The sequence below is a fragment of the Pseudomonas sp. FSL W5-0203 genome, assembly GCF_001896155.1.
Classification (GTDB): Bacteria; Pseudomonadota; Gammaproteobacteria; order Pseudomonadales; family Pseudomonadaceae; genus Aquipseudomonas; species Aquipseudomonas paracarnis.
Window position 1 is genome coordinate 56,130 of sequence record NZ_MPOR01000012.1, and the last position, 56,564, is coordinate 112,693.

A 56,564-nucleotide genomic window follows, 5' to 3' on the forward strand; every position below is an offset into this window, starting at 1 on the left:
ACAGCCGCCAGTAGGGCACATTGGTCACCGGGCCGGCGAGGATACCTTTGTCCTGACGGTCTGCATCGAACAGCCCCCAGTAACCACCCACAGCCCCTTCACTCGCACGTTTCCATGGCTGGTCAAAGGCTTCGATCAGGTTGTAGCGCCAGCCATTGGCTTCGGCCATGGCCACGAAGCCGCGCATGAACCTGGCCTCATTGACCCGGCTGGGCACGGCGGTTTCGCGCTGTCGGCCTTCGCTGGGCCAGCCGGTTTCGCCGATCACGATGTCCTTGGGCGCGAATTTATGGCCGAAGGTCTGGCGCACATCGCCCACGTGCTTGAGCGCCTGGTCGATGCCGGACGGCTCATCTTCCCAATACGGCAACAGGTGAATGGTCAGGAAGTCCACCGCCGGCTCGATTTCCGGGTGTTGCAACCAGAACTCCCAGACATCGGCATAGGTGACGGGCTGCTTGATCTGGCTTTTAACCTGATGGATCAGCGCCACCAGTTGCTTGGCAGTAACTTCCTTGCGCAGCAGGGCTTCGTTGCCGACGATCACCGAGGTCACTACATCCGGGCTAGCGTTGGCCGCCGCGATCAACTCGTTGATCTCTTTTTCGGTCGCCACAGGGTCGCTGCTGACCCAGGCCCCGGCCATCACTTTCAACCCATGCTTGCGCGCCATGTCCGGCAGGGCCTCCAGGCCGGTCATGGAATAGGTGCGAATGCATTCAAAGCGCGTAGCCAGTAGCGCCAGGTCGGCGTCCATGCGCTCGGGGCGCAGCGTGAACGGTTGGTCGAATGGGGACTGGTCTTTGTCGAACGGTGTGTAGGACGCACATTGCAGCTTATGGCTGGCGCTGGCGACGTCTGGCAACACCACGGGCCGGCCGAGGCCGTACCAGTAGCCGACAAGGGCAAGCACGCCGAGGATCAAGGCGAAGAAATAGGGCAGGGCAGGGAAGCGGGCAGTCGCGGGCATGGTCGGCTTATCTGGGGGAGCAAAGGCGCGCATCTTACCCGGATTTGCCGCAGCCCAGTGCGGCTGCATAATTTTGACATGCAAACTTCGGGCGGGATTCTGGCGATAACGCCTACAAAGCGTCCTGCTGGCGATGTGATGTCGTTTCCTGCTCAACCAAGGTCGCTGACAGAGCAGGGCAAATGCCTACGCAGGTTGAAGATAAAACTGTCAGTACTCCACTGATGCCTCAGCAACCGGATCGATGCGCGTGAAGGGGGCGCGGTGCACCCTATAACAACAGTTTGACGTCGCTCGGCATCCGTCGGGCGCAGCACTTTCGGGGAAGTACTATGAAGATGCGACGACTCTTGGGCGCAGCTGCCACTCTGGTAGTTGCGATGGGCTCCACACTGGCCAGTGCCGACAGCAAGACCCTGAGCATCGGCTACGTGGACGGCTGGTCCGACAGCGTGGCCACCACTCATGTGGCGGCAGAGGTGATCAAGCAAAAACTCGGCTACGACGTAAAACTGCAAGCGGTTGCCACCGGGATCATGTGGCAGGGCGTTGCCACTGGCAAACTCGATGCCATGCTCTCCGCCTGGCTGCCGGTGACCCACGGGGAATACTGGACCAAGAACAAGGACAAGGTGGTCGACTACGGCCCCAACTTCAAGGACGCCAAGATCGGCCTGATCGTGCCGGAGTACGTCAAGGCCAAGTCCATCGAAGACCTCAAGACCGACACCACCTTCAAGAACAAGATCGTCGGCATCGACGCCGGTTCAGGCGTAATGCTCAAGACCGACGAAGCCATCAAGCAATATGGCCTGGACTACAAACTGCAAGCCAGCTCGGGTGCGGCGATGATTGCCGAACTGACCCGCGCCGAAGACAAGCAGGAGTCGATTGCGGTCACCGGTTGGGTACCGCACTGGATGTTCGCCAAGTGGAAACTGCGTTTCCTGGACGACCCAAAAGGAATTTATGGTGCTGCGGAAACCGTCAACAGCATCGGCAGCAAGGGCCTGGAGAAGAAAGCGCCGGAAGTCGCAGCCTTCCTGAAGAAATTCCAGTGGGCCTCCAAGGATGAAATCGGTGAAGTCATGCTGGCGATTCAAGAAGGCGCCAAGCCGGACGCCGCGGCCAAGGACTGGGTAGCCAAGCACCCCGAGCGCGTTGCCGAATGGACCGCTAAATAAAAGCCACCGATGCAACCCTGTGGGAGGGGGCTTGCTCCCGAAAGCGGTGTGCCAGTCACAGATTTTTGACTGGCACACCGCTTTCGGGAGCAAGCCCCCTCCCACATTCGTTTTGCACTGACTCAAATCTTCCTGCGCCCCAGCAATCCCTCGCTACACTCGATCTACTACTAAGGTCGTCTGGAACCCATTGCGCAGCCGCATACAGTGGATACGTTCCAAAATAATAAAAAGCTGTGCTGCGAGGATAAAAACAATGAACGACAGCATTTACCTCTCGATTCAAAACAGCCCGCGTTTCAAGGAGCTGGTCAGGAAAAGGGAAAGGTTCGCCTGGATTCTTTCGGCGATCATGCTAGGGCTTTACTCCGCTTTCATCCTGTTGATCGCCTACGGGCCACAAGTGCTGGGGGCCAAGATCAGCCCCGGTTCCTCGATTACCTGGGGCATCCCCCTGGGCGTCGGGCTGATTGTGTCGGCCTTCATTCTCACCGGCATCTACGTGCGTCGGGCCAACGGCGAATTTGACGACCTGAACAATGCGATTCTCAAGGAGGCTGCGCAATGATCCGGCGTCTATTGGCTCTATTCGGTGCTTCGCTGTTGGCTCCGGCCGTTTGGGCGGCGGACGCATTGACCGGTGAAGTGCACAAGCAACCGCTGAACATCTCGGCCATTGTGATGTTCGTCGCGTTTGTCGGCGCCACCCTGTGCATCACTTATTGGGCGTCCAAGCGCAACAAGTCAGCGGCGGACTACTATGCGGCGGGCGGCAAGATCACCGGTTTCCAGAACGGTCTGGCGATTGCCGGTGACTACATGTCGGCGGCGTCCTTCCTGGGGATTTCCGCGCTGGTGTTCACCTCCGGCTATGACGGCTTGATCTACTCGATCGGCTTCCTTGTGGGCTGGCCGATCATTCTGTTCCTGATCGCCGAGCGCTTGCGTAACCTGGGCAAATACACCTTTGCCGACGTGGCGTCCTATCGCCTGGGGCAAACCCAGATCCGCAGCCTGTCGGCGTGTGGCTCGCTGGTGGTGGTGGCGTTCTACCTGATCGCGCAGATGGTCGGCGCGGGCAAGCTGATCCAGCTGCTGTTTGGCCTTGATTACCATGTGGCGGTGATCCTGGTGGGTATCCTGATGTGCCTGTACGTGCTGTTCGGCGGCATGTTGGCGACCACCTGGGTGCAGATCATCAAGGCGGTGCTGTTGCTGTCCGGTGCCTCGTTCATGGCGCTGATGGTGATGAAGCACGTCAACTTCGATTTCAACATGCTGTTCTCCGAGGCGATCAAGGTTCACCCCAAAGGTGAGGCGATCATGAGCCCCGGCGGCCTGGTGAAAGACCCGATCTCGGCATTCTCCCTGGGCCTGGCACTGATGTTCGGTACCGCTGGCCTGCCGCACATCCTGATGCGCTTTTTCACGGTAAGCGACGCCAAGGAAGCGCGTAAGAGCGTGCTGTACGCAACCGGCTTCATCGGCTACTTCTATATCCTGACCTTTATCATCGGCTTCGGCGCGATCCTTTTGGTCAGCACCAACCCGGCGTTCAAGGATGCAGCGGGCGCCTTGCTCGGCGGTAACAACATGGCGGCGGTGCACCTGGCCAACGCGGTGGGTGGCAGTATCTTCCTGGGCTTCATCTCGGCCGTGGCGTTTGCCACCATCCTGGCGGTGGTTGCCGGCTTGACCCTGGCGGGTGCTTCGGCGGTGTCCCATGACCTGTATGCCAGCGTGATCAAGAAGGGCAAGGCCAACGAGAAAGATGAGATTCGCGTGTCGAAGATCACTACCGTAGCCTTGGGTGTATTGGCCATCGGCCTGGGTATCCTGTTCGAAAGCCAGAACATCGCGTTCATGGTCGGCCTGGCGTTCTCCATCGCCGCCAGCTGTAACTTCCCGGTGCTGCTGCTTTCCATGTACTGGAAAAACCTCACCACCCGTGGTGCCATGATTGGCGGCTGGCTGGGCTTGATCAGCGCCGTGGGCCTGATGATCCTCGGTCCGACCATCTGGGTGTCGATCCTGCACCATGAAAAGGCGATCTTCCCGTACGAGTACCCGGCGCTGTTCTCGATGATCATCGCGTTCGTCGGCATCTGGTTCTTCTCCATCACCGACAAGTCGGCGGCGGCGGAGAAAGAGCGTGCGCTGTACTTCCCACAGTTTGTGCGTTCGCAGACTGGCCTGGGGGCGAGTGGGGCGGTTAATCACTAAGTCGTCAGCTGCATAAGAGATACCCCGGTCGCAAGGCCGGGGTATTTTTTTGCCTGGGCTGGCCTCATCGCGGGCAAGCCCGGCTCCCACACTGGGTCGTGTCCTTTTGTTGGAATGCGGTCCAATGTGGGAGCTGGCTTGCCTGCGATGACGGTAGATCAGGCCACACCAACAAAAACGGCCTCCACTAAGGGAGGCCGTTCTCAATGCAGCTAAGCAGTTGAATGCTTACTTGCGGTCTTCCAGCTTGGTGATGTCACGCGACTCGTAGCCGGTGTACAGCTGGCGCGGGCGGCCAATCTTGTACGGGCTGGAGAGCATTTCTTTCCAGTGGGAGATCCAGCCCACGGTCCGCGCCAGGGCGAAGATCACGGTGAACATGCTGGTTGGAATGCCGATCGCCTTGAGGATGATCCCCGAGTAGAAGTCGACGTTCGGGTACAGAGAACGTTCGATGAAGTACGGGTCGGTCAGGGCGATCTCTTCCAGGCGCATGGCCAGTTCGAGTTGCGGATCGTTCTTGATGCCCAGTTCCTTCAACACTTCGTCGCAGGTCTGCTTCATGACAGTAGCGCGCGGGTCGCGGTTCTTGTAGACCCGGTGACCGAAGCCCATCAACTTGAACGGATCGTTCTTGTCCTTGGCCTTGGCGATGAAGGTGTCGATGTTGGACACATCGCCGATTTCATCGAGCATGGTCAATACGGCTTCGTTCGCACCGCCGTGGGCAGGGCCCCACAGTGCGGCGATACCGGCGGCAATACAGGCGAACGGGTTGGCACCCGAAGAGCCCGCCAGGCGCACGGTAGAGGTGGAAGCGTTCTGCTCATGGTCGGCGTGGAGGATGAAGATCCGGTCCATGGCCTTGGCGAGCACCGGGCTGATCGGTTTGATCTCGCACGGGGTGTTGAACATCATGTGCAGGAAGTTTTCCGCGTACGTCAGGTCGTTGCGCGGGTACATCATGGGTTGGCCCATGGAGTACTTGTAAACCATTGCGGCCAGGGTAGGCATCTTGGCAACCAGGCGGATCGCGGAAATTTCGCGATGCTGCGGGTTATTGATGTCCAGGGAGTCGTGATAGAAGGCCGACAGGGCGCCTACTACACCGCACATGACGGCCATCGGGTGGGCGTCGCGACGGAAGCCGTTGAAGAAGGTCTTCAACTGCTCGTGAACCATGGTGTGGTTCTTCACGGTGCTGACGAACTGGGCTTTCTGCTCGGCTGTTGGCAATTCGCCATTTAGCAGCAGGTAGCAGGTTTCCAGGTAGTCCGACTTTTCAGCCAGTTGCTCGATCGGGTAGCCGCGATGAAGCAGAATGCCATTATCACCATCGATATAGGTGATCTTCGACTCGCAGGACGCGGTCGACATGAAGCCTGGGTCGAAAGTAAAACGGCCCGTGGCCGTCAGGCCCCGTACGTCGATAACATCGGGACCAACGGTGCCGGTTAAAATGGGCAGCTCGACGGGGGCTGCGCCCTCGATGATCAACTGCGCTTTTTTGTCAGCCATGTGGCCTCCTATTTATGCTTCAAATCATCAGACAGACCCCCCACGCAGGGCCCGCACCACTATATTGATATAAATCCAGATGTCAATTTGCCTAAAGTCTTGCGCCAGAAGGCTTTAACCGTACTTTTTCGTCGAAATTGACTGCCATTTACGCCTTTTATCCCGCCAGCGCAATCAGCTATTAGGGTGAGGTGTGCGCGTTGTCATTAGTAACCTAACTGTCTATACTCGGCCACCGACCGCCAAGGGCTTTTGGGCTTGCTTTCATTGGGGGTCGCACTCCCTGGGTGGTGCTTACCTGACCAGTCGCACTCCCCAACAACTTTGCCCTGATTGTTAGGGGCTCTTCAGTGTGAAAAAAAGCCGTGAATAGCCAACGACCTGTAAACCTAGACCTAAGGACCATCAAACTCCCCATCACCGGCGTTACGTCGTTCCTGCACCGTGTTTCCGGCATCATCCTATTCCTGGGCTTGGGCATCATGCTTTATGCATTGAGCAAATCCCTGGGTTCCGAGGAAGGATACGCCGAGGTGAAGGCATGCTTGACCAGCCCGCTGGCCAAGTTCGTAGCATGGGGCCTCCTGTCCTCTCTTCTGTATCACCTGGTAGCCGGTGTGCGCCACTTGATCATGGACATGGGCATCGGTGAGACGCTGGAAGGCGGCCGCCTGGGCTCGAAAATCATCGTCGCCATTTCCGTGGTGCTGATCGTTCTGGCAGGAGTTTGGATATGGTAACCAGCGTAACGAATCTGTCGCGTTCGGGCCTCTATGACTGGATGGCACAGCGTGTGTCTGCGGTCGTTCTCGCGGCTTATTTCATTTTCCTGATCGGATACCTCGTCGCAAACCCGGGCATCGGCTATGAGCAATGGCACGGCCTGTTTTCCCACAATGCGATGCGAATCTTCAGTCTGCTGGCCCTTGTAGCCCTGGGCGCTCACGCCTGGGTTGGCATGTGGACCATCGCGACTGACTACCTGACGCCGATGGCGCTGGGCAAGTCCGCGACTGCAGTACGTTTCCTCTTCCAGGCAGTATGCGGCGTCGCGATGTTCGCTTACTTCGTCTGGGGTGTGCAGATTCTTTGGGGTATCTGATTCATGGCTAACATTCCAACTATTTCATTCGACGCCATCATTATTGGTGGCGGCGGTGCTGGCATGCGCGCTGCGCTGCAGCTGGCCCAGGGCGGTCACAAGACGGCCGTGATCACCAAGGTGTTCCCGACGCGTTCCCACACCGTATCGGCCCAGGGTGGTATCACCTGCGCCATCGCCTCCGCCGACCCTAACGATGACTGGCGCTGGCACATGTACGATACCGTCAAGGGTTCCGACTATATCGGTGACCAGGACGCTATCGAATACATGTGTCAGGAAGGCCCGGCCGCGGTGTTCGAGCTGGACCACATGGGTCTGCCGTTCTCCCGTACCGAGCAAGGCCGTATCTACCAGCGTCCATTCGGTGGCCAGTCCAAGGATTACGGTAAAGGCGGCCAAGCTGCCCGTACTTGCGCTGCGTCCGACCGTACCGGTCACGCGCTGCTGCATACCCTTTACCAAGGCAACCTGAAAGCCGGTACCACGTTCCTGAACGAGTACTACGCGGTTGATCTGGTGAAGAACGGCAAGGGCGAGTTCGTCGGTGTGATCGCCATCTGCATCGAAACCGGTGAAACCACCTACATCCGCGCCAAGGCGACTGTGTTGGCGACCGGTGGTGCAGGTCGTATCTACGCTTCTACCACCAATGCCCTGATCAACACCGGCGACGGCGTCGGCATGGCCCTGCGTGCTGGCGTACCGGTACAAGACATCGAAATGTGGCAGTTCCACCCGACCGGCATCGCCGGCGCCGGTGTGCTGGTGACCGAAGGTTGCCGTGGTGAAGGTGGTTACCTGATCAACAAGCACGGCGAGCGTTTCATGGAGCGTTATGCTCCGAACGCCAAAGACTTGGCTGGCCGTGACGTTGTGGCACGTTCGATGGTTAAAGAGATCATCGCCGGTAACGGCTGTGGCCCGAATGGCGACCACGTACTGCTCAAGCTCGATCACCTGGGTGAAGAAGTGCTGCACAGCCGCCTGCCTGGTATCTGCGAGCTGTCCAAGACCTTCGCCCACGTTGACCCGGTAGTTGCTCCGGTTCCGGTGGTTCCAACTTGCCACTATATGATGGGCGGCGTGCCGACCAACATTCACGGCCAGGCAATCACCCAGAACGCCGACGGCCAGGACGAGATCATCCATGGTCTGTTCGCAGTAGGTGAAGTGGCTTGCGTATCGGTTCACGGTGCCAACCGCCTGGGCGGCAACTCGCTGCTCGACCTGGTGGTATTCGGCCGTGCGGCCGGCCTGCACCTTGAGAAGGCGCTGACTGACGGTATCGAATACGATGACGCCACCGACGCCAACATCGAAGCGGCCCTGGCGCGTCTGAACGCTCTGAACGAGCGCACGGATGGCGAAGACGTGGCAACCCTGCGTCGCGAGCTGCAAAGCTGCATGCAGAACTACTTCGGTGTGTTCCGTACCGGCGAATACATGCAGAAGGGCATCGCCCAGCTGGCTGACCTGCGCAAGCGCATCGCCAACGTCAAAATCAACGATAAGAGCCAGGCGTTCAACACTGCTCGTATCGAAGCCCTTGAGCTGCAAAACCTGCTGGAAGTGGCTGAAGCGACGGCGATCGCCGCCGAGGTTCGTAAAGAATCCCGTGGTGCTCACGCTCGTGAAGACTTTGAAGATCGCGACGACGAAAACTGGTTGTGCCACACCCTGTACTTCCCGGGTGACAAGCGCGTAACCAAGCGTGCCGTGAACTTCTCGCCGAAGACGGTGCCGACGTTTGAACCGAAGATTCGGACTTACTAAGGGTGGCTGCCATGTTGAAAGTCAGTGTTTATCGCTACAACCCTGATCAGGACGCCGCGCCGTTCATGCAGGAGTTCCAGGTCGATACCGGTGGTAAAGACCTGATGGTGCTGGATGTACTGGCACTGATCAAAGAGCAGGACGAGGGTTTCTCCTATCGTCGCTCTTGCCGTGAAGGTGTGTGCGGTTCCGACGGCATGAACATCAACGGCAAAAACGGCCTGGCGTGCATCACGCCGCTGTCCGCCGTGGTCAAAGGCAACAAGCTGATTGTTCGTCCACTGCCAGGTTTGCCGGTTATCCGTGACCTGGTCGTCGATATGAGCATCTTCTACAAGCAATACGAGAAAGTTAAGCCGTTCCTGCAGAACGACACGCCGGCTCCGGCCATCGAGCGTCTGCAGTCCCCGGAAGAACGTGAAAAACTCGATGGCCTGTACGAGTGCATCCTGTGCGCTTGCTGCTCGACATCCTGCCCGTCCTTCTGGTGGAACCCGGACAAGTTCCTGGGTCCAGCTGCGCTGCTGCAAGCCTACCGCTTCCTGGCAGACAGCCGCGACACCAAGACGTCCGAGCGTCTGGCTTCGTTGGATGACCCGTTCAGCGTATTCCGCTGCCGCGGGATCATGAACTGCGTCAACGTATGTCCTAAAGGCCTGAACCCGACTAAGGCCATTGGTCACATCCGTAACATGCTGCTGCAGAGCGGCGTGTAACTGACGTTGTAGTAAAAGCAGGACCGTTGTGCCCGTAAATGCTGCGGCGCAGGCTTCAACCGGCGCCGTAGTTTTAACTTGAGCAGCGACTTACAAAGCCGCGGCTCTTATTTTGAAGAAATGAGACAAGCAGGGGCATTCGGGTTGGTACCCGAACTATCAGCGTGATCCTAAGTGGCTTGTTTTGGTCGCTGCACTTGGCCTTTTGCAAGCAAACTCGGTGTTTTCGCCGGTGGTGTCCCCAAATCGAGGGTGACCAAGCATGCAAGAAAGCGTGATGCAGCGCATGTGGAACAGCGGCTATCTTTCAGGTGGTAACGCTGCCTATGTGGAAGAGCTTTATGAGCTCTACCTGCACGACCCTAACGCTGTGCCAGAAGAATGGCGCACCAAATTTCAGACGTTGTCTTCAGACGGCAACGCTGCCACCGATGTATCGCACGCAACAATTCGCGATCAGTTCGTGCTGCTGGCAAAGAACCAGCGCCGCGCCCAACCGGTTTCCGCCGGCAGCGTGAGCAGTGAGCATGAGAAGAAGCAAGTTGAAGTACTGCGACTGATCCAGGCCTACCGTATGCGTGGCCACCAGGCAGCCCAGCTTGACCCGCTGGGGCTGTGGCAGCGTCCTGCACCTGCAGACCTGTCGATCAATCATTACGGCTTGACCAATGCCGATCTTGATACGACCTTCCGTGCCGGCGACCTGTTCATCGGCAAAGAGGAAGCGAGCCTACGCGAAATTCACGAAGCGTTGCAGCAGACATATTGCCGCACCATCGGCGCTGAATTTACGCACATCACCGATTCCGAGCAGCGCCAGTGGTTCCAGCACCGCCTGGAAGGCGTGCGTGGCCGTCCGGTATTGTCCGCCGATGTGCGCGGCCACCTGCTGGAGCGCGTGACCGCGGCCGAAGGCCTCGAGAAATACCTGGGCACCAAATACCCAGGCACCAAACGTTTCGGCCTGGAAGGCGGCGAAAGCCTGATTCCGATGCTCGACGAACTGATCCAGCGTTCCGGTTCCTATGGCACCAAGGAAATCGTGATCGGCATGGCTCACCGTGGTCGCCTGAACGTGTTGGTCAACACCTTCGGCAAGAACCCGCGTGAGCTGTTCGACGAGTTCGAAGGCAAGAAGAAGGTCGAGCTGGGTTCCGGTGACGTTAAATACCACCAGGGCTTCTCGTCCAACGTGATGACCACCGGCGGTGAAGTTCACCTGGCCATGGCATTCAACCCCTCCCACCTGGAAATCGTTTCGCCAGTGGTCGAGGGTTCGGTACGTGCTCGCCAGGATCGTCGTAACGATTCCACCGGTGAGAAGGTTCTGCCGATTTCCATCCACGGTGACGCGGCATTCGCCGGTCAAGGCGTGGTCCTGGAAACGTTCCAGATGTCGCAGACTCGCGGCTTCAAGACCGGTGGTACCGTTCACATCGTCATCAACAACCAGGTGGGCTTCACCATCAGCAACCCGTTGGACGCGCGTTCCACCGAGTACGCCACCGACGTTGCCAAGATGATCCAGGCGCCGATCCTCCATGTGAATGGCGATGATCCGGAAGCCGTGCTGTTCGTCACCCAGCTGGCTGTCGACTACCGCATGCAGTTCAAGCGTGACGTGGTCATCGACCTGGTTTGCTACCGCCGTCGCGGTCACAACGAAGCGGACGAGCCAAGCGGCACCCAGCCGTTGATGTACCAGCAGATCACCAAGCAGCGCACCACCCGTGAGCTGTACGCCGAAAGCCTGACCAAGGCCGGCGTGGTTGACGATGCGCGTGTTCAGGCGAAAGTCGACGAATACCGCAACGCGCTGGATAACGGCCTGCATGTAGTGAAAAGCCTGGTCAAGGAGCCGAACAAAGAGCTGTTCGTTGACTGGCGCCCATACCTGGGTCACACCTGGACTGCACGTCACGATACCTCGTTCGATTTGAAGACGTTGCAGGAACTGTCCGCCAAGCTGCTGGAAATTCCCGAAGGCTTCGTCGTACAGCGCCAGGTTGCGAAGATCTACGAAGACCGTCAGAAGATGCAAGCCGGTGGCCTGCCGATCAACTGGGGTTACGCCGAAACCATGGCGTACGCGACCCTGGCGTTCGAAGGTCACCCGATCCGCATGACCGGCCAGGACATCGGCCGCGGTACGTTCTCGCACCGTCATGCTGTATTGCACAACCAGAAAGACGCGGGCACCTACATCCCGTTGCAGAACCTGTACGAAGGCCAGCCACGTTTCGACCTGTACGATTCGTTCCTGTCCGAAGAAGCCGTACTGGCGTTCGAATACGGTTACTCGACCACCACGCCGAACGCGCTGGTGATCTGGGAAGCCCAGTTCGGCGACTTCGCCAACGGTGCCCAGGTGGTTATCGACCAGTTCATCACCAGCGGCGAGCACAAGTGGGGCCGTCTGTGCGGTCTGACCATGCTGCTGCCACACGGTTATGAAGGTCAGGGCCCTGAGCACTCCTCGGCCCGTCTGGAGCGTTACCTGCAATTGTGCGCCGAGCACAACATTCAGGTGTGCGTGCCGACGACCCCGGCGCAGATCTACCACTTGCTGCGTCGCCAGGTGATCCGTCCGCTGCGCAAGCCGCTGGTGGTACTGACGCCGAAGTCGCTGTTGCGTCACAAGCTGGCCGTTTCGACCTTGGAAGATCTGGCCCAAGGTTCGTTCCAGACCGTGATTCCAGAGATCGATACGCTGGACGCCGCCAAGGTCACTCGCCTGATCCTGTGCAGCGGCAAGGTCTACTACGATCTGTTGGAAAAACGCCGTGCCGAAGGCCGCGAAGACATCGCCATCGTGCGTATCGAGCAGCTTTATCCGTTCCCGGAAGATGACCTCATGGAGATCATCGCGCCTTACACCAACCTCACGAACGTAGTGTGGTGTCAGGAAGAACCGATGAACCAGGGCGCCTGGTACAGCAGCCAGCATCATCTGCGTCGCAGCATCGGCAACCACAACAAGGCTTTGGTCCTTGAGTACGCCGGCCGTGATGCTTCTGCTGCACCTGCCTGTGGTTACGCGTCGATGCACGCCGAGCAGCAGGAAAAACTGCTGCAAGATGCTTTCACTGTTTAACGCCTTCGCGCTGACTGAAACCGAATTTTAAGGACCTACAGATAATGGCTATCGAAATCAAAGCCCCGTCATTCCCGGAATCGGTTGCCGATGGCACCGTTGCCACCTGGCACAAGAAACCAGGCGAGGCCGTCAAGCGTGACGACCTGATCGTCGACATCGAGACCGACAAAGTCGTTCTGGAAGTGTTGGCCGAAGCTGACGGCGTGCTGGGCGCAATCGTTGCTGAAGAGGGCGCTACCGTTCTGTCGAACCAGGTACTGGGCTCGATCGAAGAGGGCAGCGCTGCTGCCGCTGCTCCTGCTCCTGCCGCTGCTGCACCGGCTGCTTCTGCGCCTGCCGCACCGGCTGCGGGTGGCGAAGATCCAATCGCTGCACCGGCTGCGCGTCAACTGGCTGAGGAAAACGGCATCAACCTGGCTTCCATCAAGGGCACCGGCAAAGATGGCCGTGTGACCAAGGAAGACGTGGTTGCCGCAGTTGAAGCCAAGAAGAACGCTCCGGCTGCCGCACCTGCCAAGGCTGCAGCGCCTGCTGCCGCTGCGCCTGTGTTTGCCGCTGGCGACCGCACCGAGAAGCGCGTACCGATGACTCGTGTACGTGCCACCGTGGCCAAGCGCCTGGTTGAAGCTCAGTCGAACATGGCGATGCTGACCACCTTCAACGAAGTCGACATGACCGAAGTCATGGCCCTGCGTTCGAAGTACAAGGACCTGTTTGAGAAGTCCCACAACGGTGTGCGCCTGGGCTTCATGTCGTTCTTCGTGAAAGCGGCCACCGAAGCGCTGAAGCGCTTCCCGGCAGTCAACGCTTCGATCGACGGCGGCGACATCGTTTACCACGGCTACTCGGATATCGGCGTTGCCGTCTCCAGCGACCGCGGCCTGGTGGTTCCAGTCCTGCGTAACGCCGAGCTGATGAGCCTGGCCGAAATCGAAGGCGGCATCGCTGGCTTCGGCAAGAAAGCCCGTGACGGCAAGCTGACCATCGACGAGATGACCGGCGGTACCTTCACCATCACCAACGGTGGTACCTTCGGTTCGATGATGTCGACGCCGATCGTCAACCCACCGCAGGCCGCGATCCTGGGCATGCACAACATCATCCAGCGTCCGATGGCCATCAACGGCCAAGTCGTGATCCGCCCAATGATGTACCTGGCACTGTCTTACGATCACCGCCTGATCGACGGTAAAGAAGCCGTGACGTTCCTGGTGACCATCAAGAACCTGCTGGAAGACCCGGCTCGCCTGCTCCTGGACATCTGATAGAAGCAGTTGCACGTTGCGAGCTACAAGCTGTAGGAAAAAGCAGCTTGGCTTGCAACGTGTGACTAGAAGCTTGTCGCAAATAGAGGATCTATTTTCATGACACAGAAATTTGACGTTGTAGTGATTGGTGCAGGCCCTGGCGGCTATGTTGCCGCCATCAAGGCTGCGCAACTGGGCCTGTCCACTGCTTGCATCGAAAAATACACCGACAAGGAAGGCAAACTGGCGCTGGGCGGTACTTGCCTGAACGTGGGTTGCATTCCGTCCAAGGCGCTGCTGGACAGCTCCTGGAAATTCCACGAAGCCCAAGACGGCTTTGCGATCCACGGCATCAACCATGCTGGCGTGACCATGGACGTACCCGCAATGGTCGGCCGTAAAGCCAACATCGTCAAAGGCCTGACTTCCGGCGTTGCCACCTTGTTCAAGGCCAACGGCGTGACTTCCATTCAAGGCCACGGCAAGCTGCTGGCCGGCAAGAAAGTTGAAGTCACCAAGCCAGACGGTTCGGTTGAAGTCATCGAAGCCGAAAACGTGATCCTGGCACCCGGCTCGCGTCCAATCGACATTCCGCCTGCTCCTGTTGATAACAACGTGATCGTTGATTCGACCGGCGCCCTGGAATTCCAAGCTGTGCCTAAGCGTCTGGGCGTCATCGGCGCTGGCGTGATCGGTTTGGAACTGGGTTCGGTATGGTCCCGCCTGGGTGCTCAAGTCACCGTGCTGGAAGCCCTGGATACATTCCTGCTGGCTGCCGACACCGCGGTGTCCAAGGAAGCGCTGAAAACCCTGACCAAACAAGGTCTGGACATCAAGCTCGGCGCCCGTGTTACCGGTTCCAAGGTCAACGGCGAAGAAGTCGTAGTGACCTACACCGATAAAGACGGCGAGCAGACCATCACTTTCGACAAGCTGATCGTCGCCGTGGGCCGCCGCCCAGTGACCAACGACTTGCTGGCTTCCGACAGCGGCGTGAACATCGACGAGCGTGGTTTCATCCACGTTGACGATCATTGCGCCACCACCGTGCCTGGCGTCTATGCCATTGGCGACGTGGTTCGTGGCATGATGCTGGCCCACAAGGCTTCCGAAGAGGGCATCATGGTCGTTGAGCGCATCAAGGGTCACAAGACCCAGATGAACTACGACCTGATCCCATCGGTTATCTACACCCACCCGGAAATTGCATGGGTCGGCAAGAACGAACAGCAGTTGAAAGCTGAAGGCGTTGAAGTTAACGTCGGCACCTTCCCGTTTGCCGCTTCTGGCCGTGCCATGGCAGCCAACGACACCGGTGGTTTTGTCAAAGTCATCGCTGATGCCAAGACTGACCGCGTATTGGGCGTCCACGTGATTGGCCCAAGCGCTGCAGAACTGGTTCAGCAAGGCGCGATCGGCATGGAATTCGGCACCAGTGCCGAGGACTTGGGCATGATGGTCTTCTCCCATCCGACCCTGTCCGAAGCGCTGCACGAAGCTGCGTTGGCAGTGAATGGCGGCGCCATCCACATTGCCAACAAGAAGAAGCGCTAAGCGAGATAATAAGAAACCACGGCGGAGTTGCCCGTCGTGAGCCTTGCGCGCAAGACTCACCGCGGAATATCCGCTGGACGCAGCCTTGCGCAGCTTTACGGGCCATAAGCCCCGCAAGTTGCGCGAGCAGCAGTCACAGGTGGCGCGGCACTCATAATGAGCGCAGCGCCGAATGCGCAGTACCTAACGAAGACGGTAAAAAGCATGAATCTTCACGAGTATCAGGGTAAGCAGCTGTTCGCTGAATACGGCCTGCCAGTTTCCAAGGGCTACGCAGTAGACACCCCGGAAGCAGCAGCAGAAGCTTGCGACAAAATCGGCGGCAGCGAGTGGGTTGTCAAAGCCCAGGTCCACGCCGGTGGTCGCGGTAAAGCGGGCGGCGTCAAGCTGGTTCGCAGCAAAGAAGACGCCAAGGCCTTCGCACAGCAGTGGCTGGGCAAGCGTCTGGTGACTTACCAGACTGATGCCAATGGCCAACCAGTCACCAAGATCCTGGTTGAATCGTGCACTGATATCGCTAAAGAGCTGTACCTGGGCGCTGTCGTTGACCGTTCGAGCCGTCGCATCGTGTTCATGGCTTCCACCGAAGGTGGCGTGGACATCGAGAAAATTGCTCACGAAACCCCAGAAAAAATTCTGAAGGCCACTATCGATCCACTGGTTGGCGCTCAGCCATTCCAGGGTCGTGAACTGGCTTTCCAGTTGGGCCTGGAAGGCAAGCAAGTTGCCCAGTTCGCCAAGATCTTCGTAGGTCTGGCCAAACTGTTCCAGGATCACGATCTGGCCCTGCTGGAAGTGAACCCGCTGGTGATCAAGGCTGACGGCGATCTGCACTGCCTTGATGCCAAGATCAACATCGACGCCAACGCCATGTACCGTCAGCCTAAGCTGAAGACTTTCCACGATCCGTCGCAAGACGATCCGCGCGAAGCGCACGCTGCCAAGTTCGAACTGAACTACGTAGCCTTGGAAGGCAACATCGGCTGCATGGTCAACGGTGCCGGCCTGGCCATGGGTACCATGGACATCGTCAACCTGCATGGCGGCAAGCCAGCCAACTTCCTCGACGTAGGTGGTGGCGCTACCAAGGAACGCGTTACCGAAGCGTTCAAGATCATCCTGTCCGACTCCAACGTCGCTGCAGTACTGGTCAACATCTTCGGCGGCATCGTTCGTTGCGACATGATTGCCGAAGGCATCATCGGTGCAGTGAAAGAAGTCGGCGTTAAAATCCCGGTTGTTGTTCGCCTTGAAGGTAACAACGCTGAACTGGGCGCTAAAGTACTGGCAGAAAGCGGTTTGAACATCATCGCGGCTACCAGCCTGACCGACGCTGCTCAACAAGTTGTCAAAGCTGCGGAGGGCAAGTAATGAGCGTCCTGATCAATAAAGACACCAAAGTTATCTGCCAGGGTATTACCGGTTCGCAAGGTAGTTTCCACACCCAGCAAGCCATCGAATACGGCACCCAGATGGTTGGCGGCGTAACTCCAGGCAAAGGCGGCACCGAGCACCTGGGCCTGCCCGTGTTCAACACCGTGAAAGAAGCAGTAGAAGCCACTGGCGCCACCGCCAGCGTGATCTACGTTCCAGCTCCTTTCTGCAAGGACTCGATCCTGGAAGCGGCATTCGGCGGCATCAAGCTGATCGTCTGCATCACCGAAGGCATTCCTACCCTGGACATGCTGGACGCTAAAGTTAAGTGCGACGAACTGGGCGTAGTCCTGATCGGCCCTAACTGCCCAGGCGTGATCACCCCAGGCGAATGCAAGATCGGCATCATGCCAGGTCACATTCACTTGCCAGGTAAAGTCGGTATCGTTTCCCGTTCCGGCACCCTGACCTATGAAGCTGTCAAGCAGACCACTGACGCCGGTTTCGGTCAGTCGACTTGCGTCGGCATCGGCGGTGACCCGATCCCAGGCTCCAACTTCATCGACATCCTGAAGCTGTTCCAGGAAGACCCGAAGACCGAAGCGATCGTAATGATCGGTGAGATCGGCGGTTCGGCTGAAGAAGAAGCGGCTGCCTACATCAAGGCACACGTGACCAAGCCGGTTGTTTCCTACATCGCTGGTGTGACTGCCCCTGCGGGCAAGCGCATGGGCCATGCTGGCGCAATCATCTCTGGCGGCAAAGGCACTGCAGACGAGAAATTCGCTGCACTGCAAGACGCAGGCGTTAAAACCGTGCGTTCGCTGGCAGACATCGGCAAGGCCCTGGCCGAGCTGACCGGTTGGGCTGTCAAGTAAGCCTCGCGCTTAGCTGACGCTTCACCACACAAAGGCCACCTTCGGGTGGCCTTTGTGCTTTCTGGGTATACCCAGATTTGGGGATGTACTCGGTTCAATGTGGGAGCTGGCTTGCCTGCGATGCAGACACCTCGGCGCATCAGCCATGCCCAGTCGATGCCATCGCAGGCAAGCCAGCGCCCACAGGGTTCTGTATTGCCCAATTAAGTATGAAAACGCGACATTGAAATGTCGCTTATCGGACAGTCCGCCCCGCAACAGTGCGTTTGTCAGCCTAATTCTGTACTCTAGCCGCCTCTTTATGCGTCCGCGTCCCAAAAGGAAGCTGCGCGCTAGACCGGTCGGTCCCCACAAGGGCCGGCAGCATTTCCCTCATCCATAGGGAAGCCCTCTCTAAATTCCGATTCAGTAGTGTGGTATTTCCTCAAATGAAAGTGTTGAAAAGCCAGGATATCCTGGCGCTGGGCTTTATGACCTTTGCCCTGTTCGTGGGCGCCGGCAACATCATCTTCCCGCCTATCGTTGGTTTGCAGTCCGGGCCGCATGTCTGGATGGCGGCGCTGGGCTTTCTGATCACCGCGGTCGGTTTGCCGGTGGTCACTGTGATCGCCCTGGCCAAGGTCGGTGGTGGCATGGATGCGCTGAGCAGCCCGATTGGCAAGATCGCCGGTGGCCTGCTGGCGGCAGCGGCCTACCTGGCAGTGGGCCCGCTGTTTGCGACCCCGCGCACCGCAACAGTATCGTTTGAAGTGGGCCTGGCGCCCTTGACCGGTGAGAGCCCGTTGGCACTGTTCCTCTACAGCTCGGTGTATTTCCTGGTGGTGTTCTTTGTCTCCCTGTACCCGGGTCGACTGCTGGACACCGTGGGCCGTTTCCTGGCGCCGCTGAAAATCATCGCCCTGGCTATTCTCGGCATCGCTGCGTTTGCCTTGCCCGCCGGTGAGGTGGGGGTTGCCACGCCGGAATACGTTGCCGCGCCGTTCTCCCAAGGCTTTATCAATGGTTACCTGACCATGGATACCCTGGGCGCCCTGGTGTTCGGCATCGTGATCGTCAACGCGATTCGCTCCCGTGGCGTCGAGTCACCCAAGCTGATCACCCGCTACGCGATCATTGCCGGGCTGATTGCCGGCGTGGGCCTGGCACTGGTGTACGTTAGCCTGTTCCGCCTGGGTTCGGGCAGCCATGCCGTGGCCGCGGGTGCCAGCAATGGCGCGGCGGTACTGCACGCCTATGTGCAATACACGTTCGGCTCCCTGGGCAGTGGTTTCCTCGCCGTGCTGATTTCCCTGGCATGCCTGGTGACCGCCGTGGGCCTGACCTGTGCCTGCGCCGAGTACTTCAGCAAGATCCTGCCGCTGTCCTACAAGACCCTGGTGGTGATCCTGGCACTGTTCTCGCTGTTTGTGTCCAACCTGGGCTTGACCAAACTCATTGCCTTCTCTATCCCGGTGCTGACCGCGATCTACCCGCCATGCATCGTGTTGGTGGCCTTGAGCTTCTGCAAAGGGTTCTGGCAGGAACAGGGCCGTATTGTCGGCCCGGTGATGCTGGTGTCGTTCATCTTTGGCTGCATCGACGCACTCAAGGGTGCGGGCCTGGCGGGTTGGATGCCTACGCAACTGGTAAACCTGCCGTTGAGCGAACAAGGCCTGGCGTGGCTGGTGCCGTCGGTGATGACGCTGGTCGTGGCCGTGGTGATTGACCGTATGCTGGGCAAGCGCAGCGAAGCCATCGCGTAACGCGCAGTTGAGCTCTACTGAAATGCCCCGTATCAAACGATACGGGGCATTTTTTTTGAGTCGCTGGCAGTGTCTTTTTTTTGGGAATGGCGTCAAAAATCTCAAGTTGAAAACACTGGTCGGTGTGGGAGCTGGCTTGCCTGCGATGGCGGCACATCGGTTGTGCGCGGTGGTGACTGCAAAGACGCTATCGCAGGCAAGCCAGCTCCCACATTTGGACTGTGTCGGCCCTATCATCCTGTGTACAAGGACCTGCATGTCGTTCGTTGAAGTCAATTGGATCCATTTGATCGCCGCACTCTGGTTTGTCATCTGCTGGGGCGGCTACACCCGTTACGCAACGTGGAAAGCCCGGGACACGGCGTGCCTGGCCAGTGTGTTGCACCTGTACCGTGAAGACTGGATGCGCCGCATGCTGCTGCGCGACAACCGTATCGCCGACGCCAGTGTGATCGGTAACCTGGAGCGCAATGCCTCGTTCTTTGCCTCCAGCACCTTGATCATCCTCGCCGGTATTCTCACGGTGCTGGGGGCTTCGGAACGCGCAGTGTCACTGCTGGCGGACATTCCCATGGTGCAGCAGGCATCCCAGGGCATGTCGGAGATCAAATTGCTGTGCCTGGCACTGGTGTTCGTCTATGCCTTTTTCACCTTCAGCTGGTGCATGCGCCAGTACAACTTCGCGGCGGTGCTGGTGGGCTCGGCGCCCATGATCGGTGAACGGCACGTGTCAGAGCAGGAGCGCAAGGCGTTTGCTTTGCGGGCGGCTCGAGTGATTTCGATGGCGGCCAACCAGTTCAACTTTGGCCTGCGCGCCTATTACTTCGGCATGACCATGCTGGCCTGGTTTGTCAGCCCCTGGTTGTTCATGTTGATGAGTAGCGGGGTGGTGCTGGTGCTGTACCGCCGCGAGTTCCATTCCGATGTATTGCAGGTGATGGTGTATACCCCGACCGATATGCCGGGAGCCGACGTTGTAAAAGACGGCGCACAGTAGCGCTGCAAGCAAATCGCAGACAAAGAAAAGCCCGCTTTAATCAGCGGGCTTTCTTTTGCTGCAATACTGCTTTAAACCCTGCGATTACTGCTTGGCAGGTTCTGCAGGTGCGGCAGGTGCAGCTTCTTTTGCAGCAGCTTCGTTCGATTCGGCCTGAGCTTTGGCAGCTTCAGCGTTTTCTTTCGCAGCGTCGTTCACTTTATCCTGTGCTTTAGCCATGTCTTGCTGTGCTTGCTCAGAGTGTGCAGCGGCATCTTGGGCTTTGTCTTCGGATTTCTTGTCGCAGGCAGCCAGACCGAGAGCAGCGGCCAGCATCATGGAAATAGCTAATGTCTTACGCATGGGGTGTTTCTCCTTATTGAAGATATCTACTGGCCTTTCGAACCCAAGGGGCCAGCATTAGTTCCTTATGTCCCACAGATATATAGCATGTTTCGTACAGGAACTTTACCCAGTCATTCCAATCCGCCGAATTCACACTAATAAGAGTCTAAAAACAATGACCGAAAACCCTTTGTTAGAGCGTGCCGTGCGCTTCGTTTCGGCCCTGCGCCATTGCCATGTGCTGGGCGTGACGGTGCATGAAGCCAGCGAGGAGGGCATGACCCTCGTACTGCCTTATGGCCCGCATATCGTCGGTGACCCCCTGAGCGGGGTGATCCACGGCGGCGCCCTGACCTCATTGATGGACACCGCTTGCGGCATGGCAACCCTGTGCGTACTGCCCGAGTTCGAGGTGTGCCCCACCCTGGACCTGCGTATCGACTACATGCATCCCGCCGAACCCCATAAGCCGGTGTATGGCTTCGCGCAATGCTACCGGGTGACCACCGACGTGATCTTCACCCGTGGCGTTGCCTATCAGGATGACCCGCAACAACCTATCGCCCATGTGGTGGGCACATTCATGCGCATGGGCAAGCGCCTCAAAGGTACCCAAGGCTTGGGCACTGTCGTCAAGGGAGAGCAGGCATGACGCATCGGTTCAAGACCCGTCTGGAGCAAGCCCTCGATCGTGGCGACTGTGACGCGCTGCTCGAGTTGGTGCCTTATGCCAGGTTGATCGGCATCGAATGCACCCGGCTGGGGGATGAGTTGCTGTTTCGCCTGCCGGCCAGCAAGGACAATATTGGTAACCCCATATTGCCGGCGTTGCATGGCGGGGTGATCGCCGGCTTCATGGAGTTGGCAGCCGCCCTGCATCTGATGGTGTTCACGGGCGCTCCGGGCCTGCCGAAAATCATCGACTTCTCCCTGGATTACCTGCGCGCCGGCCAGTTTCGTGACACCTATGCCAAGTGCCAGGTATGGCGCCAGGGCCGGCGCGTGGCCAACGTGGCGATTACCGCCTGGCAGAGCACACCGGCCGAACCGATTGCCACCGCCCGCGCACATTTCAAGATTGAGGAATTGGCCCGCCCTTGAAATCCTGGCCTGAGCCCCCAACTTTGATGACAACCCGCCGCCAACCCTTTCGGGGGCGGCCACTGCCATCCAATTGGAGTTTGATGACCATGAGTGTGGAAACTCAAAAGGAAACCCTGGGCTTCCAGACCGAGGTGAAGCAACTGCTGCACCTCATGATCCATTCGCTGTATTCCAACAAGGAAATTTTCCTTCGCGAATTGATCTCGAACGCCTCTGACGCTGTCGATAAATTACGTTTCGAAGCCCTGTCCAAGCCCGAGTTGCTGGAAGGCGGCGCGGAACTCAAGATCCGTGTGAGCTACGACAAAGACGCCAAGACCGTCACCCTCGAAGACAACGGTATCGGCATGAGCCGTGACGATGCGATCACCCACCTGGGGACCATCGCCAAGTCCGGCACCGCAGATTTCATGAAGAACCTGTCGGGCGACCAGAAAAAAGACTCTCACCTGATCGGCCAATTCGGCGTGGGCTTCTATTCGGCCTTCATCGTCGCCGACAAGGTTGAAGTCTTCAGCCGCCGCGCCGGCCTTGACGCCAGCGAAGGCGTGCACTGGGCTTCCAAAGGCGAGGGCGAATTTGAAATCGCCACGATCGACAAGGCTGACCGCGGCACCCGCATCGTGCTGCACTTGAAAGCCGGTGAAGACGAATTCGCCGATGGCTGGCGTCTGCGCAACATCATCAAGAAGTACTCCGACCACATCGCGTTGCCGATCGAGTTGCCCAAGGAACAGACCGTTGCCGAAGGCGAAGAAGCCCCGGCGGTAGAGTGGGAAACCGTCAACCGCGCCAGCGCCCTGTGGACCCGTCCGCGTACCGAGATCAAGGACGAGGAATACCAGGAGTTCTACAAGCACATCGGCCACGACTACGAGAACCCGCTGAGCTGGAGCCACAACAAGGTTGAAGGCAAGCTCGAATACAGCTCGCTGCTCTACGTACCGGCCCGTGCTCCGTTCGACCTGTACCAGCGTGAAGCGCCAAAAGGCCTGAAGCTCTACGTGCAGCGCGTGTTCGTAATGGACCAGGCGGAATCCTTCCTGCCGCTGTACCTGCGCTTTATCAAAGGTGTGGTCGACTCCAACGACCTGTCGCTGAACGTGTCGCGGGAAATCCTGCAGAAAGACCCGATCATCGACTCCATGAAGTCGGCGCTCACCAAGCGCGTACTCGACATGCTGGAAAAGCTGGCGAAGAACGAGCCTGAGCAATACAAGAGCTTCTGGAAAAACTTCGGCCAGGTCATGAAAGAAGGCCCGGCGGAAGATTTTGCCAACAAGGAAAAAATCGCCGGTTTGCTGCGTTTTGCCTCGACTCAGGGTGAAGACGGCGAGCAGGTTGTGTCCCTGGCTGACTACCTGGCACGTGCCAAGGAAGGTCAGGACAAGATCTACTACCTGACCGGCGAAACCTACGCCCAGGTCAAGAACAGCCCGCACCTGGAAGTCTTCCGCAAGAAAGGCATCGAAGTGCTGCTGCTGACCGACCGTATCGATGAGTGGCTGATGAGCTACCTCACCGAGTTCGACGGCAAAACCTTCGTCGACGTGGCCCGTGGTGACCTGGACCTGGGGAACCTGGACTCCGAAGAAGAGAAGAAGGAAGCCGAAGAAGTCGCCAAGTCCAAAGAGGGCCTGGTTGAGCGCATCAAGGCTTCCCTGGGCGAAGCGGTGAGTGAAGTGCGGGTTTCCCACCGCCTGACCGACTCTCCTGCGATCCTGGCCATCGGCGAGCAGGACCTGGGCATGCAGATGCGCCAGATCCTGGAAGCCAGCGGCCAGAAAGTGCCGGATTCCAAGCCGATCTTCGAATTCAACCCGTCTCACCCGCTGATCGAGAAACTCGATGGCGAGCAGAGCGAAGAGCGGTTTGGTGACCTGTCGCACATCCTCTTCGACCAGGCCGCCCTGGCAGCCGGCGACAGCTTGAAGGACCCGGCCGCGTATGTGCGCCGACTGAACAAGCTGTTGGTTGAATTGTCGGTTTAACACCGTTGTAGAAAAACCCGCTTCGGCGGGTTTTTTCGTTTGTGCGCACCTCAACTGGAGTGAATCATGAGCCAAGTCACTGTACGTTCCGTGGTCTATCAGATTGATGGCCAGTCTTATGAAAGCCGTCTGGCGTTCGATGCCAGCCACAAGGGCCCGTTGCCGGGACTGCTGATGGCGCCGAACTGGATGGGCGTGAGTGGGGGGGCCGAAGAGATCGCGAAGGCCGTTGCCGGTAAAGGCTACGTGGTGTTGATTGCCGACCTCTACGGGCAAAACATACGTCCTTCAAATGGCGATGAAGCGGGCGCGGCGATGATGCCGTTGAAGAATGATCGCCCGTTGCTGAACAAGCGCATGCAAGCAGCGTTAGAGCAACTGCAAGGCCAGACTGAGGCAGCAGTGGACACCTCGAAACTGGCCACCTTCGGCTTCTGCTTTGGCGGTTGCTGCTCCCTGGAGCTGGCCCGTACCGGCGCGCCGCTGAAGGCTGCCGTGTCGTTCCATGGCACCCTGGATACACCGAACCCGGCGGATGCGAAGAACATCAAGGGGTCAGTGCTGGTGCTGCATGGCGCCTCGGACCCGTTGGTGCCCAAAGAGCAACTGCCGGCGTTCGAAGATGAAATGAACGCGGCGGGTGTGGATTGGCAGTTGCTGAGCTACGGCGGTGCGGTGCATTCCTTCACCGACCCCCATGCCAATGTGCCAGGCAAGATGATGTACGACGCCAAGACCGCTGCACGGGCTTTCCAGTCGATGCATAACTTGTTGGATGAAGTGTTCAAGGGCTGATTTCTCAGCGCCTGATCGGACGCCATCGCAGGCAAGCCAGCTCCTACATTCTAAAATGTGTATACCCATCAAATGTGGGAGCTGGCTTGCCTGCGATAGCTATTTCACAGGCAACTCGATTCTTTCTGACTCCCCCGGCACGGTGGGCCAATCCCCGGCCGCCCAACGCTGTCTCGCCTGCTCGATCACCGCCGGATCACTCGCCACAAAATTCCAGTTGATCCGCCGTGGCCCATCCAGCGGCGCCCCGCCAAATACCATCAGGTGGCAATCACTCTCGGCATACAGGGTCATCTCCTGCCCAGTCGGCAATACCACCAAGCTGTTGACCTCCAGGGCTTCACCGTCCAACTGCACCTCACCCTCCAGCACATACACCGCACGTTCCTCATGTTCATCAGGAATCAACAGGGTGGTGGCGGTTTGCATCTGTACCTCGGCATACAGCGTCGGCGACAGTACCGGCACCGGTGACCTGAGGCAAAAACCATCACCGGCGATCAAACGCACCTGCACGCCGAGGTTATCGCTTTTCGGCAAGCTCGCCGCAGGGTGATGGCTGTAGTGTCCCGGCCCGGTCTCGTGGTCCTTGGGCGAGGCCAGCCATACCTGCAGGCCATGCAGGTTGAAGCCACTGGCCTTGACCGCTTCAGGTGTGCGCTCGACGTGGGCAATCGCGCTGCCGGCGGTCATCCAGCTGACATCGCCGGCTTGCACCACCTGGTCCGAGCCAAGGCTGTCCTTATGCTGCAAGACGCCTTCAAACAGGTAAGTAAGGGTGGACAGGCCGATATGGGGATGCTGGCGGATATTCATGCCGTTACCCGGTGCGTAGCGGGTCGGCAGCATGTGGTCGAAAAACACAAAGGGCCCGACGCTGCGGCATTCACGCGAGGGCAGGGGCCGCAGGATAGGCTGGCCTTCTACATCTTCGGGGCGAGGGCGAATCACGGTGAGAGTGGTCATGGGCATCCCAGTCTGAGCGGGTTAGATGCTTTGAGCATAACCCGCTCGATGGGAAGGTGGGGCTATTGGCTGAAGGCACCTTCCGACAATTTTGTCTCGATAGTGACTTCGGCAGTGGTCATCAGCTTATGTACCGGGCATTTATCGGCGACGCGGTGCAGTTCATCGCGCTGGGCGTCGGTGAGTACGCCCTTGAGGGTCAGCTTGACGTTGAGCTTGTATTTACCCTTTTGCTCTTCGGCGCTGTCGTGAGTGACCTCCACGGTCACGCCGGTCAGCGGGATAGCTTTTTTCTGCGCGTAGAGCCTCACGGTCAAAGCTTTGCACGACGCCAGCGCAGCATCGAAATAATCGTGGGGGGAGGGCGCCGAATCGTCACCGCCCAGGCTCTTGGGCAGGTCGGTAAACAGCTCGTGATTATTGATATTCACGCTGTGACGAAAGTTTTCAGCGTTCAGCGTATTGACGGTAACAGGCATGGCAAACCTCATAAGGGCGCAGGATGAAGGTCATGCAGTTATAGAGCATGCTGGCACTCCAGTGTTCCGGTTTTTTCCATGCTGAACCCTGAAGGCTGGCGCAAGGTCTACCCGTATCAGCCCATATTGAGGTTTTACCGTGTCTGGAACCCGCCTGAGTCTTGCCTTGTTGCTTGCCATCAGCAGCCTTTCCGCGCAGGCTCGTGACTATGCCTACAGCGACGCGCACCTGCATTACGTGGATTTCTTTCAGGAGAGCGCCGGCATGGACAAGCTGCTCAAGGCCATGGCGGACAACCGCATTGAGCACGTCATGATTTCCGGGATTCCCGTGGCCAAGAAATGGCACGAAGACGAGCCCAAGCGTCCGCGCTATTACGCCGGTGACGACGCCGATGCTTATTGGTACAGCGCCACGGATGTGATCGTCGCGGCGGCAGTGAATAAACTTTCTCCTGCGCAACGCCAGCACTTTCACCCGTTCCTCGCCGGTTTCAATCCCAACGACAAGAACTCCGCCGCCCACATCCAGCGCATGCTCGACCTCAACCCTGGGCTGTGGCAGGGCATCGGTGAAGTGTTTACCCGCCATGATGACCTCACCGCGCTGACTTCCGGCGACACGCCGCGTGCCAATAACGAAGCCATGACGCGCATCTACCACCTGGCGGCCGAAAACGACCTGCCGGTGATGCTGCATTCCAACATTACCTCCAAACGTGAGCGCAACCCACTGTACCTGGCGGAAGTCGAGCAGCCGTTACGCAACCACCCGCACACGCGTTTTATCTGGGCCCATGCCGGTACCAGCAAGGAAATCCACCGTCATCAGGTGCAGATGGACTTTTTGTTGCCTACCCTGACGCGCCTGCTTGAGGCGTACCCCAACCTGTATATCGACCTGTCCTGGAGCATGCTCACACCCTATCTGCTGGATGACGCCGGCAAGCCACGGCCGCAATGGGTTGCGCTGGTGGAGCGCTTCCCGGATCGCTTCATGCTCGGCTCCGATGTTGTGGGGCGCTTCAATAAGTTGGGCAAAGAGATGCGCCGTTTCGATCCTTTCCTCGATGCGTTGCCCGAAGACGTTGCCCACAAGGTTGCGCGCGACAACTTCCTGGCCATCCTGCCCAAGCCGCATCGCGATGGCGACGCGCGTTGATATCGCGTTTTGATCTTATGCTCATGACCTCAGGTGCCGATAACGTCCAAGAGACCCGCTGCAGGTGGATGCAGTACTTTTGGAAGGAACCCTGGCATGAATATCCGCAGTTTGAATATCGCCCCTCGCGCCGGCCTGGGCTTTGGTGTGCTGGCGTTGATGGTGTTCGTCTTGGGCGGCTTTGCCCTGTTGCAGATGGCCAATATGCGCCAGCAGTCGGACCAGGTGGAGACCAACTGGCTGCCCAGCGTGATGGCGGTGGGGGAGATGAACCAGGATGTGTTGCGCATTCGGGCGCTGACGTTGCGCTTGCTGGTCAACCGCGACCCCCAGGCGGTTGCGCAGAACGAGCAGAAAATCGCCGAGATCAAAACCGGTTTGCACCACGCTGAAGGCGTGTACGAGGCATTGATCGTCTTGCCTGAGGAGCGGGTGCTGTTTGATCGCTTCAAGGTCGAGGAGCAGCAGTACCTGCAACGCCAGGAGCAAGTGGTGGGCTTATCCAAGGCCAATCGGCTGGAGGAGGCCATTGCGGTGGTCAATGGCGAAATGAATCAGATGGCCGACCAGATGGCCGTGACGCTGCGTGAGTTGGTCAATCTGAACAAGTCCAGCGCCAACGAGGCCGCCCGGCTGGCACAGCAGGTGTTCAGCCAGTCGCGGGTCTGGGTGATGGTCATGATTGGCGTCACGGCGTTGATCACGATTGGCCTGGCGGTGTGGCTGACACGCAGCATCGTGCTGCCGTTGGCACAGTCGTTGAAAGTGGCCCAGGGCGTTGCCAGTGGCGACTTGACGGGCGACATCAGGCTCAGTGGCAGCGACGAGCCAGCGCGCTTGCAACAGGCGCTCAAGCGTATGCAGGAGAGCTTGCGCGACACTATCCGGCGCATATCAGAATCATCGAACCAATTGGCGTCGGCTTCCGAAGAGCTCAGTTGCGTCACCGAGGATGCGACCCGTGGCTTGCACCAGCAGAACCAGGAAATCGAACAGGCGGCCACGGCCGTCAATCAGATGACGGTGGCGGTGGAGGAGGTGGCGAGCAATGCCGTGGCCACGTCCCAGGCGTCTCGCGAATCCGACCGTATTGCCCAGCAAGGGCGTGAACAGGTGCAGCAGACGGTGGTCTCGATTGAAGCCCTCGCCACCGATGTGACCGCCAATGTGACCCAGGTCGAAGCGCTGGCGCTAAAGGTCTATGGCATCAGCACAGTGCTGGATGTGATTCGCTCGATTGCCGAGCAAACCAACTTGCTGGCACTGAACGCGGCGATTGAAGCGGCGCGAGCAGGGGATGCCGGGCGCGGGTTTGCGGTGGTAGCCGATGAGGTGCGGGCCTTGGCTCATCGCACACAACAGTCGACCCAGGAAATCGAGCAGATGATCAGCGGGATTCAGCAGGGCACCGACCAGGCTGTCAGCTCGATGCAACAGAGCAACACACGGGCGCGCTCCACACTGGAGATCGCCAAATCGGCGGGCATGGCCCTGGAAGAGATTGCCTCGGCATTCACCTTGATCAACGAACGCAACCTGGTGATTGCCAGTGCCTCGGAGCAGCAGGCGGCGGTGGCGCGGGAGGTGGATCGTAACCTGATGAATATCCGCGACCTGGCACATCAGACCTCTACCGGCGCTAATCAGACCAGCGCAGCGAGCCAGGAGTTGTCGCGGTTGGCGGTGGATCTGAATTCGATGGTGGCGCGGTTTTCGGTGTAGGGCGGGGAACCGGGTTGGCCCAATCGCAGGCAAGCCAGCTCCCACACTGGACCGCGTTTCTTCAAGGTGAGCACGGTCGAATGTGGGAGCTGGCTTGCCTGCGATGAAGGCGACGCGGTTTCAAATCAAACGCAAAAAAAAGCCCCGAACCAGTCGGGGCTTTTTCATGTGATCAACCTGCGGGGCTTACTTGCCCTGCCAGCGCTTGAGTACCAAGGTGGCATTGGTGCCACCAAAACCAAAGCTGTTGCTCATCACGGTGTCGATCTTGGCGTTTTCAACGGTCTTGGTCAGGATCGGCATATCGGCCACAACCGGATCAATCTCGTCGATGTTGGCCGAGCCGGCCATGAAGTTGCCTTCCATCATCAGCAGGCAATAGATCGCTTCGTGAACGCCAGCGGCGCCCAGGGAGTGACCCGACAGGCTCTTGGTGGAGCTGATTTTTGGAGCCTTGTCGCCAAATACCGCACGCACGCCTTCCATTTCCTTGGCATCGCCGACCGGGGTCGAGGTGCCGTGGGTGTTCAGGTAGTCGATTGGGGTGTCGACGGTGGACATTGCCATCTGCATGCAGCGGATGGCGCCTTCACCGCTTGGCGCAACCATGTCGTAGCCGTCGGACGTCGCGCCATAGCCAACGATTTCCGCGTAGATCTTCGCGCCACGGGCCAGGGCGTGTTCCAGCTCCTCGACCACCACCATGCCACCACCGCCGGCGATGACGAAACCGTCACGCTTGGCGTCGTAAGCGCGGGAGGCTTTTTCTGGGGTTTCGTTGTACTGGGTGGACAATGCACCCATGGCGTCGAACAGGAACGACTGGCTCCAATGCTCTTCTTCACCGCCGCCGGCAAATACGATGTCCTGCTTGCCCAGTTGGATCTGCTCAACGGCAGTCCCGATGCAGTGGGCGCTGGTGGCGCATGCGGAGGAGATCGAGTAGTTCACGCCCTTGATCTGGAATGGCGTAGCCAGGCAAGCGGAAACGGTGCTGCCCATGGTCCGCGTGACACGGTAAGGGCCGACGCGCTTCACGCCTTTTTCGCGCAGGATATCCAGCGCTTCCATCTGGTTGAGGGTCGATGCGCCGCCGGAGCCGGCGATCAGGCCGGTGCGTACGTTCGAAACCTGGTCTTCGCTCAAGCCGGAGTCCGCGATCGCGTCTTTCATGGCCAGGTAGGCGTAGGCGGCAGCGTGGCCGACGAAGCGATAGATCTTGCGATCGATCAGTTCTTCGAGGGGCAGGTCAATGGAGCCGGAAACCTGGCTACGCAGACCCATTTCGGCATATTCCGGGTTGAAGCGGATGCCAGGGCGACTTGCACGCAGGTTAGCGGTGACGGTCTCTTTGTCATTGCCCAGGCAAGAAACGATGCCCAGACCAGTGATAACGACGCGGCGCATGCGGATAACCCTTAAAAGTTGTCAGTGGAAGTAAATACGCCGACCCGAAGGCCTTCGGCAGTATAGATCTCGCGACCGTCGACAGTCACCGAACCGTCGGCGATGGCCAGGTTCAGCTTGCCCTTGAGGACGCGCTTGATTTGAATGTTGTAGGTGACTTTCTTGGCGCTCGGCAGTACCTGGCCAAAGAACTTCACTTCGCCCGAACCCAGGGCGCGACCGCGGCCCGGCAGGCCTTGCCAGCCCAGGTAGAAACCGACCAGCTGCCACATGGCATCAAGGCCCAGGCAGCCTGGCATCACAGGGTCGCCTTCGAAGTGGCAAGCGAAGAACCACAGGTCAGGGGTGATATCCAGCTCGGCGACCAATTCACCTTTGCCGTACTTGCCACCCTCTTCGCTGATATGGGTGATGCGATCCACCATCAGCATGTTCGGGGCGGGCAGTTGCGCGTTACCTGGGCCGAACAGCTCACCGCGACTGCAGCGCAGCAGGTCTTCCCGAGTAAAGGCGTTTTGTTTGGTCATGCGAGCTCCTCAATAATCCCATGCGGCTGGGTTGGGCAAATCTTCCCGAACCGAATGAAGCGTTCATGCCTCATAGCGGCAGCCTACACATAGACTATTGCGTTGTAGTGAAAGTCACAGCGGCAAGGCACTGAATGTACACTTGTTCACTGAAATTTTAAACCGGGCCTGTTTATCAGCCCGTTCGGGTGCCTAAGACTGCCCCACTTTCGTCTTTCACGCCAGTCGCAGTTGGCTGATGGCGCGGCGCTATTGCACCCAGCGCTGCAGGATTTGCTGCAAATCCGTGCGTTTGAACGGCTTGGCCAGGTAATCGTTCATTCCGGCTGCCAGGCAGGCTTCGCGATCGCCCTGCAAGGCGTTGGCCGTCAGGGCGATGATCGGCAGATCGGCGCAGCCGGGCAGTTGGCGAATCTGCCGCGTGGCCTCGTAGCCATCAATCAGGGGCAGGCGGCAATCCATCAGGATGGCGGTGAAAATCAAGCTCTCGGCGCTGCGGATCGCCTCGGCGCCGTCCGTGGCCAGGCTGACTTCGAAGCCCAGGCTGCGCAGCATCGCTTCGACCACGGTGCGGTTGACCGGGTTGTCCTCCACCAACAGTACGTGGCGCCCATCGCCCGCGCTGGCTTTGCCAAGCGCATCAGGAGCGGCGACCGGCACATGCTGCTGGTCAATGGCCAGCGGAATCTCCAAGGTGAACACTGAGCCTCGACCTTCTTCGCTCTGGGCGCGCAAGGTGCCGCCCATACGTTCGGCCAGGGTGCGCGCAATCGGCAGGCCCAGGCCCGTGCCACCGTAACGCCTGGAAATGGAGCTGTCGGCCTGCTGGAAGGCATCGAACATCAAATCCAGGCGTTCGGCAGAAATACCGATGCCGCTGTCGCGCACGGTGCAGGTGAACCACAGCAACTCATGGTCCAGGGTTTGCCAGTGGGGCTCGACGGTCACGCTGCCATGTTCGGTAAATTTCAATGCATTGCCGATCAGGTTCACCAGAATCTGACGGATCCGCGTCGGGTCGCCGCGCACCCGCAGGGCTTCCAGGCCCATGGGGATGGGCAACTCCAGGCTCAGCCCGCGCTGTTGGGCACTGTGCTGGAACGCTTGGGCGCAGCTGCTGATCAGGTCCGCCAGGTTGAACGGAATATGCTCCAGCTCCAGTGCGGCGCGTTCAATGCGTGAGAAGTCGAGGATGTCATTGATCACCTTGAGCAAGTGCTCGGTAGACTCCGAAGCCAGCGCCGCATACTCGGTCTGCTCCTCGGTCATCTCGGTGGTTTCCAGCAGTTGCAGCATGCCCAGCACGCCATTCATGGGCGTGCGCAGTTCATGGCTCATCATCGCCAGGAAATCCGACTTGGCGTTGTTCGCCCGCTCGGCTTCTTCACGGGTCTGGATCAACTGGGCCATGGCTTGTTGCTGCTCGCGACTGGCCTGGTGAAGGCCCTCGGCCAGGTTGTTGATATGCCGCGAGAGGTCGCCCAGTTCCGAGTCATCGACGATGGGCAGTGGCGTCTTGTAATCGCCTTGCTGGATGGCCTTGACCGCATGCCCCATGGCGCTGATCGGCTTTGACAGGCTCGCCGACAAGCGCCGCGCCAGCAGGAAGGTAAACAGCAGGGCGAACAAGGCCAGGATCCCGGCCTTGAACAGGATCTCCTGCTGGCGCTGGCTGAACGCATCATTGGACATGCCCACGATCACCCGCCCCAGGTAGTCCGCGCGGGGGGCCTTGGGTTCGTTGAGGTTGTCCTGGAAAAAGTCATTGTTGAGCTGGATGTGTTGCAGGCGGATCGGTGCCTGGAACACCTTCACCGACAGCGAGCGATCATGTCGCTCGGACGGCTGCTCCACGTACACCAGGATGTTCTCGGCGCTGTCCTGGATCTCCAGGAAGCGTACATGGGGCGTGGCCAGGGTTGCACGCAGCAGGGATTCAAGCACGTCGTTGTTGCCGGAAATCACGCCGTACTCAGTGGCGGGCGCCAGCTGGTTGGCGATCAATTGACCGGTGTGGTCCAGTTCCTGGCGCAAATCCTGGATGCGCACAAAGGTGAAGAAGGTGATGAGCAGCAGGGTCAACAGCAGCGCGGGGCCCAGGGTAATGAGCTGGGTGCGGGTGTTGATATCCCAACGACGACGCAAGGTCATGGACGTTGTTCTCCTTCGGCCAAGCGGGCGGCAACGGCGACTTCATCGACCTGTTCGATGCCCAGTGAGCGTGCGACTTGCGGGTTGCCCACGACTTTGAAGTGTTCAGGGTAGAGCGTGTGCGGCCAATTGGCCGGCGGCTGGTCCAGCAGATGGTCCAGCACGGCGAGCCAGTCGGCCTGATCGCTGTAGGTGCTGGCCAGGCTGCCGGCCCGCACAAAGCCGGCATTGGGCCCCACCAACGGCAGTTGTCGGGCGTAACTGCTCAGCAACAGGTTTTTTACGGTTTTGGGGTTGTACAGGTTCGGATCGTCCAGGCCCAGTAGCACGTCGCTGTTCTTGAACAGGTTTTGCAACGGGCGGCTGTCACTGGTGTTGTCCCAGAGCTGGGGCACGATTTCCAGGCCGATGGGCTTGGCGGCCTGCATCAGTTCGCGCAGCAGGAACTCACTGCCGGCATCGTAAAGCACGCCAACGCGCTGGGCCTGGGGCAGGATATGGGCGATCAGGCGCAACTGACGCTCCAGCGGCGGGTCGCTCCAGAGCAGGCTGATTTTCGCCGGGTGCGTGTTGCCCAGGCGTTGCCGGGCCTGGAGGCGGCTGATGCGCAACACCAGAGCGGGCGGCCCCTGGGCATCCTGCAGGCGCCAGTCGAGGCCGGGCAGGTCGAGGAGGATCAAACGGGTGCTGGCGGGCAAGTCCCTGGGCGCCGGCAACTCGTTGAGGGGGGTAAAGCTGACCTGGTCGTTGGGGCGCTGTTGGGCAAGTGCCTGAGTAAAGGCGCGCACACCGGCACCGTCCTCGGCGGCCGTGAGCAGGATGCTGGCACTCCAGGCCGGCGCTGCCAGCAGCAGGCACGCCAGCAGCAGGCCGCGGCGCCACAATCGTGAAACCAGGAGGCGTGTCATCCGTGACTGATCGGCCATGTCAGAAGTCCAGCTCGGCGCTGAAGTAGAGAACGTGGCGATGGTCGTAGTTGTTGTCCGCCCAGGTGGTGGGTTGGTTATCCAGGCGTTGTTGCAACATGCCCGCCAGCTCCACGTTGGTTTTGCCTACGGCAATGCGCTTGGCCACCCGCAGGTCGACCCGCTGGAAGCGATATTGGTTGAGTGCGTCGTCGCCATAGTAGAACAAGGCGCTGGACCACCCCTGGCCCCATTCACGCAGCCAACCGGCCGAGCCGCTGTTACGCGCGGTTTGCGCTTTGTCCAGCGGGTTGCTGGAGGTGGCGTCTACATAAGCATAGGTCAGGCGCAGGCGGTCGGCGCTACTCACGCGCCAGTCGAACTGTGACTCGGCACCGGTGAAGCGCGAGCTGTTGGCGTTACTGGCGATGTACTGGTTGTTGCGCAGCGGCGAGCTGATCATGTCGGTGATTTCGTCATAGAACAGCTTCACGTCGACATTCAGCCCCAGCTCGGCAAAGAAGCCGTTGTAGCCCAGCTCGCGTGAGCGCATCAACTCTTTGTCGAGGTTGCCGGGGCCGCGCGTCACGACAAAATATTGCCCGGCGTTTTGCCCGTAGGTCGGGGAGCTGAGATTGGTGACACGGTAGCTCCAGTTGACGTTGTTCTCGAACATGTCCGGCGAGCGGATCGCCTCGGAGTAAACCGCGCGCAAGCCGTGGCGGGGGTTGATCAGGTAATTGACCGCCACACGCGGCGTCAGCGAGTTGCCGCTCAGGTGCGTGTCTTCGTACATGGCGCCACCTTGCAGTAGCCAGTGTTCGCTGGCGCGCCATTCCAGATGCCCGAACAGACGCCAGGTGGTGTCGTCCAGGGTGCCATTGAAGTAGGTCTCGGAGTCGGCGCGGTCGTAGCGGTAATTCATGCCGCTGACCAGGCGCAGGCTGTCGGAGAGGCTGAGCGTGTCCTGAATCTCCACGTCGTAGCGGCTTTCACGGGCGCTCTGGTCGATATCGCCGCACACGCTCTGGTTGGCGCCGTTGCGCCACTGGCCCAGCACCTGATTGGCCAAGGCCTGTTCGGCGGCGCTGCCGGGTGGTGCGGAGCCTTGGCTGTAGGTGTCCATGTGCCGCGCCAGCTGTTCGGCATAGTTGGGGTTGAGCTGCCATAGCTGGGTCAGCTCCGGGCTGAACGAGACCTTGGCGTCACAGGCTTTCCAGATTTGCTTGCGGTCCCATTGCTGTGCCGAACCTTGGATATACAGGCTGTGGTCGGGGTTGAAGTCGAAGTTCCAGCGCAGGGAGCCCGCATAGTCTTTGGCGGTGGCGTCGGAATTGCTACCGCCTTCGGTAATCCCGGCAAACACCGGGGTGTAGGTATAAGGGCGCTGGTTCGTGCCTTCCTTGACGTTCAGTTGCCAATCGAGGCTTTGTTGCCCATTCAAGGTCTGGCTCACCGCCAGGCTGAAACGGTTGAGACGGCGCCCGTCACGGCGGTCGGCGCCGGCTGCGTCGCTGTCAAAACCATCGTCCTGTTGCCCGGACAGGGACAAGCGCAAATCGCCGGTCTCCCAGCCCACACCCTGGCTGGCATAGAAGTCATTGATGCCACGTTCGCCACGGACCACCTTTATCCGTGAACCCTGGCTGTTGGCCGGCGAGCGGGTGAGGATATTCACCACCGCCATCAGTGCATTGGCGCCGTAGCTGACGGTGTTGGGGCCGCGAAAGACCTCGATGCGCTCGATATCCTCCATGGCCACCGGGATATCGCTCCAGTCCACCGTGGCCAGGCCAGCGCGGTAGACCGAGCGCCCGTCGATCAACACCTGCATGCGCCGGGCATCACTGGCGCTGGTGCCGTGGTAGTTCACCGAGGCCTGGTTGCCGCTGGTGTAGCCGACCATCATCCCGGGAACCAGCCGCAGCAGTTCCGAGATGTCCCGGGCACCACTGGCCTTGATCAGCTCGCTGTCGATCACCGTCATGCTGCCGGGCACGGCGGCGGCCGATTGCTTGAGGCGCGTGGCGGTCAAGACCTGGGGCAGCGGCTGGCTGTCGAGGAACAGGTCGTCGGCCTGTGCGCAGGTAGCGCACACCAGCATCAATAACAGTGATGAGCGAGGAGGAGGGCCTAGATACACGGCACGGCCTTGTTAATTGCGGATAGCCGACCATGTTAACCGAGGCGCGGCTATTTGCCAGTCGTCGGACTTGCATTTACTTCGCACACCCGTGGCATTTTCTGACAAAACCGCGAATTGATAGGGGGGCTGGCCGCAAGCCGGGCGCCCCGTATAATGCCGCCATCGCCACTGGTATGGATTAACGGATTGCATATGACTGAACAGCGCCCTATTGCGGTCCTGGGAGGCGGAAGTTTTGGTACCGCCGTGGCTAACCTGCTGGCCGAGAACGGCCACGCGGTGCGTCAGTGGATGCGCGACCCCGAGCAGGCCGAAGCCATTCGCGTGCATCGCGAAAACCCCCGTTACCTTAAAGGTATCAAGATTCATCCTGCCGTCGAACCGGTGACCGACCTGCTGGACACCCTCACGGCTTGCGACCTGTGCTTCGTCGCGCTGCCTTCCAGCGCCTTGCGTTCGGTATTGGCGCCCCACGCCGAACGCCTGGCTGGCAAGTTGTTGGTCAGCCTGACCAAGGGCATCGAAGCCCACACCTTCAAGTTGATGAGTGAAATCCTCACCGAAATCGCCCCTCAGGCGCGCATTGGCGTGCTGTCCGGGCCAAACCTTGCGCGGGAAGTCGCCGAGCACGCGTTGACCGCCACCGTGGTCGCCAGTGAAGACGAGGCCTTGTGCGAGCGCGTCCAGGCGGTGCTGCATGGCCGTACTTTCCGGGTCTACGCCAGCGCTGATCGCTTCGGCGTCGAATTGGGCGGCGCCTTGAAAAACGTCTACGCGATCATCGCCGGCATGGCCGTGGCCCTGGGCATGGGCGAAAACACCAAGAGCATGCTGATCACCCGTGCCCTGGCCGAGATGACGCGTTTTGCGGTGAACCAGGGCGCCAACCCCATGACCTTCCTCGGCCTGGCGGGCGTGGGTGACTTGATCGTCACCTGCTCATCGCCTAAAAGCCGCAACTATCAGGTTGGATTTGCCCTGGGCCAAGGGCTGAGCCTGGAGGAGGCGGTGACGCGCCTGGGTGAAGTGGCCGAAGGGGTCAACACCCTCAAGGTTTTGAAGGCCAAGGCCCAGGAAGTGGGCGTGTACATGCCGCTGGTCGCCGGGCTGCACGCGATCCTGTTCGAAGGGCGCACCTTGAACCAGGTCATCGAGTTACTGATGCGGGCCGAGCCCAAGACCGATGTCGACTTCATTTCCACCAGTGGTTTTAACTGAGGAGCGCGTCATGAACGATCCCAAAGCTGCCCCCCCATACGAGTCGATTGTCTTGCGCATCCTGTGGATGCTGGTGTTTGCGCTGGTGTGGCAGGTGGCGCAATTCCTGCTCGGCGCGTTGGTGGTGGTGCAATTGATTTACCGGCTGGTCTACGGAGCGCCGAACCTGGGCCTGATGAACTTTGGCGACAGCCTCAGCCAGTTCCTGGCGCAGATTGGCCGCTTCGGCAGCTTCCACACCGAGCAAAAGCCCTGGCCGTTCGCCGATTGGCCAACCCCACGTGCGCCCGAAGGCGAAGCGGCCCACAGCGTACCGCCGGCACCGCACCCGGTGCGTGATGAAGAGCCGAAGCTATGAAGGTATGGATTCTGCGTCACGGTGAAGCTGAAGGGCACGCACCCACGGACGCCGAGCGCAACCTTACCGAGCATGGGCGTGCCGAAGTCTTGCGCAGTGCTGCGCACCTGATTGGCCAGCCCTTGGGCGCCATCATTGCCAGCCCTTATGTAAGGGCGCAACAGACGGCGCAGTTGGTGCGCGATGTGCTGGGGTTTCAGCCCGAAATCCGTACTGTGCCGTGGCTGACGCCCGATGGGGATGTTCAGCGAGTGCTGGAGAAACTCGACAGCGATGACGACGTGCTGTTGGTCAGCCACCAACCGCTGGTGGGCAGCCTGATCAGTTTTTTGCAGCATGGGCATCAGCGTCAGCCACAGCCGATGTACACGGCCAGCCTGGCGGAGCTTGAGGGTGATTTTCCATTGGCGGGGTTGATGAGTCTGGTGGGTGTGAAGAATCCCTAGGCATCGTGCGACGCTGTGGCGAGGGCGCTTGCCTGCGCGACAGCCTGCCGCCGACGCCTATCTCGCTGACACCCCGCAATCCAAATGTGGGAGCTGGCTTGCCTGCGATGACGGCTTGACAGCCGACGCCTATCTACATGACACCCCGCAATCCAAATGTGGGAGCTGGCTTGCCTGCGATGACGACCTGACAGGCGACACCGTTATACCGAGTACATATCCATTCCTGCGGTAACGGCCACTTAGAGTTCCGCCCTGACTTTTGGAAAAGGACCCGGAATTCCGGCCAGCGTGGTTCGACGGGGCGCCTGAGATCAAGATCAAGAGCAGATCAAGAGCGGCTCGCTTCGCATCGTGGTTAGCGACAAGCCATTTCCTTTACCTGTGCTATACCGTCAACCAAGCAAGTGCTTGGTCGGCTGTATCTCGGATCACAAAGGAGCGCGTCCCATGCCTGTCGCTTTTCGTTTGCCGTTGCAGGTCTTCTTCGAGCGTGAAGCGCGGCACCCGCGCAAAGTCTTCCTCGTTCAGCCCATCGGCGGCGGTGAGGTGCAGGCCCTCACCTGGGGCGATGTCGGCCACCAGGTCCGTTGCGCTGCGCACTGGCTGCGCGCGCGGGAGTTGCCCCAGGGTTCGCACATTGCCTTGATTTCAAAAAACTGCGCCCACTGGATCATCGCCGACCTGGCGATCTGGATGGCCGGGCATGTGTCGGTGCCGCTTTATCCCAACCTCACCGCGGACTCAGTCGCCCATGTGCTGACTCACTCGCAGGCGCGGTTGGCGCTGATCGGCAAGCTTGATGATTGGTCGGCGATGGCGCCTGGCATCCCTGCGGGTGTCCCGACTATCAGCCTGCCGCTGTGTCCTGACGGGGCTTTCGATTTCAACTGGGCGAACCTGCAAGCCTGCTCGCCGATTCAGGACAACCCGCTACCGGATGCCGACAGCCTGGCTACCATCATCTACACCTCCGGCACGACCGGCCTGCCCAAAGGGGTGATGCACAGTTTCGGCGCCTTGGGGTGTGCTGCCACGCGCGGTACTGAGTTGTTTGGCCTGGGAGAGGATGACCGGTTGCTGTCGTACCTGCCGCTGTGCCATGTGGCGGAGCGAATGTTTGTGGAAATGGCGTCGATCTATACCGGGCAAACCGTTTTTTTTGCTGGGAGCCTGGAGACCTTCCTGACCGATTTGCGCAGGGCGCGGCCGACGGCCTTGTTTGGCGTGCCGCGCATCTGGACCAAATTCCAACTGGGCGTCTACGCCAAAATCCCGGAAAAAAGGCTCGATATGCTGTTAAGCCTGCCTTTTATCGGCAAGCGCGTCGGCCATAAAGTCCTCGCCGGTCTGGGGCTGGATGCGCTGCGTATCGCTCTTTCCGGCGCGGCGCCGGTGCCCGAGGCGTTGCTGCGTTGGTATCAGCGCCTGGGCCTGGATGTGCTGGAGGTGTATGGCATGACCGAAAACTGCGGCTATTCCCATGTGTGTCGCCCAGGTGGGCAAACGCTTGGTTGGATCGGCCAGCCCTGCCCAGGCGTGCAAGTGCGTATCGACCCGTCAGGCGAAGTGCAGGTACACAGTGGCGCGACCATGTTGGGCTACTTCAAGGACCCGCAGAAAACCGCGGATACGCTCACCGCAGATGGCTTCCTGCGCACGGGTGACAAGGGCGAGCAGGACGCGGACGGTCGCCTGCGCCTGACCGGACGCCTCAAGGAAATTTTCAAGACCAGCAAAGGCAAATACGTGGCCCCGGCGCCGATTGAAAACCGCCTGGCCGAACATGCACGTATTGAACAGGTGTGTGTGGTCGGCGAGGGGCTCAGCGCGCCGATAGGGCTGTGCGTCTTGTCGGCACCCGGCGAGGACCGCCAAGCCCTCGGCAGTGGTCTTGAACGCTGGCTGGCACAGGTGAACGCGGGCCTGGACAAGCACGAACGCATGGGGCAATTGGTGGTGGTGAAAGACCACTGGGCGGTGGAAAACGGTTTTCTCACGCCGACCTTGAAGATCAAACGCAACGTGATCGAGTCGACGTACGGGCCACAATTGCAAGCATGGAGCGCGCGCGCCGAAACCGTTCTGTGGCAGGATTAGGGTCGTAATAAAACCAACAAGGACAACCGTATGAGCCTGTGGCGTACCCAACCGAATATCGAACACCTCAACGCGATCCAGAAAAACACCATCGGTGAAATGCTGGATATTCGTTTCGAAAGCTTCGACGACGAATCCCTTACCGCCAGTATGGTGGTCGACCACCGCACCCATCAGCCCTACGGCCTGCTGCACGGCGGGGCCTCGGTGGTGCTGGCCGAAAGTGTCGGCTCCATGGCCGCCTACTTGTGCATTGATGCAAGCAAGTTCTATTGCGTGGGCCTGGAGGTCAACGCCAACCATCTGCGCGGTGTGCGCAGCGGTCGGGTGACGGCGGTGGCCAAGGCTATTCATATCGGGCGCACTACCCAAGTGTGGGACATCCGTTTGAGCAGCGACGAGGGCAAGGCCAGTTGTGTCTCGCGCCTGACCATGGCCGTGGTGCCGCTGGGTGAACAACCGCCGGCGCGATAGGCGTGGCGTGAGTGTCATCATTCCTGGCAGTTACAGTCATTGCTGTAGAGGCCGGGCATGGTGACAATCCCCCTCTGTTTTTGTTGATGGAACCTGTATGTCGCAGCACGTGTTTTTTACCCACGCCAATGGCTTCCCTTCGGCCACTTACGGCAAGCTGTTTGCCGCCCTGGCCCCGGAATATGCGGTGGCACATCTGCCGCAGCACGGTCACGACCCCAGGTTCCCGGTGGATGATAACTGGCAGAACCTGGTGGACGAACTGATCCACCATCTGGAGCAGCAGCCAGAACCGGTATGGGGCGTGGGCCATTCCCTGGGAGGCGTGCTGCATTTGCACGCGGCCATGCGCTGCCCGCACCTGTACCGGGGCGTGGTGATGCTGGATTCGCCGGTGCTCACCCGCGCAGACCGCTGGGTGATCCGCGCTGCCAAGCGCTTTGGTTTTATCGACCGCCTCACCCCGGCTGGGCGCACGCTTGGCCGGCGCGAAGAATTCACCGACCTGGACACCGCGCGCAGCTATTTCGCCGGCAAGACCCTGTTCCGTGGCTTTGACCCCGATTGCTTTGACGCGTACCTGCAACATGGTCTGCAGCAAGTGGGCGATCGCCTGCGCCTGCGGTTCGACCCAGCCACCGAAATCAGCATCTATCGCGGCGTGCCCCACACCAGCCCGGGCCAGGTGCGCCAGTTGAAGGTGCCGCTGGCCGTGGTGCGTGGCCGCCAGAGCCGGGTGGTGATGCGTCACCATGCCAGCGGTGTCGACCGCTTGCCCATGGGCGAAATGCTCACCATGCCCGGGGGCCATATGTTCCCTCTTGAACGCCCCCAGGACACCGCTGCCTTGATCAAAAACCTGTTCGCCCGCTGGCAGGCCCGCGAGCGCAGTTGCGCATGAGTACGCCTGTCGAAGAGGTTCGCCTGAGCTTGCCGCACATCGAATTGGCCGCGCATCTGTTCGGGCCCGAGGATGGGCTGCCGGTGATTGCTTTGCATGGCTGGCTGGACAACGCCAACAGCTTTGCGCGCCTGGCGCCCAAGTTGCACGGGTTGCGCATCGTCGCCCTGGACATGGCGGGGCATGGGCATTCGGCGCACCGCCCGGCTGGCGCCGGTTATGCCTTGTGGGATTACGTCTACGACGTGCTGCAGGTGGCCGAGCAACTGGGCTGGAAACGTTTTGCATTACTTGGCCACTCCCTTGGCGCCATAGTCTCCCTGGTGTTGGCCGGGGCCTTGCCGGAGCGGGTGACACACCTGGGCCTGATCGACGGCGTGATCCCACCGACCGCCAGCGGCGAGAACGCGGCCGAGCGCCTGGGCATGGCGTTGCAGGCGCAATTGAGCCTGCAGGACAAGCGCAAACCCGTCTACAACAGCCTTGATCGGGCCGTTGAGGCGCGGATGAAAGGCGTGGTGGCGGTCAGCCGTGAAGCGGCGCAACTCCTGGCCCAGCGCGGTTTGATGCCGGTGCCGGGCGGTTACACTTGGCGCAGCGATAGCCGCCTGACCCTGGCGTCGCCGATGCGCCTGACCGATGAACAGGCCATGGCTTTCGTGCGAAGGGTAGGGTGCCCTACGCAGTTGGTGGTCGCGGCTGACGGCATGCTGGCGAAACATTCCGGATTGCTTTCTCAGCTACCCTTCACGGTTACCACGCTGCCAGGCGGCCATCATTTACACCTTAATGACGAGCCCGGTGCAGCTCTTGTTGCAGACTGTTTCAATCGGTTCTTCTCCACGCCTTGACTTGGCGGGGTCAACTGCCGAGGCTGGGCGGATTGAAAGGGAGTCAACCATGAACACACTCGATATCGCTGTGACCACCATTGGCCAGGGCTCGCTGATCCGATGAGCCTGGGTAAAGGATGTATCCGTGCCCTAGGCCTTTGCTGTTTCAGCCCCCTGGTATTTGCCGCCGATCTGCCCGGCAGCCAGGATTTACCGGCGGTAGCCCGTCAGGTTGATGCGCAAATCGTCGATTACCGCCCTGCTGAAGACAAGGAACGCATCTACCCCATGGGCGCAATCCGCAAGATCAGCGGCCAGTTGCGCTACGAAGGCCAGGCCATCGCACGCGGCCCAGCCACTGCCATCACCTATGAACTACCCGCCGAACACAGCTCCAGCGCCGCCTTTACCGCAACACGCGAAGCCTTGCAGGCCAAGGGCGCGCAGTTGTTGTTCTGGTGCAAGGCCCGCGATTGTGGCGAAAGCAGCCTGTGGGCCAACGAGGTGTTTGGTAACGCCAAGCTAGTGGGCGCCGACGGCCAACAGGAGTACCTGCTGCTTCGCCTGGCCGCCCCGCAGGACAATTCCCTGGTCGCGCTGTATGGCATTACCCGCGGTAACCGTCGCGCCTACCTGCATGTGGAGCAACTCGACGCCAGCGCGCCTCTGGGCAACCTGCTGCCCACCTCGGCCACCCTGCTGCGTGAACTCAAAAGCACCGGCGAGCTGGATTTCCCCGCGCTGGGCGCCGAGCCTGATGACACCTGGCTGACCTTGATATCCCGTGCCTTGAACCTCGACACCACCCTGCGCGTGAGCCTGAGCGGGCCGCACACCGAGGCCTGGCGCCAGGCGCTGGTGGAGAAGGGCGTGCGCACCGCCCGTCTGGAAACCGGCGCCGGTGAAACCCAAGGGCTGCATCTGCATCTGATACGCTAAGCATCACACGGGCGAACGGACCCGCGCCGTTCGCCTAAGCTCTCTTCCTACAGCCTTCTTCTCGAGATACCCGATGCTCAATAACGATCGCCTGCTGGTGCAAATCCTGCTGCTGGTGCTGTTTGGTGCCAGCTTCTGGGTCATGGCGCCGTTCTGGTCGGCGCTGTTCTGGGGCGCGGTGCTGGCATTTGCCAGCTGGCCGCTGATGCGTTTGCTCACCCGTTGGCTCGGCGGCCGGGAGTCCCTGGCCGCTGGCATCTTGACGTTGGGCTGGATGTTGCTGGTGGCGGTGCCATTGGTATGGCTGGGGTTCAACCTGGCGGACCATGTGCGTGATGCGGTGGCGCTGATCAAGGACATCCAGGTCGACGGCTTGCCCGAGGCGCCGACCTGGTTGGGGTCGATCCCCTTCGTAGGCGAGCGCCTGGTGGCGACCTGGGACAGCATTGATCAACAAGGCGCGGCGCTGATGGTGAGCATCAAGCCGTACCTGGGCCAGGTCGGCAATTGGTTGTTGGCGCGCAGTGCGCAAATTGGCGGCGGCATTCTCGAGCTGACCCTGAGCCTGGTCTTCGTATTCTTTTTCTACCGTGACGGGCCGCGCCTGGCGATGTTTGTGCACCGCCTGTTGGAGCGCCTGATCGGCGAACGCGCCGGCTATTACATCGAACTGGTGGCTGGCACGGTACAGCGAGTGGTCAATGGTGTGATCGGCACCGCTGCGGCCCAGGCGCTGCTGGCGCTGATCGGCTTTCTGATCGCCGGCGTACCGGGCGCGCTGGTACTGGGTATCGTGACTTTCCTGCTCAGCCTTATTCCCATGGGGCCGCCGCTGGTGTGGATCCCGGCCACGGCGTGGCTGGCGTGGAAGGGCGACTACACCTACGCGGTATTCCTGGGCGTGTGGGGCACGTTCGTGATCAGCGGCGTGGATAACGTGCTCAAGCCGTACCTGATCAGCCGTGGCGGCAACCTGCCGTTGGTGATTGTGTTGTTGGGTGTATTTGGCGGGTTGATAGCGTTCGGCTTTATCGGCCTGTTTATTGGCCCGACGTTGCTGGCGGTGGCCTACAGCCTGTTGACAGACTGGAGCGCGAGCCAGGCGCAAGTGCGTCGTGAAGACAAACCGTGTAACTGATGGGTGTACCTAACTGTGGTACGCCGCGGTACTTGTGGGAGCTGGCTTGCCTGCGATAGCGGTGGGCCAGCCAACACTTCATCGACTGACACTGCGCAATCGCAGGCAAGCCAGCTCCCACGTTTGGATCGCGGCGCGTCAGGTAAATGGGAGTGCTTAAACCCTCGGCAACCACATCACCGCCGTCAACCCACCGCCCGGTGTATCTTCCAGGCTCAGGTGGCCGCCGAGTCGCTCGACGGCCTCCCTGGCAATGGTCATCCCCAAACCGACCCCTCCGGAATTGCGGTTGCGCGACCCTTCCAGGCGAAAGAAAGGCTCGAACACCGCTTCGCGCTTATCGGCGGCGATTCCCGGGCCGTGGTCGATCACCCGGATTACCAACGCACCGCGGCTGTCGGCCAGTTCCACCCGGGCGGTGCCGGCATAGCGCAGGGCGTTATCGATCAAATTGTTCAGGCATGAACGCAGGGCCATCGGCTGTACCTGCAACGGTGTACAGGTGCCGGCAAACTGCACGTCGCGGCCTTGGTCCTGGGCGTTTTCACTCAGGGATTCCACCAACGCCTGTACATCGAGCCAATGCCGTGTCTCGCTGGTGCGCTGTTCGTGCAGGTAGCTCAAGGTGGCATCGAGCATGCCGATCATGTCGTCCAGGTCCTGGCGCATCTGGCCTTGCAGCTTGGGGTCTTCGATTTGTTCCAGGCGCAACTTGAGGCGCGAGAGCGGGGTGCGCAGGTCGTGGGAGACCGCGCCGAGCATGCGTGCGCGCTGGCTGACTTGTTCGCGGATGCGCTTTTGCATCAGGTTGAAGGTCGAGGCCGCTTGGCGTGCTTCGCGAGGGCCGGTTTCCACTAGGGGCGGGCTGTCGAGGTCGACGCTCAGGCGCTCGGCCGCTGCGCTCAGGCGCTGGATCGGCCGGCTCAGCAGTTTGGCGCCGTACCAGGCAGCGATGATCAGCGAGATAAATTGAAATGTCAGGGGCACCACCGGGCCGCCGAACCAGGGGCGAGGCGCTTTGCGCAAGGGCGTGAGGCTGCCATCTGGTTGTTCGACGAAGGCCGCGCGGGGTGGTGGCGGCGGGCCGTAGTGGTGGAACCAGAAGAACGCCAGCACATGGGCCAGCACAATCGCCACCAGCAACAGGCCGAACAGTCGCCCGAACAGCGTGTTGAAGGGCGCGCGCATCAACCGATATCCCGGGCGTCGAACAGGTAACCTTCGCCGCGTACGGTCTTGATCAATTGCGGAGCCTTGGGGTCATCCCCCAGCTTCTGGCGCAGGCGCGACACCAGCAGGTCGATGCTGCGATCAAAGGCCTCGATGGAGCGCCCACGGGCCGCGTCCAGCAGCTGTTCGCGGCTCAGCACACGGCGGGGGCGTTCGATAAACACCCACAACAAACGAAACTCGGCGTTGGACAACGGCACCACCAGGCCATCATCGGCCACCAGCTGGCGCAGCACGCTGTTCAGGCGCCAAGTGTCGAAACGGATATTGGCCCGCTGTTCGGTGCGGTCATCACGCACCCGGCGCAGGATGGTCTGGATACGCGCGACCAACTCCCGCGGCTCGAACGGCTTGGACATATAGTCATCGGCGCCCAGTTCCAGGCCGATAATGCGGTCGGTAGGTTCGCAGCGGGCGGTGAGCATCAAAATCGGAATATCCGACTCGGCGCGTAGCCAGCGGCACAATGTCAGCCCGTCTTCGCCCGGCAGCATCAGGTCGAGCACCACCACATCGAAGGTCTCCGCTTGCATGGCCTGGCGCATGGCGGTGCCGTCGGTGACGCCCGAGGCGAGAATATTGAAGCGTGCCAGGTAGTCGATCAGCAGTTCGCGGATCGGCACGTCGTCGTCGACAATCAGCGCGCGAGTATTCCAGCGCTTGTCTTCGGCGATCACCGCGTCTTTTGGCGCTTCGTTTACAGGGTCGCAAGGGGTATGCATAGCGAGGTCATCTGCCTGAGTGTGGCTGTCAGCATAGGCGCCCAGTTCCAGGGCTGGAAGTGCTGGGCGGACGGTCATGTGCGCGAGGCTAGCCGGGCGGCGTATTGGGGGCGTGTCGTGAATGTATCGGGGTTGAAACAATTGCTCTGAATCGCCGGTATTGGGCGCTTGATCAGTATTTACCGATCATCGGATCCCGCAACGGCGCTGCTTGCGCTACAATCCGCGCCGATTTCGACTTGCCTGAGAGCCCATTCCAATGTCCGTCTGCCAGACTCCTATCATCGTCGCCCTGGATTACCCCACCCGTGACGCCGCACTGAAGCTGGCTGACCAGTTGGACCCCAAGCTTTGCCGGGTCAAGGTCGGCAAGGAACTGTTTACCAGTTGCGCGGCGGAAATCGTCGGCACCCTGCGTGACAAAGGCTTCGAAGTGTTCCTGGACCTGAAATTCCATGACATCCCCAACACCACGGCGATGGCCGTCAAAGCCGCGGCCGAGATGGGCGTGTGGATGGTCAATGTGCACTGCTCCGGTGGCCTGCGCATGATGAGCGCCTGCCGCGAAGTGCTGGAACAGCGCAGCGGCCCAAAACCGTTGTTGATCGGTGTAACCGTGCTCACCAGCATGGAGCGTGAAGACCTGGCAGGTATTGGCCTGGATATCGAGCCGCAGGTTCAGGTGTTGCGCCTGGCAGCCCTGGCGCAGAAAGCCGGCCTCGACGGCCTGGTGTGTTCGGCCCTGGAAGCCCAGGCCTTGAAGAACGCTCACCCGTCGTTGCAACTGGTGACACCGGGTATCCGTCCCACCGGCAGCGCCCAGGATGACCAACGCCGCATCCTGACCCCACGCCAGGCCCTGGATGCGGGCTCGGATTACCTGGTGATTGGCCGTCCGATCAGCCAGGCGGCGGATCCTGCCAAGGCGTTGGCAGCGGTCGTCGCCGAGATCGCCTGATTTTTAGAGTGAGCAAAAATGTGGGAGCTGGCTTGCCTGCGATAGTATCAACTGGGTATCACTTAGAAACCGAGTTGCTTGCATCGCAGGCAAGCCAGCTCCCACATTTGTTTTTGTGTTGTTTCAGCTGACTTTGAGCACCAACTTCCCGAAGTTCTCGCCATTGAACAGCTTCATCAGCGTTTCCGGGAATGTCTCCAGCCCTTCGACAATATCTTCCTTGCTCTTGAGCTTGCCCTGGGCCATCCAGCCGGCCATTTCCTGGCCCGCCGCCGCGAAGTTCGCCGCGTGGTCCATCACCACAAAGCCTTCCATGCGCGCACGATTGACCAGCAATGACAGGTAGTTGGCCGGACCTTTGACCGCTTCCTTGTTGTTGTACTGGCTGATTGCGCCGCAAATCACTACGCGGGCTTTGAGCGCCAGGCGGCTGAGCACGGCGTCGAGAATATCCCCGCCGACGTTATCGAAATACACGTCCACGCCTTTGGGGCACTCGCGCTTGAGGGCGGCGGGCACGTCTTCGTTTTTGTAGTCGATGGCGGCGTCGAAGCCCAGCTCATCCACCAGGAACTTGCACTTTTCGGCGCCACCGGCGATCCCCACCACGCGACAGCCTTTGAGCTTGGCGATCTGCCCGGCGATGCTACCCACGGCACCGGCAGCACCAGAGATCACCACGGTGTCACCGGTTTTCGGTGTGCCGGTGTCCAGCAGGGCAAAGTACGCCGTCATGCCGGTCATGCCCAGGGCGGACAGGTAGCGGGGCAGGGGCGCTAGCTTGGGGTCCACCTTATAGAAACCACGGGGCTCGCCAAGGAAGTAATCCTGCACGCCCAGTGCACCGTTCACGTAGTCCCCCACCGCGAAGTTCGGATGCTTCGAGGCAATCACCTTGCCTACGCCCAGGGCGCGCATCACTTCGCCGATGCCTACTGGTGGGATGTAGGATTTGCCTTCATTCATCCAGCCACGCATGGCCGGGTCGAGGGACAGGTATTCATTGCGCACCAGCACCTGGCCTTCCTGGGGTTCGCCCACCGGTACTTCCTGGTAAGTGAAGGTCTCGCGCGTGGCGGCACCGACCGGGCGTTTGGCGAGCAGAAATTGGCGGTTGGTCTGGGCGGTCATGGCAAGGACTCTTTAGAAATGGAACATGAGTGATAGACCCTCAGTGGCAGAAGGGCAAGGGTGTGCGGCGCAGGCGAATGCCCGGCAATAGGCCTCATTGATAATCAGCCGGTCCGCTTTATCACTGCGATTCATGCAGCGCCAACCGGCCTTCTGATAGTGCTGACGTGCGGCTCCCGGCGTTGGCTAGACTCGCTCCATCGCTACTAACCCCACAGGACAGTTCCCATGAGCATGACGTTTTCCGGCCAGGTCGCCTTGGTGACCGGCGCCGCCGCTGGTATTGGCCGCGCCACCGCGCTGGCATTCGCCGCCGAAGGCTTGAAGGTGGTGGTCGCTGACCTTGATGTGGCGGGAGGTGAGGGCACTGTGGCATTGATCCACCAGGCCGGTGGCGAAGGGATATTTGTGCGCTGCAACGTCACGCTCGACGCGGACGTGCAGCAATTGATGGCACAGACCGTCGCCACCTATGGACGCCTGGACTACGCCTTCAACAACGCCGGCATCGAGATCGAGAAGGGCAAGCTGGCCGACGGCAGTCTTGATGAGTTCGATGCGATCATGGGGGTTAACGTCAAAGGCGTGTGGCTGTGCATGAAGTATCAGCTGCCGTTGCTGTTGGGCCAGGGCGGTGGGGCCATCGTCAACACCGCATCGGTGGCGGGGTTGGGGGCGGCACCGAAGATGAGCATCTATGCGGCGTCCAAGCATGCGGTGATCGGGCTGACGAAGTCGGCGGCCATCGAGTATGCGAAGAAGAAAATCCGCGTGAATGCGGTCTGCCCGGCCGTTATTGATACCGACATGTTTCGCCGCGCCTATGAGGCCGACCCACGCAAGGCTGAGTTTGCCGCCGCCATGCACCCGGTCGGACGCATTGGCAAGGTTGAGGAAATCGCCAGCGCCGTGTTGTACCTGTGCAGTGATGGCGCAGCATTTACCACCGGTCAGGCCCTGGCGGTGGACGGCGGCGCGACAGCGATCTAGGACGGCAGGTCGCGTGGCATTCGAAAACAGAGCCAGGTGCTGTGGGGCGTTTCCATGGCGGGCAGTGGGCTGCGCCCGAATATGTTTCACTAGGTAAATAACCCAATAAAATCAATACTTTAATAAAAGTTGGCGGCCGGTTTTACTGAGCTTCTGTGCTTAACTGTTTTGGGTTAACAGACAGTTGAAGTGAGTGGCTCATGGATTTAGGGATCGATCGACAAGCCCTGGTACCGGTTGTTCAGCAGATCGTCAGCGCGGTGGCAGAATGGATTCGCAAGGAGGGGGTGAGCCCTGGCACACGCTTGCCGTCCATTCGCCAATTGGCCCTCGATAACCTGCTGAGCCAGGCCAGTGTGATCGAGGCATTCGAACGATTGGTGGCCCAGGGGCTGCTGGCCCCCCGACATGGCTCGGGGTTTGTGGTGGCGTCACCCACGACGGTCCACGAAAACCATTGGTATGAGGGTGCGGAACAGGGCTGGGGGGCATTTACCGATGGCCCACTGGGCCAGCTGAAGCTGGGCTGCGGCTGGCTACCCGACACCTGGCGCGAAAGCGATGACATCAACTACGCGATCCGCGAACTGAGCCGTACCGACACTGGCGGCCTGTTCAACTACAGCACACCCTTGGGGTTGCCGGCGTTGCGCGAACAACTGCTCAAACGCCTGACCCAGATACACGTGCCCACCAGCCTGGACCGTATTCTCACCACCCACGGCGCCAGCCATGCCCAGGACCTGCTGATACGCACGCTGCTCAAGCCAGGTGATAAGGTGGTGGTCGAGACACCCGGGTATGGCAATCTCTATCGCCAACTGGCCTTTCAGGGCGTTACGCTGCTGCAAGTGCCGCGCACCCGTGGTGGCCCGGATATTCCGGCATTGGAAGCGCTGCTACACATCCACCGGCCCAAGTGCCTGTTCATCAACAGCCTGTATCACAACCCCACGGGGACCAGTTTGAGTCGTCCGGTGGCGGAGCGCTTGTTGGAGTTGGCACGCGAGCGCGACTTCCTGATTATCGAAGAGGACGTTTACGGCGACCTGCAACATGCCAGTTGCACACGCTTGTCGGCGCTTGCCCATGATGAGCGGGTGATCTATGTGTCGAGCTTTTCCAAGACACTGAGCAGTGCCCTGCGCGTGGGTTACCTGTGCGCCAATGCCGCGATCATCACGCAATTGGTCCAGCTCAAGACCCTGACAGGCATCGGCACCTCACGGTTTGCCGAAGCCATGGTGGCGACGTTGCTGAGTAACGGCACTTACCGTAAGTGGATGCAGCGCCTGCGCAAGCGCCTGACTGCGCAGATGGCTGCCACTCTGCAGGTGCTGGAGGATGAAGAGTGGCAGGTATTTGCCGCACCCGCGGGCGGGATGTTCCTGTGGGCACGACCAGGCTTGGCCGACCCCTTGCGATTGCAAGCCTGCGCCCAGCGGCTGGGTGTGTTGCTGTCGCCGGGTGCGTTGTTCAGCCCCACGGGTGAGCGCAGCGAATGGCTGCGCATCAATGTGGCCTACGCCGCTGATCAACGCGCATTGACGCTGTTCCGCGCTATGGGTGCAGCGAGATCGACCTCGACCATTCTGAAAACGACGCACATGTAGCTTTTTGCCATTATTCCGGCGCCAGCGGCTTGTGCTCAGTGCCTCGGGGTTGCGAATCTCGCTGCTTGTAAACCTGGCTTATGGCATTTGCCATCGCAAGAGGATCAAGTGCAATGATTTCGGGCGTGCAACGACGTTTCGCCAACCTCGGTATGGCAAAAAAACTCGGCTTGGGTTTTACCCTGGTACTGCTGTTGACGGCCCTGGTAGCGGCCATCGGTGTGTGGTCCCTGCAGACCATCGGCCAGCGCTTCGAAGGCCTTACGTCGATGTCGACGCTCAACAGCGACCTGCTCAAGGTGCGCTTGATCGAGCAAGACTATGCGTTGCACGCCGACCCCAAGGCCGTTGAGGCCCTGCATGCCAGTGTCGATGCGCTGATGGCCCAGGCCACGCGTCTCAAGGCACGGTCCGCCAGCAACGAGCGAGTGATGGGTGATGTTGAGCAAGCTTTGGTCGCCTATCGCCAGGCATTCGATGAGTTCGTCGAGTTGACCCAGACCAAAGACCTCGCCCTGGAAATGGCCAGTTGGTCGGTGTCCAGCGTGGCCAATAACCTGGATGTGCTGCAAGCCGGGCTGGCGGACGACGGCGCCTATGGCCTCAAGGAAAGCCAAGGCAAGGAGGGCGCGGCGTTTATCGAGCAGGCAGGGCAGGTCAGCCAGGTGTCGCGGCTGATGTTGCAGGCCATGAACGAAGCGCGGGTGCGCCTGGATCAGAGCCGCAGGGCGGACGCAGACGACGCCGCGCAGGGCAAGATCGAGCAAGCCGACCAGGCCCTGGCTGAAGTCGAGACACTCAAAACCACGGTCAAGGACCCCGGCTACCAGACCGTGCTCAACGAAGTCGCCGGGCATATCGCGTCGTTCAGTGAAAAGCTCGGCGAATACACCGGGCTGCTGGCCCAGGAAAAAGTGGTCTACACGCAATTGCATGACCGCGCCGAGCAAGTGGTCAGCCGGGTCAACCAGGCGTATGCCGCCGAAGACCAGTCCATGCAAACACAGTTGCAGCACAGCACGTTGCTGATCATCGGCTCATCCGCCCTGGCGCTGCTGGTGGGCTTGATCGCTGCATGGGTGATCACTCGCTTGATTGTTGCGCCGTTGCGCGCGGTGATCGCCGTGGCCCAGCAGATCGCCTCGGGTGACCTGAGTGGGCGCATGGAGATCAGCCGTCGTGATGAAATCGGCCAGTTGATGCAGGCGATGCAGCAGATGGGCAATAGCTTGAGCCAGATGGTCAGCGGGTTGCAGGCGGGGATCGAACAGCTCGCCAGCTCCGCGCATTCATTGTCCAGCGTCACCGAGCAAACCACTGCCGAAGTCAGCAACCAGAAGGACGAAACCGAGCAAGTCGCCACGGCGATGAACCAGATGACCGCCACGGTGCACGATGTGGCACGCAATGCCGAGCAGGCGGCCCAAGCCGCGCAGACCGCGGATGCCAAAGTCGATAGCGGCCAACAGGTGGTACGCATGAGCCTTCAGCGTATCGAATTGCTGGCGACGTCGAGCAACAGTGCCAGCGCCAGCATCGAAAGCCTCAGCGCGCAAATCCAGAATATAGGTACCGTCTTGAGCGTGATCCAGAGCGTGGCCGAACAGACCAACTTGCTGGCTTTGAACGCTGCGATTGAGGCGGCGCGTGCCGGTGAGCAGGGGCGTGGCTTTGCGGTGGTGGCCGATGAAGTGCGGGCACTGGCCAAGCGCACCCAACAATCGACCGAGGAAATCGAACGGCTGGTCAGCACGCTGCGCAGTGCGGCGCAGTCCTCGGTGCAGCAGATCCAGCAGAGTGGCGAGCTGGTGAAACTGGCGGTCAGTGATGCACTGGAGACCGAAGGGGCCTTGGGCAGCATTGCGGCGGCTGTTTCATTGATCCAGCAGATGAACCAACAGATCGCCGCCGCCGCCGAGGAGCAAAGCTCGGTGGCCGAAGAGATCAACCGCAGTGTCACCAGTATTCGGGCAAGTGCCGATCATTCTGCGTTGAGCATGCAAGGCAATGCCGCCTCGAGCATCCAGTTGGCGCAGTTGGGCGCGCAACTCAAGGGGATGGTGGGGCATTTCCGCCTTTGATCGCAGCGTAGACGCTGCGATCTGAGGGCTGGGCGATCAGGCGTGGTTGGCGAGGAAGGTCAGCAGCGCCTCGTTGACGAAATCCGGGTTCTCGCGGCTGGAGATATGCCCGGCTTCGGGGATCAGGATCAGGCTGCAACCGATCAGGTCGGCCATTTCCTCGGACTCGGCGGGTGGCCGGGGTTTGTCCTGCTCGCCGCACATCACCAGGGTGGTGTCGGAGTCCAATGCAGGTAAGTGCGCCAAGATGTCTTTGCGGCTGAAGATCAGGCGGCCCAGTGGCACGATACTGTCCAGCAAGCGTTCTTTGGGGAAGCCTTGCAGTGACTGGCGAAAGTCCTGGTACAGCGCGGATTCGCGGTCGATGTTCGGGCGGAAGAAGATCGGTGCGATCACATCCAGCAACGGTTCGGGGATCGCCCCGGCGTCTTCAATCATCTTGAACAGCGAGAAATAGTACTGGCGCGTTGCTTCGGGTTCAGCCCCTAGGTAGGTGTCCATCAGCACCACGCTGTTGATGCGCTCGGGAGCCAGCAGCGCCAGGCGTGCGCCCCACATGCCGCCGACCGAGAGGCCCACCAGGTTGGCTTGCTCGATGCTCAGGTGATCCAGCAGCGCCAGGGCCTGGCGGGCGAGGTCATCCAGGGAATGGGTGTTTGCTGGCAACGGCCCGGACTCACCGTGGCCCCACAACTCGGGGACGATCACACGGTATTGCTGCGACAGCGCTTCAATCTGCGGCGCCCACATGTCGCTGGCCCACAGGTAACTCGAACCCAGTAGCACGACGGGGCCGGCGCCCTGGTCGATATAGTGCAGCGGTTGTCCATCAATCACGGCGACAGGCATAACAGGCCTCTAGTTTCACGGAGTGAGGGGCACTTTTTTACGCTAGTCGGGGGCGGGGGGATAGGGTCATATTAATGGCATGTGGCAGAATCGGATTTTCCTTAGCGGCCCCATTGTGGGAGCTGGCTTGCCTGCGATAAAGGCCTGCCAGCCGATGCTGATCTACCTGACACCCCACCATCGAACTGTGTGCGGGCTTGCTCGCGAAAGCGGCGGGTCAGTCAACATCAATCCTTGCTGAACCGACGTCGTCGCCGGCAAGCCCCACCTTTGACCTTCGTTGCTTTGAGCATTGCGCTCGCGTTGCCATCAATCGTAAATAGCTTTCTTCTTCCACTCGGCGTCAGCGTCAACAACTTTCAAGCCCTCGGTCAACTCGTTGACTTCGTCCTCGGCAGGCTGGCTGTTGGTCAGCACTGTGGAGTTGGCGCGCGCCAGTTGGGACTCCAGCAGTTGCAACTGGGCGCTGTAGAGCACCGGCTCCGGTTGTTTGCGCAGGTACTGCACGCCGCGCTCGAACGCCAGGCGTGCCTGGCCGGGTTGGCCTTGCAGCAGGGCGTGCTGGCCGAGGTTGTTGAAAAACTCGATGTGCAGCAGCACCAGGATATGACGGATTTCCTTGATCCAGTGCTTGGCTTCGTTGGTCGGCAGGAAGCCATCCTGCGCGGCGCGGGTGACTTGGCCGTGCAGGGCTTCGAGCAGGAAGCGCACGTCCTTGGCCTTGGCTTCGGTCTGGATCGGTGCCGGTGGGTTGGCCACCGGAATCGATTCGCCTTGGGCGATCAGCGCATTCAGTTCGGTGATACGCGCCTTGAGCGGTGTGCTGGACTTGTTGAGATTCAACAGGCGCTGGTTGACGTTCAGTTCCAGGCGAGCCAGCAACAGCTTGAGCGCTGGGGTCATCAGTTGGCCGGGGAAGGTCTCGGTAATTTCACCGCAGCGACGCAGCCGATCGTTAAGCTCGATCTCGGTACGCTTCTTTTCCAGCTTGTTGTTTTCCACCACGTGGTTCATGTAGCCAATGGCGATCAGTATTACGATCCCGGCTATTACCAGCAGGGTGATCATGAGTGGTGTCACTGGTGTGACCTCTTTAATAGGGTTTGCTGTGGAGTGTAGTGACTGGGTCATCCGGCGGATAGGACCGATCGACCAGTTGCCCAGGTGATTTCTTCTATATAAGTAGGCGTTCCCTGAATGGATGCACATTGCCATCATTTGCCTGGGTGAACTATAGCGTCTTGTCGAACGCCAGAATATAGGCGTCAAGGCTCGGACGGTGCCAATGCCCGCGAAGGCCGTGAAACCATGGCGAAGTCATTGATTTAAATAAATTTATCCTTGGGGGTTGACGACCTTTCAATCCATCCATAGAATGCGCGCCACTTACAGCGTAAAGCACACAGCGAAACGCGGTAGGGAGTGAATGTTGTACGTGTGTCCCCTTCGTCTAGTGGCCTAGGACACCGCCCTTTCACGGCGGTAACAGGGGTTCGAGTCCCCTAGGGGACGCCATATGCGGGAATAGCTCAGTTGGTAGAGCACGACCTTGCCAAGGTCGGGGTCGCGAGTTCGAGTCTCGTTTCCCGCTCCAATTTACAAGCAGTGTGGCCTTCGGGCGGCATTGAGTGAAACCAGGACCAAGTCTTCGGACAAGGCCTCTGGGCACTGGAACACACACCATGTGTTTCAGTAGCGTGTCCCCTTCGTCTAGTGGCCTAGGACACCGCCCTTTCACGGCGGTAACAGGGGTTCGAGTCCCCTAGGGGACGCCATTTGCGGGAATAGCTCAGTTGGTAGAGCACGACCGCGATCTCTTTGTTGGAGAACCCACTGAGCAGTAACTTGAGTACGTCCTTTTCACGTGCCGTTACTTGTGCTTCCAACTGAGTAAGTGCCTCAGCCCATGGGGCCGGCTCGGCAAGATTTTTTGCCGGGTCAGTTTCAAAGCCCATGCGTTGATGCATCATTGCCGTTACCCACGGCTTGATCATGTCCAATACCGTTATCTGCGCCTGGGTGAATCGCAGGTTGCTGCCAAACGACATGCACAGCGTTGTACCGGCATCGAGCCTTACATTGTATTGCGCCTCATCGACCGAGATGTATTGCGCGAAATATTGCTGGTAGTACTCGGTTTCCCGGAAGTGTTCCGGCGCAATGTCGAGCAGATGGAAGAACCCGCTCTGTGGGTTTTCTCGATCAGCGATATAAAACGGGTCCAGCAGATACAGGCCTTTCACATAGCGGTGAATAAAGGCGTCGATTTCTTCGCTGTCTGCTACTTCGGGCAGGCTGATCACACGCACTGCGTGGTCGCCAAAAACCAGCACCACCCAATTGTCTATCTGCACATATTCATTCAATACGCGAATCAACGAACTCCAGAACTCAGGGCGATCGAGCTGCATGATCAGTTTTCCAACCGATCGGTGCCAAGCCAGGCTATGAAGGTCAAGCGACATGTTCTACCCCTTTAGGGTTAGGGCTTTGCAGGCCAGAGCTAAGTACTTGTAGGTATTTACT

Annotated in this window: 48 protein-coding genes, 3 tRNA genes and 3 pseudogenes (1 of these 54 only partly in view); 38 read left to right on the plus strand and 16 right to left on the minus strand. The window is 59.9% G+C overall.

Features of this window, described 5'->3' with window-relative positions; all coding sequences use genetic code 11:
* Positions 1–970, minus strand: partial view of a glycoside hydrolase family 17 protein gene (locus BOP96_RS13445; protein ID WP_073453055.1) — the 5' portion only. 584 nt of this gene lie to the left of the window's left edge; the window shows 970 of its 1,554 coding nt (coding positions 1–970); its start codon is at positions 968–970; its stop codon lies off the left edge, out of view.
* 332 nt (positions 971–1,302) lie between these two features.
* Here BOP96_RS13445 and BOP96_RS13450 point away from each other — a divergent pair, with 332 nt between their 5' ends.
* From BOP96_RS13450 to BOP96_RS13460, 3 genes are all read left to right on the plus strand, one after another.
* Positions 1,303–2,154 carry a glycine betaine ABC transporter substrate-binding protein gene (locus tag BOP96_RS13450; protein ID WP_003233255.1) on the plus strand — a complete coding sequence of 284 codons (852 nt, stop codon included), beginning with the start codon at positions 1,303–1,305 and terminating at the stop codon, positions 2,152–2,154.
* Positions 2,155–2,410: 256 nt separating this feature from the next.
* Entirely contained in the window at positions 2,411–2,722 is a 312-nt protein-coding gene (locus tag BOP96_RS13455) for a DUF485 domain-containing protein (RefSeq protein WP_003190001.1), read from the plus strand.
* A complete protein-coding gene (locus BOP96_RS13460; protein ID WP_014717727.1) occupies positions 2,719–4,377 on the plus strand; it encodes a cation acetate symporter in 1,659 nt (552 codons plus the stop codon). The genes BOP96_RS13455 and BOP96_RS13460 overlap by 4 nt, the downstream gene beginning before the upstream one ends.
* Before the next feature lie 228 nt (positions 4,378–4,605).
* Here BOP96_RS13460 and gltA read toward each other — a convergent pair whose 3' ends face one another.
* Positions 4,606–5,895, minus strand: a complete 1,290-nt coding sequence (gene gltA, locus BOP96_RS13465; protein ID WP_014717728.1) for a citrate synthase — start codon at positions 5,893–5,895, stop codon at positions 4,606–4,608.
* A gap of 365 nt (positions 5,896–6,260) precedes the next feature.
* Here gltA and sdhC point away from each other — a divergent pair, with 365 nt between their 5' ends.
* From sdhC to BOP96_RS13520, 11 genes are all read left to right on the plus strand, one after another.
* Entirely contained in the window at positions 6,261–6,635 is a 375-nt protein-coding gene (sdhC, locus tag BOP96_RS13470) for a succinate dehydrogenase, cytochrome b556 subunit (protein ID WP_014717729.1), read from the plus strand.
* Complete coding sequence (gene sdhD, locus BOP96_RS13475; protein WP_003172805.1) at positions 6,629–6,997, plus strand: succinate dehydrogenase, hydrophobic membrane anchor protein; 369 nt, start codon at positions 6,629–6,631, stop codon at positions 6,995–6,997. The genes sdhC and sdhD overlap by 7 nt, the downstream gene beginning before the upstream one ends.
* 3 nt (positions 6,998–7,000) lie before the next feature.
* Complete coding sequence (gene sdhA / locus BOP96_RS13480) at positions 7,001–8,773, plus strand: succinate dehydrogenase flavoprotein subunit (RefSeq protein WP_014717730.1); 1,773 nt, start codon at positions 7,001–7,003, stop codon at positions 8,771–8,773.
* An 11-nt stretch (positions 8,774–8,784) separates the two neighbouring features.
* Positions 8,785–9,489, plus strand: coding sequence for a succinate dehydrogenase iron-sulfur subunit (locus BOP96_RS13485; RefSeq protein WP_003172807.1), 705 nt, complete (start codon positions 8,785–8,787; stop codon positions 9,487–9,489).
* A 262-nt stretch (positions 9,490–9,751) separates the two neighbouring features.
* Positions 9,752–12,583 carry a 2-oxoglutarate dehydrogenase E1 component gene (locus tag BOP96_RS13490; RefSeq protein WP_014717731.1) on the plus strand — a complete coding sequence of 944 codons (2,832 nt, stop codon included), beginning with the start codon at positions 9,752–9,754 and terminating at the stop codon, positions 12,581–12,583.
* Positions 12,584–12,627: 44 nt separating this feature from the next.
* Positions 12,628–13,851 (plus strand): 2-oxoglutarate dehydrogenase complex dihydrolipoyllysine-residue succinyltransferase, encoded by a 1,224-nt coding sequence (odhB, locus tag BOP96_RS13495; protein WP_014717732.1) that lies wholly within the window; start codon positions 12,628–12,630, stop codon positions 13,849–13,851.
* Positions 13,852–13,950: 99 nt separating this feature from the next.
* The gene (lpdA, locus tag BOP96_RS13500; RefSeq protein ID WP_014717733.1) at positions 13,951–15,387 is read left to right on the plus strand and encodes a dihydrolipoyl dehydrogenase; all 1,437 of its coding nucleotides are present in this window, start codon (positions 13,951–13,953) and stop codon (positions 15,385–15,387) included.
* Between the two features lie 204 nt (positions 15,388–15,591).
* Positions 15,592–16,758, plus strand: coding sequence for an ADP-forming succinate--CoA ligase subunit beta (sucC, locus tag BOP96_RS13505; RefSeq protein ID WP_003190011.1), 1,167 nt, complete (start codon positions 15,592–15,594; stop codon positions 16,756–16,758).
* A complete protein-coding gene (gene sucD, locus BOP96_RS13510) occupies positions 16,758–17,639 on the plus strand; it encodes a succinate--CoA ligase subunit alpha (RefSeq protein WP_003190013.1) in 882 nt (293 codons plus the stop codon). Before sucC ends, sucD begins: the two co-directional genes overlap by 1 nt.
* Before the next feature lie 428 nt (positions 17,640–18,067).
* The gene (brnQ, locus tag BOP96_RS13515; RefSeq protein ID WP_003190014.1) at positions 18,068–19,381 is read left to right on the plus strand and encodes a branched-chain amino acid transport system II carrier protein; all 1,314 of its coding nucleotides are present in this window, start codon (positions 18,068–18,070) and stop codon (positions 19,379–19,381) included.
* 256 nt (positions 19,382–19,637) lie between these two features.
* A complete protein-coding gene (locus BOP96_RS13520; protein ID WP_019816707.1) occupies positions 19,638–20,378 on the plus strand; it encodes a DUF599 domain-containing protein in 741 nt (246 codons plus the stop codon).
* A gap of 84 nt (positions 20,379–20,462) precedes the next feature.
* Here BOP96_RS13520 and BOP96_RS13525 read toward each other — a convergent pair whose 3' ends face one another.
* Positions 20,463–20,720 (minus strand): hypothetical protein, encoded by a 258-nt coding sequence (locus BOP96_RS13525; RefSeq protein ID WP_003190018.1) that lies wholly within the window; start codon positions 20,718–20,720, stop codon positions 20,463–20,465.
* A gap of 157 nt (positions 20,721–20,877) precedes the next feature.
* Between BOP96_RS13525 and BOP96_RS13530 the strand changes: the two genes are divergently transcribed.
* The 4 genes from BOP96_RS13530 to BOP96_RS13545 all read left to right on the plus strand — a co-directional run bounded on the left by BOP96_RS13530 (position 20,878) and on the right by BOP96_RS13545 (position 24,592).
* Positions 20,878–21,354 carry a PaaI family thioesterase gene (locus BOP96_RS13530; RefSeq protein ID WP_073453057.1) on the plus strand — a complete coding sequence of 159 codons (477 nt, stop codon included), beginning with the start codon at positions 20,878–20,880 and terminating at the stop codon, positions 21,352–21,354.
* On the plus strand, positions 21,351–21,803 hold the full coding sequence (locus tag BOP96_RS13535) for a PaaI family thioesterase (RefSeq protein WP_014717737.1): 453 nt from the start codon (positions 21,351–21,353) through the stop codon (positions 21,801–21,803). Before BOP96_RS13530 ends, BOP96_RS13535 begins: the two co-directional genes overlap by 4 nt.
* An 89-nt stretch (positions 21,804–21,892) precedes the next feature.
* Complete coding sequence (gene htpG / locus BOP96_RS13540) at positions 21,893–23,797, plus strand: molecular chaperone HtpG (RefSeq protein ID WP_014717738.1); 1,905 nt, start codon at positions 21,893–21,895, stop codon at positions 23,795–23,797.
* Between the two features lie 66 nt (positions 23,798–23,863).
* On the plus strand, positions 23,864–24,592 hold the full coding sequence (locus BOP96_RS13545; RefSeq protein WP_073453059.1) for a dienelactone hydrolase family protein: 729 nt from the start codon (positions 23,864–23,866) through the stop codon (positions 24,590–24,592).
* Positions 24,593–24,691: 99 nt separating this feature from the next.
* Here the strand turns inward: BOP96_RS13545 and BOP96_RS13550 are convergent, their stop codons facing one another.
* Together BOP96_RS13550 and BOP96_RS13555 are read right to left on the minus strand one after the other, a co-directional pair.
* Complete coding sequence (locus BOP96_RS13550; RefSeq protein WP_020301699.1) at positions 24,692–25,558, minus strand: pirin family protein; 867 nt, start codon at positions 25,556–25,558, stop codon at positions 24,692–24,694.
* A gap of 62 nt (positions 25,559–25,620) precedes the next feature.
* Positions 25,621–26,037: an OsmC family protein gene (locus BOP96_RS13555; RefSeq protein WP_014717741.1), complete on the minus strand. Its 417-nt coding sequence runs from the start codon at positions 26,035–26,037 to the stop codon at positions 25,621–25,623.
* Positions 26,038–26,176: 139 nt separating this feature from the next.
* On the opposite strand from BOP96_RS13555, the gene BOP96_RS13560 reads away from it, so the two are divergent.
* From BOP96_RS13560 to BOP96_RS31085, 3 genes and pseudogenes are all read left to right on the plus strand, one after another.
* Complete coding sequence (locus BOP96_RS13560) at positions 26,177–27,199, plus strand: amidohydrolase family protein (RefSeq protein WP_073453061.1); 1,023 nt, start codon at positions 26,177–26,179, stop codon at positions 27,197–27,199.
* 96 nt (positions 27,200–27,295) lie between these two features.
* A pseudogene (locus BOP96_RS31080) lies at positions 27,296–28,066 on the plus strand (MCP four helix bundle domain-containing protein); the annotation flags it as partial.
* Entirely contained in the window at positions 28,058–28,921 is an 864-nt protein-coding gene (locus BOP96_RS31085) for a methyl-accepting chemotaxis protein (protein ID WP_408003995.1), read from the plus strand. The pseudogene BOP96_RS31080 and the gene BOP96_RS31085, both read left to right, overlap by 9 nt.
* 186 nt (positions 28,922–29,107) lie before the next feature.
* On the opposite strand, the gene fabB is transcribed toward BOP96_RS31085, so the two are convergent.
* From fabB to BOP96_RS13590, 5 genes are all read right to left on the minus strand, one after another.
* Positions 29,108–30,328 carry a beta-ketoacyl-ACP synthase I gene (gene fabB, locus BOP96_RS13570; protein ID WP_003190033.1) on the minus strand — a complete coding sequence of 407 codons (1,221 nt, stop codon included), beginning with the start codon at positions 30,326–30,328 and terminating at the stop codon, positions 29,108–29,110.
* Positions 30,329–30,339: 11 nt separating this feature from the next.
* Positions 30,340–30,855: a 3-hydroxyacyl-[acyl-carrier-protein] dehydratase FabA gene (gene fabA, locus BOP96_RS13575; protein WP_003190035.1), complete on the minus strand. Its 516-nt coding sequence runs from the start codon at positions 30,853–30,855 to the stop codon at positions 30,340–30,342.
* Between the two features lie 249 nt (positions 30,856–31,104).
* Positions 31,105–33,006, minus strand: coding sequence for an ATP-binding protein (locus BOP96_RS13580; protein WP_014717744.1), 1,902 nt, complete (start codon positions 33,004–33,006; stop codon positions 31,105–31,107).
* Positions 33,003–33,932 carry an ABC transporter substrate-binding protein gene (locus BOP96_RS13585; RefSeq protein WP_014717745.1) on the minus strand — a complete coding sequence of 310 codons (930 nt, stop codon included), beginning with the start codon at positions 33,930–33,932 and terminating at the stop codon, positions 33,003–33,005. Before BOP96_RS13585 ends, BOP96_RS13580 begins: the two co-directional genes overlap by 4 nt.
* Before the next feature lies 1 nt (position 33,933).
* Positions 33,934–36,054, minus strand: a complete 2,121-nt coding sequence (locus BOP96_RS13590; RefSeq protein ID WP_317147082.1) for a TonB-dependent receptor plug domain-containing protein — start codon at positions 36,052–36,054, stop codon at positions 33,934–33,936.
* Between the two features lie 195 nt (positions 36,055–36,249).
* Between BOP96_RS13590 and BOP96_RS13595 the strand changes: the two genes are divergently transcribed.
* The 9 genes from BOP96_RS13595 (at position 36,250) to BOP96_RS13635 (ending at position 44,464) form a co-directional block, all read left to right on the plus strand.
* Positions 36,250–37,275 (plus strand): NAD(P)H-dependent glycerol-3-phosphate dehydrogenase, encoded by a 1,026-nt coding sequence (locus tag BOP96_RS13595; RefSeq protein ID WP_014717747.1) that lies wholly within the window; start codon positions 36,250–36,252, stop codon positions 37,273–37,275.
* A 10-nt stretch (positions 37,276–37,285) separates the two neighbouring features.
* The gene (locus BOP96_RS13600) at positions 37,286–37,633 is read left to right on the plus strand and encodes a DUF4389 domain-containing protein (RefSeq protein WP_014717748.1); all 348 of its coding nucleotides are present in this window, start codon (positions 37,286–37,288) and stop codon (positions 37,631–37,633) included.
* Positions 37,630–38,079 carry a phosphohistidine phosphatase SixA gene (gene sixA / locus BOP96_RS13605; protein ID WP_014717749.1) on the plus strand — a complete coding sequence of 150 codons (450 nt, stop codon included), beginning with the start codon at positions 37,630–37,632 and terminating at the stop codon, positions 38,077–38,079. The genes BOP96_RS13600 and sixA overlap by 4 nt, the downstream gene beginning before the upstream one ends.
* Positions 38,080–38,529: 450 nt before the next feature.
* A complete protein-coding gene (locus BOP96_RS13610) occupies positions 38,530–40,179 on the plus strand; it encodes an AMP-binding protein (protein WP_073453065.1) in 1,650 nt (549 codons plus the stop codon).
* Positions 40,180–40,209: 30 nt separating this feature from the next.
* Positions 40,210–40,653, plus strand: a complete 444-nt coding sequence (locus BOP96_RS13615; RefSeq protein ID WP_014717751.1) for a hotdog fold thioesterase — start codon at positions 40,210–40,212, stop codon at positions 40,651–40,653.
* A gap of 97 nt (positions 40,654–40,750) precedes the next feature.
* Positions 40,751–41,554, plus strand: a complete 804-nt coding sequence (locus BOP96_RS13620; protein WP_014717752.1) for an alpha/beta fold hydrolase — start codon at positions 40,751–40,753, stop codon at positions 41,552–41,554.
* The gene (locus tag BOP96_RS13625) at positions 41,551–42,405 is read left to right on the plus strand and encodes an alpha/beta hydrolase (RefSeq protein WP_019816698.1); all 855 of its coding nucleotides are present in this window, start codon (positions 41,551–41,553) and stop codon (positions 42,403–42,405) included. Before BOP96_RS13620 ends, BOP96_RS13625 begins: the two co-directional genes overlap by 4 nt.
* A gap of 102 nt (positions 42,406–42,507) precedes the next feature.
* Positions 42,508–43,326 (plus strand): DUF4892 domain-containing protein, encoded by an 819-nt coding sequence (locus tag BOP96_RS13630; protein WP_019816697.1) that lies wholly within the window; start codon positions 42,508–42,510, stop codon positions 43,324–43,326.
* A gap of 73 nt (positions 43,327–43,399) precedes the next feature.
* Complete coding sequence (locus BOP96_RS13635; protein ID WP_003190063.1) at positions 43,400–44,464, plus strand: AI-2E family transporter; 1,065 nt, start codon at positions 43,400–43,402, stop codon at positions 44,462–44,464.
* Positions 44,465–44,620: 156 nt separating this feature from the next.
* Here BOP96_RS13635 and BOP96_RS13640 read toward each other — a convergent pair whose 3' ends face one another.
* Together BOP96_RS13640 and BOP96_RS13645 are read right to left on the minus strand one after the other, a co-directional pair.
* Positions 44,621–45,652: a sensor histidine kinase gene (locus tag BOP96_RS13640; RefSeq protein ID WP_014717755.1), complete on the minus strand. Its 1,032-nt coding sequence runs from the start codon at positions 45,650–45,652 to the stop codon at positions 44,621–44,623.
* The gene (locus BOP96_RS13645; RefSeq protein ID WP_014717756.1) at positions 45,652–46,416 is read right to left on the minus strand and encodes a response regulator; all 765 of its coding nucleotides are present in this window, start codon (positions 46,414–46,416) and stop codon (positions 45,652–45,654) included. Before BOP96_RS13645 ends, BOP96_RS13640 begins: the two co-directional genes overlap by 1 nt.
* A 259-nt stretch (positions 46,417–46,675) precedes the next feature.
* On the opposite strand from BOP96_RS13645, the gene pyrF reads away from it, so the two are divergent.
* Positions 46,676–47,374: an orotidine-5'-phosphate decarboxylase gene (gene pyrF, locus BOP96_RS13650; protein WP_003190068.1), complete on the plus strand. Its 699-nt coding sequence runs from the start codon at positions 46,676–46,678 to the stop codon at positions 47,372–47,374.
* A 123-nt stretch (positions 47,375–47,497) separates the two neighbouring features.
* Here the strand turns inward: pyrF and BOP96_RS13655 are convergent, their stop codons facing one another.
* Complete coding sequence (locus tag BOP96_RS13655) at positions 47,498–48,505, minus strand: NADP-dependent oxidoreductase (protein WP_073453067.1); 1,008 nt, start codon at positions 48,503–48,505, stop codon at positions 47,498–47,500.
* 228 nt (positions 48,506–48,733) lie between these two features.
* On the opposite strand from BOP96_RS13655, the gene BOP96_RS13660 reads away from it, so the two are divergent.
* From BOP96_RS13660 to BOP96_RS30870, 4 genes and pseudogenes are all read left to right on the plus strand, one after another.
* Positions 48,734–49,495, plus strand: a complete 762-nt coding sequence (locus BOP96_RS13660; protein ID WP_073453069.1) for an SDR family oxidoreductase — start codon at positions 48,734–48,736, stop codon at positions 49,493–49,495.
* A gap of 200 nt (positions 49,496–49,695) precedes the next feature.
* The gene (locus BOP96_RS13665; RefSeq protein WP_020301709.1) at positions 49,696–51,108 is read left to right on the plus strand and encodes an aminotransferase-like domain-containing protein; all 1,413 of its coding nucleotides are present in this window, start codon (positions 49,696–49,698) and stop codon (positions 51,106–51,108) included.
* Between the two features lie 995 nt (positions 51,109–52,103).
* Positions 52,104–52,331 (plus strand): annotated as a pseudogene (locus BOP96_RS30865) (HAMP domain-containing protein); the annotation flags it as partial.
* Between the two features lie 15 nt (positions 52,332–52,346).
* Positions 52,347–53,189, plus strand: coding sequence for a methyl-accepting chemotaxis protein (locus tag BOP96_RS30870; protein ID WP_370706333.1), 843 nt, complete (start codon positions 52,347–52,349; stop codon positions 53,187–53,189).
* A gap of 36 nt (positions 53,190–53,225) precedes the next feature.
* On the opposite strand, the gene BOP96_RS13675 is transcribed toward BOP96_RS30870, so the two are convergent.
* Together BOP96_RS13675 and BOP96_RS13680 are read right to left on the minus strand one after the other, a co-directional pair.
* Positions 53,226–54,038, minus strand: a complete 813-nt coding sequence (locus BOP96_RS13675) for an alpha/beta fold hydrolase (protein ID WP_073453073.1) — start codon at positions 54,036–54,038, stop codon at positions 53,226–53,228.
* Between the two features lie 309 nt (positions 54,039–54,347).
* On the minus strand, positions 54,348–55,118 hold the full coding sequence (locus BOP96_RS13680; RefSeq protein ID WP_032872063.1) for a hypothetical protein: 771 nt from the start codon (positions 55,116–55,118) through the stop codon (positions 54,348–54,350).
* 359 nt (positions 55,119–55,477) lie between these two features.
* On the opposite strand from BOP96_RS13680, the gene BOP96_RS13685 reads away from it, so the two are divergent.
* The 3 genes from BOP96_RS13685 (at position 55,478) to BOP96_RS13695 (ending at position 55,813) form a co-directional block, all read left to right on the plus strand.
* Positions 55,478–55,553, plus strand: a tRNA-Glu gene (locus BOP96_RS13685).
* Between the two features lie 3 nt (positions 55,554–55,556).
* Positions 55,557–55,632: transfer RNA gene (locus BOP96_RS13690), tRNA-Gly, on the plus strand.
* Positions 55,633–55,737: 105 nt separating this feature from the next.
* A tRNA-Glu gene (locus BOP96_RS13695) sits at positions 55,738–55,813 on the plus strand.
* 33 nt (positions 55,814–55,846) lie between these two features.
* Here the strand turns inward: BOP96_RS13695 and BOP96_RS13700 are convergent.
* Positions 55,847–56,503 (minus strand): annotated as a pseudogene (locus tag BOP96_RS13700) (helix-turn-helix transcriptional regulator); the annotation flags it as partial.
* Positions 56,504–56,564: the final 61 nt, after the last annotated feature.

What these genes read in the sequence shown, in the direction of transcription:
- BOP96_RS13450 (WP_003233255.1), top strand. Translation starts at nt 1,303, where the DNA reads ATGAAGATGCGACGACTCTTGGGCGCAGCTGCCACTCTGGTAGTTGCG.
- BOP96_RS13455 (WP_003190001.1), top strand. Translation starts at nt 2,411, where the DNA reads ATGAACGACAGCATTTACCTCTCGATTCAAAACAGCCCGCGTTTCAAG.
- BOP96_RS13460 (WP_014717727.1), top strand. Translation starts at nt 2,719, where the DNA reads ATGATCCGGCGTCTATTGGCTCTATTCGGTGCTTCGCTGTTGGCTCCG.
- gltA (WP_014717728.1), bottom strand. Translation starts at nt 5,895, where the DNA reads ATGGCTGACAAAAAAGCGCAGTTGATCATCGAGGGCGCAGCCCCCGTC.
- sdhD (WP_003172805.1), top strand. Translation starts at nt 6,629, where the DNA reads ATGGTAACCAGCGTAACGAATCTGTCGCGTTCGGGCCTCTATGACTGG.
- sdhA (WP_014717730.1), top strand. Translation starts at nt 7,001, where the DNA reads ATGGCTAACATTCCAACTATTTCATTCGACGCCATCATTATTGGTGGC.
- BOP96_RS13485 (WP_003172807.1), top strand. Translation starts at nt 8,785, where the DNA reads ATGTTGAAAGTCAGTGTTTATCGCTACAACCCTGATCAGGACGCCGCG.
- BOP96_RS13490 (WP_014717731.1), top strand. Translation starts at nt 9,752, where the DNA reads ATGCAAGAAAGCGTGATGCAGCGCATGTGGAACAGCGGCTATCTTTCA.
- odhB (WP_014717732.1), top strand. Translation starts at nt 12,628, where the DNA reads ATGGCTATCGAAATCAAAGCCCCGTCATTCCCGGAATCGGTTGCCGAT.
- lpdA (WP_014717733.1), top strand. Translation starts at nt 13,951, where the DNA reads ATGACACAGAAATTTGACGTTGTAGTGATTGGTGCAGGCCCTGGCGGC.
- sucC (WP_003190011.1), top strand. Translation starts at nt 15,592, where the DNA reads ATGAATCTTCACGAGTATCAGGGTAAGCAGCTGTTCGCTGAATACGGC.
- sucD (WP_003190013.1), top strand. Translation starts at nt 16,758, where the DNA reads ATGAGCGTCCTGATCAATAAAGACACCAAAGTTATCTGCCAGGGTATT.
- brnQ (WP_003190014.1), top strand. Translation starts at nt 18,068, where the DNA reads ATGAAAGTGTTGAAAAGCCAGGATATCCTGGCGCTGGGCTTTATGACC.
- BOP96_RS13520 (WP_019816707.1), top strand. Translation starts at nt 19,638, where the DNA reads ATGTCGTTCGTTGAAGTCAATTGGATCCATTTGATCGCCGCACTCTGG.
- BOP96_RS13525 (WP_003190018.1), bottom strand. Translation starts at nt 20,720, where the DNA reads ATGCGTAAGACATTAGCTATTTCCATGATGCTGGCCGCTGCTCTCGGT.
- BOP96_RS13530 (WP_073453057.1), top strand. Translation starts at nt 20,878, where the DNA reads ATGACCGAAAACCCTTTGTTAGAGCGTGCCGTGCGCTTCGTTTCGGCC.
- BOP96_RS13535 (WP_014717737.1), top strand. Translation starts at nt 21,351, where the DNA reads ATGACGCATCGGTTCAAGACCCGTCTGGAGCAAGCCCTCGATCGTGGC.
- htpG (WP_014717738.1), top strand. Translation starts at nt 21,893, where the DNA reads ATGAGTGTGGAAACTCAAAAGGAAACCCTGGGCTTCCAGACCGAGGTG.
- BOP96_RS13545 (WP_073453059.1), top strand. Translation starts at nt 23,864, where the DNA reads ATGAGCCAAGTCACTGTACGTTCCGTGGTCTATCAGATTGATGGCCAG.
- BOP96_RS13550 (WP_020301699.1), bottom strand. Translation starts at nt 25,558, where the DNA reads ATGACCACTCTCACCGTGATTCGCCCTCGCCCCGAAGATGTAGAAGGC.
- BOP96_RS13555 (WP_014717741.1), bottom strand. Translation starts at nt 26,037, where the DNA reads ATGCCTGTTACCGTCAATACGCTGAACGCTGAAAACTTTCGTCACAGC.
- BOP96_RS31085 (WP_408003995.1), top strand. Translation starts at nt 28,058, where the DNA reads ATGCAGGAGAGCTTGCGCGACACTATCCGGCGCATATCAGAATCATCG.
- fabB (WP_003190033.1), bottom strand. Translation starts at nt 30,328, where the DNA reads ATGCGCCGCGTCGTTATCACTGGTCTGGGCATCGTTTCTTGCCTGGGC.
- fabA (WP_003190035.1), bottom strand. Translation starts at nt 30,855, where the DNA reads ATGACCAAACAAAACGCCTTTACTCGGGAAGACCTGCTGCGCTGCAGT.
- BOP96_RS13580 (WP_014717744.1), bottom strand. Translation starts at nt 33,006, where the DNA reads ATGACCTTGCGTCGTCGTTGGGATATCAACACCCGCACCCAGCTCATT.
- BOP96_RS13585 (WP_014717745.1), bottom strand. Translation starts at nt 33,932, where the DNA reads ATGGCCGATCAGTCACGGATGACACGCCTCCTGGTTTCACGATTGTGG.
- BOP96_RS13595 (WP_014717747.1), top strand. Translation starts at nt 36,250, where the DNA reads ATGACTGAACAGCGCCCTATTGCGGTCCTGGGAGGCGGAAGTTTTGGT.
- BOP96_RS13600 (WP_014717748.1), top strand. Translation starts at nt 37,286, where the DNA reads ATGAACGATCCCAAAGCTGCCCCCCCATACGAGTCGATTGTCTTGCGC.
- sixA (WP_014717749.1), top strand. Translation starts at nt 37,630, where the DNA reads ATGAAGGTATGGATTCTGCGTCACGGTGAAGCTGAAGGGCACGCACCC.
- BOP96_RS13610 (WP_073453065.1), top strand. Translation starts at nt 38,530, where the DNA reads ATGCCTGTCGCTTTTCGTTTGCCGTTGCAGGTCTTCTTCGAGCGTGAA.
- BOP96_RS13615 (WP_014717751.1), top strand. Translation starts at nt 40,210, where the DNA reads ATGAGCCTGTGGCGTACCCAACCGAATATCGAACACCTCAACGCGATC.
- BOP96_RS13620 (WP_014717752.1), top strand. Translation starts at nt 40,751, where the DNA reads ATGTCGCAGCACGTGTTTTTTACCCACGCCAATGGCTTCCCTTCGGCC.
- BOP96_RS13625 (WP_019816698.1), top strand. Translation starts at nt 41,551, where the DNA reads ATGAGTACGCCTGTCGAAGAGGTTCGCCTGAGCTTGCCGCACATCGAA.
- BOP96_RS13630 (WP_019816697.1), top strand. Translation starts at nt 42,508, where the DNA reads ATGAGCCTGGGTAAAGGATGTATCCGTGCCCTAGGCCTTTGCTGTTTC.
- BOP96_RS13635 (WP_003190063.1), top strand. Translation starts at nt 43,400, where the DNA reads ATGCTCAATAACGATCGCCTGCTGGTGCAAATCCTGCTGCTGGTGCTG.
- BOP96_RS13640 (WP_014717755.1), bottom strand. Translation starts at nt 45,652, where the DNA reads ATGCGCGCGCCCTTCAACACGCTGTTCGGGCGACTGTTCGGCCTGTTG.
- BOP96_RS13645 (WP_014717756.1), bottom strand. Translation starts at nt 46,416, where the DNA reads ATGCATACCCCTTGCGACCCTGTAAACGAAGCGCCAAAAGACGCGGTG.
- pyrF (WP_003190068.1), top strand. Translation starts at nt 46,676, where the DNA reads ATGTCCGTCTGCCAGACTCCTATCATCGTCGCCCTGGATTACCCCACC.
- BOP96_RS13655 (WP_073453067.1), bottom strand. Translation starts at nt 48,505, where the DNA reads ATGACCGCCCAGACCAACCGCCAATTTCTGCTCGCCAAACGCCCGGTC.
- BOP96_RS13660 (WP_073453069.1), top strand. Translation starts at nt 48,734, where the DNA reads ATGAGCATGACGTTTTCCGGCCAGGTCGCCTTGGTGACCGGCGCCGCC.
- BOP96_RS13665 (WP_020301709.1), top strand. Translation starts at nt 49,696, where the DNA reads ATGGATTTAGGGATCGATCGACAAGCCCTGGTACCGGTTGTTCAGCAG.
- BOP96_RS30870 (WP_370706333.1), top strand. Translation starts at nt 52,347, where the DNA reads ATGGTCAGCGGGTTGCAGGCGGGGATCGAACAGCTCGCCAGCTCCGCG.
- BOP96_RS13675 (WP_073453073.1), bottom strand. Translation starts at nt 54,038, where the DNA reads ATGCCTGTCGCCGTGATTGATGGACAACCGCTGCACTATATCGACCAG.